At 69.7% G+C, this 56,937-nt stretch carries 51 protein-coding genes, 1 tRNA gene and 1 riboswitch (1 of these 53 cut by a window edge); of the genes, 33 read left to right on the top strand and 19 right to left on the bottom strand.

Annotation, left to right across the window (positions count from 1 at the left end; all coding sequences use genetic code 11):
* On the top strand, positions 1-201 hold the 3' portion of the coding sequence (locus tag ACZ6O0_RS33940; RefSeq protein ID WP_465769115.1) for an NAD(P)/FAD-dependent oxidoreductase. It extends 912 nt beyond the left edge of the window; 201 of the gene's 1,113 nt are visible here — the last part of the coding sequence; its start codon lies beyond the left edge, outside the window; it ends in the stop codon at positions 199-201.
* A 299-nt stretch (positions 202-500) separates the two neighbouring features.
* Here the strand turns inward: ACZ6O0_RS33940 and ACZ6O0_RS33935 are convergent, their stop codons facing one another.
* Positions 501-2,048: a PucR family transcriptional regulator gene (locus ACZ6O0_RS33935; protein WP_465769114.1), complete on the bottom strand. Its 1,548-nt coding sequence runs from the start codon at positions 2,046-2,048 to the stop codon at positions 501-503.
* 90 nt (positions 2,049-2,138) lie between these two features.
* Here ACZ6O0_RS33935 and ACZ6O0_RS33930 point away from each other — a divergent pair, with 90 nt between their 5' ends.
* The 3 genes from ACZ6O0_RS33930 (at position 2,139) to ACZ6O0_RS33920 (ending at position 5,059) form a co-directional block, all read left to right on the top strand.
* Positions 2,139-3,404 (top strand): NAD(P)/FAD-dependent oxidoreductase, encoded by a 1,266-nt coding sequence (locus ACZ6O0_RS33930; protein WP_465769113.1) that lies wholly within the window; start codon positions 2,139-2,141, stop codon positions 3,402-3,404.
* A gap of 279 nt (positions 3,405-3,683) precedes the next feature.
* A complete protein-coding gene (locus tag ACZ6O0_RS33925) occupies positions 3,684-4,085 on the top strand; it encodes a VOC family protein (RefSeq protein ID WP_465769112.1) in 402 nt (133 codons plus the stop codon).
* Positions 4,086-4,309: 224 nt separating this feature from the next.
* Complete coding sequence (locus ACZ6O0_RS33920; protein WP_465769111.1) at positions 4,310-5,059, top strand: hypothetical protein; 750 nt, start codon at positions 4,310-4,312, stop codon at positions 5,057-5,059.
* Positions 5,060-5,130: 71 nt separating this feature from the next.
* On the opposite strand, the gene trxA is transcribed toward ACZ6O0_RS33920, so the two are convergent.
* Positions 5,131-5,520 (bottom strand): thioredoxin, encoded by a 390-nt coding sequence (trxA, locus tag ACZ6O0_RS33915; protein ID WP_465769110.1) that lies wholly within the window; start codon positions 5,518-5,520, stop codon positions 5,131-5,133.
* A gap of 150 nt (positions 5,521-5,670) precedes the next feature.
* Positions 5,671-6,546 carry an aldo/keto reductase gene (locus ACZ6O0_RS33910; RefSeq protein ID WP_465769109.1) on the bottom strand — a complete coding sequence of 292 codons (876 nt, stop codon included), beginning with the start codon at positions 6,544-6,546 and terminating at the stop codon, positions 5,671-5,673.
* A 576-nt stretch (positions 6,547-7,122) separates the two neighbouring features.
* Between ACZ6O0_RS33910 and ACZ6O0_RS33905 the strand changes: the two genes are divergently transcribed.
* The 8 genes from ACZ6O0_RS33905 to ACZ6O0_RS33870 all read left to right on the top strand — a co-directional run bounded on the left by ACZ6O0_RS33905 (position 7,123) and on the right by ACZ6O0_RS33870 (position 17,669).
* Positions 7,123-8,232, top strand: a complete 1,110-nt coding sequence (locus ACZ6O0_RS33905; RefSeq protein ID WP_465769108.1) for a conjugal transfer protein — start codon at positions 7,123-7,125, stop codon at positions 8,230-8,232.
* Between the two features lie 49 nt (positions 8,233-8,281).
* Positions 8,282-8,569: a hypothetical protein gene (locus tag ACZ6O0_RS33900; protein ID WP_132157243.1), complete on the top strand. Its 288-nt coding sequence runs from the start codon at positions 8,282-8,284 to the stop codon at positions 8,567-8,569.
* A complete protein-coding gene (locus ACZ6O0_RS33895; RefSeq protein WP_465769107.1) occupies positions 8,569-9,144 on the top strand; it encodes a hypothetical protein in 576 nt (191 codons plus the stop codon). Before ACZ6O0_RS33900 ends, ACZ6O0_RS33895 begins: the two co-directional genes overlap by 1 nt.
* Positions 9,141-12,458: an ATP-binding protein gene (locus tag ACZ6O0_RS33890; RefSeq protein ID WP_465769106.1), complete on the top strand. Its 3,318-nt coding sequence runs from the start codon at positions 9,141-9,143 to the stop codon at positions 12,456-12,458. The genes ACZ6O0_RS33895 and ACZ6O0_RS33890 overlap by 4 nt, the downstream gene beginning before the upstream one ends.
* A gap of 185 nt (positions 12,459-12,643) precedes the next feature.
* The gene (locus tag ACZ6O0_RS33885; RefSeq protein WP_465769105.1) at positions 12,644-14,458 is read left to right on the top strand and encodes a hypothetical protein; all 1,815 of its coding nucleotides are present in this window, start codon (positions 12,644-12,646) and stop codon (positions 14,456-14,458) included.
* A gap of 150 nt (positions 14,459-14,608) precedes the next feature.
* Positions 14,609-15,391: a hypothetical protein gene (locus ACZ6O0_RS33880; protein ID WP_465769104.1), complete on the top strand. Its 783-nt coding sequence runs from the start codon at positions 14,609-14,611 to the stop codon at positions 15,389-15,391.
* Positions 15,392-15,406: 15 nt separating this feature from the next.
* A complete protein-coding gene (locus tag ACZ6O0_RS33875; RefSeq protein WP_465769103.1) occupies positions 15,407-16,552 on the top strand; it encodes a VldE C-terminal domain-containing protein in 1,146 nt (381 codons plus the stop codon).
* 265 nt (positions 16,553-16,817) lie between these two features.
* The gene (locus ACZ6O0_RS33870; RefSeq protein WP_465769102.1) at positions 16,818-17,669 is read left to right on the top strand and encodes a M48 family metalloprotease; all 852 of its coding nucleotides are present in this window, start codon (positions 16,818-16,820) and stop codon (positions 17,667-17,669) included.
* A 2-nt stretch (positions 17,670-17,671) separates the two neighbouring features.
* Here ACZ6O0_RS33870 and ACZ6O0_RS33865 read toward each other — a convergent pair whose 3' ends face one another.
* Positions 17,672-18,775, bottom strand: a complete 1,104-nt coding sequence (locus ACZ6O0_RS33865) for a winged helix DNA-binding domain-containing protein (RefSeq protein ID WP_465769101.1) — start codon at positions 18,773-18,775, stop codon at positions 17,672-17,674.
* Positions 18,776-18,836: 61 nt separating this feature from the next.
* Entirely contained in the window at positions 18,837-19,376 is a 540-nt protein-coding gene (locus ACZ6O0_RS33860; protein WP_465769100.1) for an RBBP9/YdeN family alpha/beta hydrolase, read from the bottom strand.
* Positions 19,377-19,462: 86 nt separating this feature from the next.
* On the opposite strand from ACZ6O0_RS33860, the gene ACZ6O0_RS33855 reads away from it, so the two are divergent.
* Positions 19,463-19,918, top strand: coding sequence for an Lrp/AsnC family transcriptional regulator (locus ACZ6O0_RS33855; protein ID WP_465769099.1), 456 nt, complete (start codon positions 19,463-19,465; stop codon positions 19,916-19,918).
* Here the strand turns inward: ACZ6O0_RS33855 and ACZ6O0_RS33850 are convergent.
* Positions 19,896-20,732 (bottom strand): SDR family oxidoreductase, encoded by an 837-nt coding sequence (locus ACZ6O0_RS33850; protein ID WP_465769098.1) that lies wholly within the window; start codon positions 20,730-20,732, stop codon positions 19,896-19,898. The genes ACZ6O0_RS33855 and ACZ6O0_RS33850 overlap by 23 nt on opposite strands.
* Positions 20,729-22,183 carry a flavin-containing monooxygenase gene (locus ACZ6O0_RS33845; RefSeq protein WP_465769097.1) on the bottom strand — a complete coding sequence of 485 codons (1,455 nt, stop codon included), beginning with the start codon at positions 22,181-22,183 and terminating at the stop codon, positions 20,729-20,731. Before ACZ6O0_RS33845 ends, ACZ6O0_RS33850 begins: the two co-directional genes overlap by 4 nt.
* A 79-nt stretch (positions 22,184-22,262) precedes the next feature.
* Between ACZ6O0_RS33845 and ACZ6O0_RS33840 the strand changes: the two genes are divergently transcribed.
* The 7 genes from ACZ6O0_RS33840 to ACZ6O0_RS33810 all read left to right on the top strand — a co-directional run bounded on the left by ACZ6O0_RS33840 (position 22,263) and on the right by ACZ6O0_RS33810 (position 28,351).
* Positions 22,263-22,850, top strand: coding sequence for a TetR/AcrR family transcriptional regulator (locus tag ACZ6O0_RS33840; protein ID WP_465769096.1), 588 nt, complete (start codon positions 22,263-22,265; stop codon positions 22,848-22,850).
* Between the two features lie 123 nt (positions 22,851-22,973).
* The gene (locus ACZ6O0_RS33835) at positions 22,974-24,440 is read left to right on the top strand and encodes a M36 family metallopeptidase (RefSeq protein WP_465769095.1); all 1,467 of its coding nucleotides are present in this window, start codon (positions 22,974-22,976) and stop codon (positions 24,438-24,440) included.
* A 40-nt stretch (positions 24,441-24,480) separates the two neighbouring features.
* Positions 24,481-25,416 (top strand): oxidoreductase, encoded by a 936-nt coding sequence (locus ACZ6O0_RS33830; protein WP_465769094.1) that lies wholly within the window; start codon positions 24,481-24,483, stop codon positions 25,414-25,416.
* A gap of 58 nt (positions 25,417-25,474) precedes the next feature.
* The gene (locus tag ACZ6O0_RS33825; protein ID WP_465769093.1) at positions 25,475-25,744 is read left to right on the top strand and encodes a hypothetical protein; all 270 of its coding nucleotides are present in this window, start codon (positions 25,475-25,477) and stop codon (positions 25,742-25,744) included.
* On the top strand, positions 25,741-27,066 hold the full coding sequence (locus tag ACZ6O0_RS33820) for a CocE/NonD family hydrolase (protein ID WP_465769092.1): 1,326 nt from the start codon (positions 25,741-25,743) through the stop codon (positions 27,064-27,066). The genes ACZ6O0_RS33825 and ACZ6O0_RS33820 overlap by 4 nt, the downstream gene beginning before the upstream one ends.
* Before the next feature lie 115 nt (positions 27,067-27,181).
* Positions 27,182-28,000 carry an aldo/keto reductase gene (locus tag ACZ6O0_RS33815; protein ID WP_465769091.1) on the top strand — a complete coding sequence of 273 codons (819 nt, stop codon included), beginning with the start codon at positions 27,182-27,184 and terminating at the stop codon, positions 27,998-28,000.
* Positions 28,001-28,005: 5 nt separating this feature from the next.
* Positions 28,006-28,070: riboswitch (guanidine-III (ykkC-III) riboswitch) on the top strand.
* Positions 28,071-28,090: 20 nt separating this feature from the next.
* Positions 28,091-28,351, top strand: a complete 261-nt coding sequence (locus ACZ6O0_RS33810; RefSeq protein WP_465769090.1) for a CBU_0592 family membrane protein — start codon at positions 28,091-28,093, stop codon at positions 28,349-28,351.
* On the opposite strand, the gene ACZ6O0_RS33805 is transcribed toward ACZ6O0_RS33810, so the two are convergent.
* Positions 28,348-29,208: a hypothetical protein gene (locus ACZ6O0_RS33805; protein WP_465769089.1), complete on the bottom strand. Its 861-nt coding sequence runs from the start codon at positions 29,206-29,208 to the stop codon at positions 28,348-28,350. The two genes, ACZ6O0_RS33810 and ACZ6O0_RS33805, sit on opposite strands and share 4 nt — an antisense overlap.
* A 208-nt stretch (positions 29,209-29,416) precedes the next feature.
* On the opposite strand from ACZ6O0_RS33805, the gene ACZ6O0_RS33800 reads away from it, so the two are divergent.
* The 6 genes from ACZ6O0_RS33800 to ACZ6O0_RS33775 all read left to right on the top strand — a co-directional run bounded on the left by ACZ6O0_RS33800 (position 29,417) and on the right by ACZ6O0_RS33775 (position 35,306).
* On the top strand, positions 29,417-30,451 hold the full coding sequence (locus tag ACZ6O0_RS33800; protein WP_465769088.1) for an AAA family ATPase: 1,035 nt from the start codon (positions 29,417-29,419) through the stop codon (positions 30,449-30,451).
* A 29-nt stretch (positions 30,452-30,480) separates the two neighbouring features.
* A complete protein-coding gene (locus tag ACZ6O0_RS33795; protein ID WP_465769087.1) occupies positions 30,481-31,443 on the top strand; it encodes a DUF58 domain-containing protein in 963 nt (320 codons plus the stop codon).
* Positions 31,443-32,396, top strand: coding sequence for a VWA domain-containing protein (locus ACZ6O0_RS33790; RefSeq protein ID WP_465769086.1), 954 nt, complete (start codon positions 31,443-31,445; stop codon positions 32,394-32,396). Before ACZ6O0_RS33795 ends, ACZ6O0_RS33790 begins: the two co-directional genes overlap by 1 nt.
* A gap of 195 nt (positions 32,397-32,591) precedes the next feature.
* A complete protein-coding gene (locus ACZ6O0_RS33785) occupies positions 32,592-33,602 on the top strand; it encodes a LacI family DNA-binding transcriptional regulator (protein ID WP_465769085.1) in 1,011 nt (336 codons plus the stop codon).
* Positions 33,603-33,840: 238 nt separating this feature from the next.
* The gene (locus tag ACZ6O0_RS33780) at positions 33,841-34,338 is read left to right on the top strand and encodes a DUF3145 domain-containing protein (RefSeq protein WP_465769084.1); all 498 of its coding nucleotides are present in this window, start codon (positions 33,841-33,843) and stop codon (positions 34,336-34,338) included.
* A gap of 254 nt (positions 34,339-34,592) precedes the next feature.
* Entirely contained in the window at positions 34,593-35,306 is a 714-nt protein-coding gene (locus ACZ6O0_RS33775) for a hypothetical protein (protein WP_465769083.1), read from the top strand.
* A 6-nt stretch (positions 35,307-35,312) separates the two neighbouring features.
* On the opposite strand, the gene ACZ6O0_RS33770 is transcribed toward ACZ6O0_RS33775, so the two are convergent.
* The 6 genes from ACZ6O0_RS33770 to ACZ6O0_RS33745 all read right to left on the bottom strand — a co-directional run bounded on the left by ACZ6O0_RS33770 (position 35,313) and on the right by ACZ6O0_RS33745 (position 41,929).
* Complete coding sequence (locus tag ACZ6O0_RS33770) at positions 35,313-36,752, bottom strand: carboxyl transferase domain-containing protein (protein WP_465769082.1); 1,440 nt, start codon at positions 36,750-36,752, stop codon at positions 35,313-35,315.
* Between the two features lie 39 nt (positions 36,753-36,791).
* Positions 36,792-38,027 (bottom strand): beta-ketoacyl-ACP synthase II, encoded by a 1,236-nt coding sequence (gene fabF / locus ACZ6O0_RS33765; RefSeq protein ID WP_465769081.1) that lies wholly within the window; start codon positions 38,025-38,027, stop codon positions 36,792-36,794.
* Between the two features lie 108 nt (positions 38,028-38,135).
* Positions 38,136-38,384 carry an acyl carrier protein gene (locus tag ACZ6O0_RS33760; RefSeq protein ID WP_130446978.1) on the bottom strand — a complete coding sequence of 83 codons (249 nt, stop codon included), beginning with the start codon at positions 38,382-38,384 and terminating at the stop codon, positions 38,136-38,138.
* 78 nt (positions 38,385-38,462) lie between these two features.
* Positions 38,463-39,458 (bottom strand): beta-ketoacyl-ACP synthase III, encoded by a 996-nt coding sequence (locus ACZ6O0_RS33755; protein ID WP_465769080.1) that lies wholly within the window; start codon positions 39,456-39,458, stop codon positions 38,463-38,465.
* On the bottom strand, positions 39,455-40,648 hold the full coding sequence (locus ACZ6O0_RS33750; RefSeq protein WP_465769079.1) for an acyltransferase domain-containing protein: 1,194 nt from the start codon (positions 40,646-40,648) through the stop codon (positions 39,455-39,457). The genes ACZ6O0_RS33755 and ACZ6O0_RS33750 overlap by 4 nt, the downstream gene beginning before the upstream one ends.
* Before the next feature lie 78 nt (positions 40,649-40,726).
* Positions 40,727-41,929 carry a PucR family transcriptional regulator gene (locus tag ACZ6O0_RS33745; RefSeq protein ID WP_465769078.1) on the bottom strand — a complete coding sequence of 401 codons (1,203 nt, stop codon included), beginning with the start codon at positions 41,927-41,929 and terminating at the stop codon, positions 40,727-40,729.
* 56 nt (positions 41,930-41,985) lie between these two features.
* Here ACZ6O0_RS33745 and ACZ6O0_RS33740 point away from each other — a divergent pair, with 56 nt between their 5' ends.
* Positions 41,986-43,029: a PHP domain-containing protein gene (locus ACZ6O0_RS33740; protein ID WP_465769077.1), complete on the top strand. Its 1,044-nt coding sequence runs from the start codon at positions 41,986-41,988 to the stop codon at positions 43,027-43,029.
* Positions 43,026-44,036: a pirin family protein gene (locus ACZ6O0_RS33735; protein ID WP_465769076.1), complete on the top strand. Its 1,011-nt coding sequence runs from the start codon at positions 43,026-43,028 to the stop codon at positions 44,034-44,036. The genes ACZ6O0_RS33740 and ACZ6O0_RS33735 overlap by 4 nt, the downstream gene beginning before the upstream one ends.
* Here the strand turns inward: ACZ6O0_RS33735 and ACZ6O0_RS33730 are convergent.
* From ACZ6O0_RS33730 to aceE, 5 genes are all read right to left on the bottom strand, one after another.
* Positions 44,002-44,535, bottom strand: coding sequence for a hypothetical protein (locus ACZ6O0_RS33730; RefSeq protein ID WP_465769075.1), 534 nt, complete (start codon positions 44,533-44,535; stop codon positions 44,002-44,004). The genes ACZ6O0_RS33735 and ACZ6O0_RS33730 overlap by 35 nt on opposite strands.
* Positions 44,536-44,609: 74 nt before the next feature.
* A complete protein-coding gene (locus tag ACZ6O0_RS33725; protein ID WP_465769074.1) occupies positions 44,610-46,226 on the bottom strand; it encodes a helix-turn-helix transcriptional regulator in 1,617 nt (538 codons plus the stop codon).
* Positions 46,227-46,260: 34 nt separating this feature from the next.
* Entirely contained in the window at positions 46,261-47,346 is a 1,086-nt protein-coding gene (locus tag ACZ6O0_RS33720; protein WP_465769073.1) for a flavin-containing monooxygenase, read from the bottom strand.
* The gene (locus ACZ6O0_RS33715) at positions 47,343-47,648 is read right to left on the bottom strand and encodes a hypothetical protein (RefSeq protein WP_465769072.1); all 306 of its coding nucleotides are present in this window, start codon (positions 47,646-47,648) and stop codon (positions 47,343-47,345) included. The genes ACZ6O0_RS33720 and ACZ6O0_RS33715 overlap by 4 nt, the downstream gene beginning before the upstream one ends.
* 141 nt (positions 47,649-47,789) lie before the next feature.
* Entirely contained in the window at positions 47,790-50,519 is a 2,730-nt protein-coding gene (gene aceE / locus ACZ6O0_RS33710) for a pyruvate dehydrogenase (acetyl-transferring), homodimeric type (protein ID WP_465769253.1), read from the bottom strand.
* 296 nt (positions 50,520-50,815) lie between these two features.
* On the opposite strand from aceE, the gene ACZ6O0_RS33705 reads away from it, so the two are divergent.
* From ACZ6O0_RS33705 to ACZ6O0_RS33685, 5 genes are all read left to right on the top strand, one after another.
* Positions 50,816-51,259: a DUF3052 domain-containing protein gene (locus tag ACZ6O0_RS33705; protein WP_465769071.1), complete on the top strand. Its 444-nt coding sequence runs from the start codon at positions 50,816-50,818 to the stop codon at positions 51,257-51,259.
* Position 51,260: 1 nt separating this feature from the next.
* Positions 51,261-51,722 carry a peroxiredoxin gene (locus ACZ6O0_RS33700; RefSeq protein WP_465769070.1) on the top strand — a complete coding sequence of 154 codons (462 nt, stop codon included), beginning with the start codon at positions 51,261-51,263 and terminating at the stop codon, positions 51,720-51,722.
* Positions 51,723-51,743: 21 nt separating this feature from the next.
* A tRNA-Val gene (locus tag ACZ6O0_RS33695) sits at positions 51,744-51,815 on the top strand.
* A 30-nt stretch (positions 51,816-51,845) separates the two neighbouring features.
* Positions 51,846-52,439: a hypothetical protein gene (locus tag ACZ6O0_RS33690; RefSeq protein WP_465769069.1), complete on the top strand. Its 594-nt coding sequence runs from the start codon at positions 51,846-51,848 to the stop codon at positions 52,437-52,439.
* Between the two features lie 424 nt (positions 52,440-52,863).
* On the top strand, positions 52,864-56,937 hold a 4,074-nt coding region (locus ACZ6O0_RS33685), incomplete at its 3' end, for an AMP-binding protein (protein ID WP_465769068.1).

Raw genomic sequence — 56,937 nt, 5'->3', positions numbered from 1 at the left:
TCGGCGGAGTTGGTCGACTGCATCCGGAGGAACCATCCGGAGGACTACGAAGCGGCCTGGCGCCGCGTCTCGTGGGAGTGCCGGCTGCTCACCGGTTCGTTGCTCTGGGCCCGCAACAGATCGTTGCTCGCTCCCCGCATCGTTCCGGCGGCGGCCCGGCTGCCCGGCGTCTACGCGACGATCGTCAACCGGTTGGCCTGAAACATGCTTGGGGCCCGGCGATCGCTCAGACAATCGCCGGGCCCACACGCAGCCCGAGCTTCCTGGTGAAAAGCTCGGACCAGCCGTTCCAGCCTCCTGGTGAAAGGCTGGACCGGTGCCCCAGCTTCCTGGTGAAAAGCTGGGACAGTCCTTGGGGGTCGTGCTCGGTGTTTCTGAGGAAGACTTAATCAGTCGGATGTTGCCCATCCGTTGCCGGAATATGAAGCCTTGTTACACAGCGCTGTGGCATAGATCTCAGCGTTCTCGGGAACTCGCGAGAAGGTTCCGAAGCGTGGGATTCAGTGCTCTGTCCGCACGGCCGCGATCTGCAGTTGCAACGCCAGACGCTCCCGCGGATCCGACAGATCGAGTTCCGCGATTTCGCCGATCCGCTTCATCCGGTGCCGCAAGGTGTTGGTGTGCAGGTGCAGCTCTCGCGCCGCTCGTTGCGGCTGGCCCGGATAGTCGAGCCACGCCTGCAACGTGTCCACGAATCCGGTGTCGTGCTCGATGTCGTGCCGCAGCAGGGTGGCGAGTGGTCCGTCCATCTTCGTGGTGTCGAGCGAGGTGACCGCTCGGTGAACAGTCAGCACATGCCACGCCTCCTCCACGCGCAACGCCGGTCCGGGTGCCGCACCCCGGCGTACCAGGTTGAGCAGCTCGACCGCCTCGGCCCGGGAACTCGGCAGATCGGCCGGACCGCGGGCCGGTCCACCTGCGGCGGCGAAGGTGCCTGGTGCGGTCTTGGCCTGCTCCACGACGAGCTTGCGCAGCCAGTTCCACGAACCTGGTCCGTCCGTGTCGGTGACCACTGCCAGCACAGTCCCGTCGAGGTCGGCCAGCTGTGGCTCGCTCCACCCGGACCTGCGACCCGTCGACTCCCACAGGTCGAGCTGCTGCGGTACGTCGTACCCGTCGGGCGAGCCGAGTGCGACGACGCGCCATGGCTGAGGTGGCAGCCGTACGTCGAGCGGATTGTCAGGGGAGAACTGCCGGAGGATCGTCCGCAGCCGGTCGATCGCACTGCGCCGCGCCACGTCCGCCTGTGCGCGCAGCCGAAGCAAGTGCAGCGCGAGCACCGATGCGGCGTTGCTGAGCTCCGCAGTGACCTCATCACTCACCGGACCATCCACGACGGCCCAGATGGATCCCAGCCACTCACCACCAGCCCGCACCGGTACGACGAGACGCGGGCGGATGCCGTTGGCCCCTTCCGGCACCAGGAACGGCTCGCTGGACCGGGCCAGCCGGCGAAAGATGCCACGGGCCCGGAAGTGTGCGATCACCTCGGCCGGCACCCGGCGGCCGACGATGGTGGAGACACGGGTCGGGTCGGTGAAGTCCTGACCGGAGGAGTACGCCAGGACGCGGGACTGGTTGTCCTCGATGGTCACCGGTGCGTCGACGATCGCAGCTGCGGCATCTGCGAGTGCGAACAGCTCCTGGTGGACTCCGGCGTCTCCAGCGGCGGGGGAGTCCGGTGCTGCGGCTCTGTCGATGACACCGCGGAGCAGCCAGACCACATGGGCCCAGGTGACGCTCGGCTGCAGTGCGACCAGGGTGAGCGGGGCCTGCTCGGCTGCGGCTACTACGGTTGGCTCGTGGGCGAGCGCCGTACGCAGGACCACTCCTGAGGCGTTGCCGGCCGCGCAGCGCTCTACCAGCTCGACAGCGTCCTCTGCGTCACGCAGACCGAGTCCCAGGACCAGATCGCCGGGCTGGCCGGTTGCGGGCTCCTGAGGGTCGGCCAGGAAGACGTCGCGGACCTCCCCGTCACCTTTGCCCGGCACCACCACCTCGAAGAGGGCTGGGCCGACGGCGACGATCAGGTCAGGCGCGGAGATCATGAGGTTATTGTGCTCTGAGCACAGTCATTTGTCCCATCAATGGTGTGATCGCACCATGACAGGCGCCGGTTGCCGACGGACCATCGATACATGGTCGCTGTTGGTTCCACTCACATCGTTCCCGATCGCGTCGCTGTCGTCGGCGCGGGCATGGTCGGACTCGCCACCGCCTGGTTCCTCCAGGAGGCCGGCGTCGAGGTCACCGTGCTCGATCGCGAAGGCGTCGCCGCGGGCGCGTCCTGGGGCAACGCCGGCTGGCTGACGCCCGGCCTGGCCACCCCGCTGCCGGAGCCGGCCGTCCTCAAGTACGGCGTCCGTGCGGTGCTGAGCCCCTCCTCACCGGTGTACGTCCCGCCGACCGCGAGCCCGCGGCTCCTCAAGTTCCTCACCCGCTTCGCTCGCAACAGCACCGCCGGACGCTGGAAGACCGCGATGGAGTCGCTGGTCCCGATCAACCGGCAGGCCCTGAACGCGTTCGACCTGCTGGCCAAGGCCGGCGTCGAGGCCGAGACGTACGAGGCCAAGTCGTTCCTGGCGGCGTACCGGACCGAGGCCGAGCGGAGCGTGCTGCTCGAGGAGATCGAGCACATCCACGCGGCCGGTCAGGGCATCGAGTTCGAGCCGATCAGCGGTGACGACGCCCGCGAGATCGAGCCGTCGCTGTCCGACGAGATCGGCGCCGCGATCCGGCTGCACGGGCAGCGCTTCATCAACCCGGGCGAGTACGTCCAGGTGCTGGCCGACTCGGTGATCGCCCGCGGCGGGCAGATCATCAGCGGTGTCGTGGTGAAGGACATCGTCGAGGAGATCCGCGGCGTCCGCCTGGTCACCGGCGACGGTGAGACCGACCCCTTCGACGCCGTGGTGATGGCGACCGGCGCGTGGCTGAACGACCTGGCGCGCGACTTCGGCGTACGGACTGTCGTGCAGGCCGGGCGTGGGTACAGCTTCAGCGTGCCGATCGCGCACGTGCCGGCCGGCCCGGTGTACTTCCCGGCGCAGCGGATCGCCTGCACGCCGCTGGGCGACCGGCTCCGGGTCGCCGGGATGATGGAGTTCCGCAAGCCCGAGGCGAAGCTCGACCCGCGCCGGATCGACGCGATCGTCGAGGCCGCCCGGCCGCTGCTGCGCGACGCCGACCTGGACGCGCGGACCTTCGAGTGGGTCGGCCCGCGGCCGTGCACGCCGGACGGCCTGCCGCTGATCGGCGCGACCGCGTCGCCGCGGGTCTTCGCCGCCGGCGGTCACGGGATGTGGGGGATCACCCTCGGCCCGATCACCGGGCAACTGCTGGCCGAGACCATCACGACCGGACGCACCCCGGAGGAGCTCCGGCCCTTCAACCCGCTGCGCTGACACCCCTTTGCGCTGACATGTCTGTCCCGCGCTGACGTCGACGGACGGACCACAGGTCCTCCACCCTGCGCTGACCACACCTCGAGCGGCATAGTCCACGGTGATCCCGACCGGGCGGCCCAACCTCACCTGCCCGCGCGTCTTCGGCTCACCCCTGCCGCCCCGGTCGGCCCCGGAGCGGGCCCTGGCTGAGATCCCCTGCCCAGGGCCCGCTCCGTTCTCGTTTTCTGTCGGTGCTCGGTGACATGGTGTCCTCCTCGACGACGAGGAGGGGTACTCATGGTGCTGCGGTGGTACACGGTGGTGGTCGATTGCCGCGACGTGCGGAAGCAGGCCGCCTGGTGGGCCGAGGCGCTCGGCTGGAAGACGATCTACGAGACCGACGACGAGTGTGTGAACATCCCCGGCTGGGTGGACGAGCAGGCCATGCGCGAGACACCGTGGGAGCGGATCGGCCCGGGCATGGTGTTCGTCCCGGTGCCGGAGGGCAAGACCGTGAAGAACCGTCTGCACTTCGACTTCGCCCCACACACCAGCCAGGACCGCGACGCGGAGATCGCCCGCCTGGAGGACCTCGGCGCCACCCGGGTCGACGTCGGCCAGCCCGCCGACGCGTCCTTCACCGTCCTCGCCGACCCCGAAGGCAACGAGTTCTGCGTCCTCAGCTCCCGCGATTCCTGACCGTCCCGCCGTTGTCGGGCTGACGAGCTGTTGCCGAGCGGGGTTCGGCGGGAGAGCATCGGCACAACTCGTACGACGTACGGAGGCAGCCGATGTCCGACGTGAACGAACGACCGCCGGCCCCGGTGCCGCAAGCCGGCCACGCCGTGCGGCCTGCGCCCCAACCCGGTCCTCCGCCCGCGCCGCGACGCCGCAGCCGACCCGGAGATGCGCCGAGTTGGACGGTGAAGGCGCGGCCGATCGTCGACATCACCGCTCGCATCCTCTGCCTGCTGCTCGGGGCCGCGCTGGTGGTTGCCGGAGTCGTCGGGCTCTTCACCGACGTCAGTGAAGGCGCTCTGATCACCGTCCTCGCCGCCGGTCTGCTGCTCCTGATCATGCCGTCGATCGTGGACCGGATCCGCAGGCTGAAACTCGGCGCGTTCGAGGTAGAGCTGCTCCGCCAGATCGCGGAGAGCGCGCGGAAGACCGCCGAGTCGCTGCGGCGGCTCGGGATGGAGCCGGAGCTCGACGCCTACGCGACCATCTACACCGAGCTGAACAGTCCGGAACTGAAGGCCGTCCGCGGACAGGTTCTCGATCGCATCGTCCAGCGGGTGTCCCAGGCCGCCGCGGTCGAGAAGTTCGACAGGGACGAAGTCAAAGACCTCTTCCTGCACGGCTCACCCGTCGTGCGGGTGGTCGCCCTCGGCCTGATGGAAGGCGACCTCTCGCTGATCGACAGCGAGGTGCTGGTCGACGCGGTCAACCGGTCGCTCACCGGCAACGAGCAGTACCACGCCCTGAGGATCGTCCGGGACGGTTGGGGGCGGCTCACGTCCGCCGAACGCAGCCAACTGCTCGCGGCGATCACGGCCAACCCGCAGATCGAGCGGGGTCCGGACCGGCGCGCGATGGCCGAAGCCATCGGCGAGATCGCCGGGACCCCGATCACCTGGCTCCGCCCGGCAACAAGAAATCCGGGGGCTCGCTGAGCCCCCGGATTTGATGAACTACCGACCGCCCCGGCTTGACTGCCTGACCGGCGACGGCCGTCGTGGGTGAATCAGTGCGTGTGCGGCTCGCTGCCGTGCTCCGCCTCGTGGGCGGCGATCTGGGCGCGGACCTCTTCCATGTCGACCGCACGGAGCTGGCCGATCAGGTCTTCCAGGTTGGCGGCCGGGAGGGCGCCGGGCTGGGAGTAGAGGACGACGCCGTCGCGCACCGCCATCAGGGTCGGGATCGACCGGATGTCGAACGCCTGCGCCAGCTCGACCTGCGCCTCGGTGTCCACCTTGCCGAACGTGATGTCCGCGTGCTCCTCGGACGACTTCTCGAACACGGGTCCGAACATCTTGCACGGGCCACACCACTCTGCCCAGAAATCAACCAGGATGAGGCCGTCTTTACCGACCACCTCGTTGAAGTTCTCCTGGGTCAGCTCGACCGTTGCCACTACGACCTCCGAAAATAGACGACTACAGCGATCTCAACACCGCACTGGTCCCGAGTGTTCCCGGACGTACGCCGGACCGGCCGCACCACGTCGTACGCGCGTTTGAAATGACCGGAATCCGGAACCGGGTCTGTGACCTGGGCCACGCTGTCAGATCGGGCTGTCCACGAAGGGTGACGCGTAGTCGTGCACCTCCCCGAGGATCGAGGCGGCGGCCTCCGGAGTGAGGTCGGCCCGCTCACGCTCGGCCACGATCATCTGCTGCAGCAGCCGGGTCTCGCCGGCCGTCGCCAGGCCGGTGATCTCCGGATGCCCGTTCAGCAGCCAGGCGGTCGCGGCGGTGATGTAGCGCTGCTCGTCGAAGGGCCGGTACCAGGTGTCGTAGGCCTTCTCCTCGCCTTCGCGCCAATTGCGCCGCGCAATCATCTTGATCGTCATCAGCGCGGCATCGGACGCCTTTACCGCTTCCACCAGGGCCGCATAATCCGCGGCGTACTGCGGGTCCGTCGAGAGCCGGTAATTGAGTGGTGTGAGCACGCTGTCGAAATCGAACCGGCGCAGGCCCTCGGTGTGCACCGACGGCGCCTTCTCGGTGTGTCCGGTGATGCCGATCGCCCGGACCATACCTTCGTCCTTGGCCCGGATCGCCGCCTCCAGCGAGCCGCCCTTGCCGGTGACGAGGTCGAGGTTCTCCAGATCGCAGACCGCGTGCATCTGGATGAGATCGAGGTGATCGGTCTGCAGCCGCTCCAGCGATCGGTTGATCTCGCTCCAGGCCTCCTCGAAGGTCCGGCGGCCGGTCTTGGTGGCGAGGAAGATGCGGTCCCGGATCTCCGGCATCCGCGGGCCGAGCCGGAGCTCGGCGTCGCCGTAGTCCGCGGCCACGTCGAAGTGGTTGATACCGGCGTCGAGGGCCTCCTGGATCGAGGCATCGGCCCGATCCTGGTCGACCCCGCCGAGCGACGCGGCGCCATAGATCAGTACCGAGCTCTCGTGGCCGAGTCTGCCCAGTCGGCGAGTTTCCATCCTGGTCCTCCAGGGGTAGCAGGGTTACCCCGACCTTATGCCCACCGACGGCGCTGGCAAGCGGTTGTCCACAGCCGAATTCGATGTCTCGCCACGCGAGAGTTTTCCACAGGCAACGCCACGGATCAGTTACACTGAGTGATCGGTTGGTGTGCTCTCATACCATGTTCTTCGCACGGGTTTTCGGTCCTGTCCTCGGCGTGTGGCATGGTGTGCGCTGCCCTGTGGACCGGAGTGGGTATAGGAGAGGAGCTATGAGGACGGTACCGAAGGTGTCACTCTTGCCCGATGAGGGTGGCACTGCCCGCGAGCCGGGTAACAGTATGGCTGCGGGGAGCGATGGAGCATCCGGATCCTGGTCTCAGGTCTCCCGGTGGACAGTTGCGTGCCGTATCCTCCCGGCTACTGTCCGCGTAACTGCTGTCTGAGGGGCGGGTAGCGATGAGTTGGTGGCGAACGATACTGAATCTGCCGCCAAAAGGTGAGCACTGGTCGGACCAACGGCGTACGAAGAAGCCTGGAAAGGGTCGCCCGCAGAGCACCGCACCGGAGTGGTGGTCCCACCCCGATGGACCGGTGTCACCCACCCCTCGCCAGGCACAGGGCGTAGCGGCGCAGTACTCGGCACCGCAGGCCCCACCGCCGGCCGGTGGCGTGATGGCACCGCCCCGTCGTCCGTCGTCGTCCCGCCAGCCGGAGGGCGAGCCGGGGCACCGGCCACCCGAACGTTTGAAACCGCGTTCTCCGCACGGTACGCAGGCGGCACCGGCTCCGGCGGCCCGCGAGGTGCTCGCGCCCGGCCAGGCGCCTTGGTCGACCGAGCCCGAGTCGTCGTTCTCCACCTGGGCCCGGCGGTTCTTCCGCGGCCTGGTGGTCGTCGTGCTGCTGCTGGCGGCGATCAGCGGTATCCGCTCCTGGATCAGCCCGAACAAGGCCCCGGAGACAGTGGTCAGCGGGCAGAGCAGTTTCCCGTCCGACGAGGCCCGCGCGGTCGCGACCCGGTACGCCGTCTCCTATCTCACCTGGGACGAGGACAACGCCGACGCGCGCCCGGCCCAGATCGGCCTCGATCTGGCCGCCGGCCTGGACACCCGGGCCGGGTGGAACGGTCGCGGCAAGCAGACCGCCGAGGTCGCGTACCCGGGTGAGGTCAAGCCCGACGCGAACGGCGTCACCGCCGTGGTCGACGTCCGGGTGCAGGTCTACACCTTCGTGAAGAAGGGCGGGGTGTGGGCCGCCGGTCCGGCCTCGTGGGAGCGGCTGTCGGTGCCGGTCGCCAAGACCGCTTCGCGGGTGGTGGCCAGCGGGCCGCCGACGTTCGTACCGGACGAGCGGGCCGCGCTGCCCGACAACATGCCGGAAGCCGGCGTGCCGGACGACGACCTGACCGCTGCAACGCAGAAGGACGCGGAGGCGTTCTTCAGTGCGTACGCCGAGTCCGACAACAAGGTGTCGGCGGTGACCGCGCCGGGCTCGACCATTCGCAGTCTCAACGGGGCGGTGAAGTTCGGCGAGTTGAAGGACTGGCAGGTCTTCACCGGCAACGACGACGAGCGGCGGGCGACCGCGGCCGTCACCTGGGACGGGGCGGGGAACACCACCCTGGACCAGACCTACACGCTCACGTTGAGGCGTACTGTCGCCACGGACGGAGCACAACGATGGCAAGTGGCTGCCGTCGGATGACATCAGCGACCAGCCGTCGGATGACCGAGGCAACAAGGGAGACACCGCAATGATGACGCACGAACTGGCCGCGAGCGTGGTTCAGCTCGCCGTGCCGATGGCCGACAGCAACGTTCCGACGGGCGCGGATTTCAAAGACTGGGTCCTGGTCATCGCGGGGAACATCTTTATCGCCATCCTCGTGCTGCGCGCCATCGGCCACTACTTCAAGCGCGAGTGGGGCGAGCTCTTCGGCCACATCGCGGCCGGAGTGCTGGTCGGTGGGCTGATCTATGCCAACAACCAGACCATCAATGTGCTCAAGGGCTTCTGGGGATTGCTGTCCGGAGGTAATTGATGCGCGTCGGCCGTACCCTGACCCACCACTTCGAGATCGAGACGCGGCAGTACGACCTGCTCGGCATCGACCTCGGAGAAGGCGCCCGGCGCCGGATGATCATCTTCGGAGCAGTCGTCATCCTGCTCTGGATCGCCATCTTGTTCCCCTTCATCGGCGTGCCGCAGAAGGGGACCGTCAGTCTGTACGTCGTGCCGCCGTTCGTGATCACCGCGTTCGGCTGGCGACCCGGCAAGTTCCACGAACGCCGCCGCCGCGTGACCGAGTGGGCGTTGTCGGTCCGCTACGCGTTGCGGGCCCACCGCCCGATCATCGGTCTCGGCGCCCGGGCCGCCGACAAGACGGAGTACTTGCCATGGCGTGAGCGCATCGCGACCCAGAAGGTGGCCAACCTGGCGAAGGCCAGAGTGACGCCGGAGTGGGAACGCGAGGTCGTGGTGGAGCTGGATCCGATGGTCCGCGCGGGCGCGGACATCACCGTGAACCAGCGTGCCCGCCTGCTCGGGGCGGACCACGTGCAGCGGGTCAGTCGCAGGAACTCGTCCGGCCGATCGGAGAGGCAGGGGCAACGATGAAGATCGCTGACAAACTCCTGAACCTGGTGGGGGTCGGCCGCGAACGCGGTCTGCCGCCGCCGCGCCTGGTCGCCATCGCCGACGGCCTGCTGGTCACCGAACGCAGTGCCGAAGCGTGGTTCCTGATCTCCGTGGCGAACACCGACCTGGCCACCGAGGCCGAGCAGGACGCCGCCCTGGACGCCGCGGTGAGCGCCGCCGCGACCATCCTCGGCGACCGGCTCAGCCACCTGAAGGTCGTCTGGGGCCGTTCCACCGGCCAGGACTACATCGACAGCGTCGGCGGCCACTACCGGCTCGGCGACCACGAGGCGTGGGCACAGACCCGCGCCGACCGGATCGACGAGATGAGGATGCCGGAGCGGTACGTCGCTCTCGGCGTTCACCTGTCCGACCGCGACCCGCGCGCCACCGCCCAGGTCCGCGGTTCGATCAGCGACGCCCTCGGGACGACGTCGTGGCGGGTCAGCGCCCGTGAGCTGGCGCACCTCGACGAACGCGTCCGCAAGCTCGGCCGGCAGCTCGGCTCCACCGTCTGGCGGGCGCACACCGCGCCGGCCGAGGTGATCTCGTGGCTGATCAGCCGTGAGATGCACCGTGGTGCCGTGGCCGCGCCCCGCCGTGGTCTGATCACCGGTGCGTCGCTGGCCCGGCTCACGTCGGGTCGCGTGGTGCCGTATACCGATCATTTGCGGATCTTCGACGCCCGCGGCCAGATCGCGGCGTACACGACCGTTCTGGCGATGACCGACTTCCCCGAGGAGCTCGAGACCCCGGGCGCGGGGGAGTGGCTTCGCACGTTGTCCGAGATCAAGGCGATCGACGACGACGGCGAGGAGATCGACGTCACCGTGGAGGCGTCCGTACGCTTCCGCGTGCTGACCAAGAAGACGGCGCGGAACCTGGTCGACGAGACCCGGAAGAGCGCCAAGGAACAACGCAGGTCCGCAGCCAAGGGCACCGCGGAGGAGACCGCCGACGAGATCGTCGAGACCGAGCGCGTCATGCGCGAGGTCAAGCGCGACATCAACCGCAGCGGTTTGACCCTTGTCGAGGACCACCCCCGTCTGCTGGTCAGCGCGGACACCCGCGAGGACCTCGAGGCGTACGTCGACGCAGTCATCGCGCACTACGCCGACCGCGGCATCACCGTGGCCGCCGGTGCGGACGAGCAGCGCGATCTCTGGCTGGAATCCCTGCCCGGCGACCAGTTGCGCGTCCCCGACCTCGGCCACGTCCGGGAGTCGACCGCGTTCTTCGGGTCCTGGTTCTGGGGCGGTGCGTCGATCGGTGACGCCACCGGTCCGGCGATCGGGTATCTGACCGGCTCCACGCCCGGTCTGGTGCGTTTCGACGCGGCTGCCGGTTCTGCACTCGGTGACGCGACGACCACCTTGTTCTTGGGGCGGTCCGGTCGAGGCAAGACGACCGCCGCGATGCTCGGTGGTCTCGACTCCGCATTCGCCGGCGCTTGGGTGCCTCTGCTCGACCTGAAGGGTGACGCGGCCGGTGTGTCCGCGGTCGCGGCGGAGTACGGCGTACCCACTGCTGTTATTGAGATCACGGCGCAGTTCTCGGGTGCTGCTGACCTGCTGCGTGTGCTGCCTGTGGACGATGCTTTGCTGCAGGCTCCTTCGCAGCTGATGCTGTTGCTGCCGCCGCATCTGCGTGGTGCGGCCGAGGCGCCGGTCATGGCCGCGACGCGTGCGGAGATCCAGTCGCCCGACCCGTCGTCGTGGGGTGTGATCCAGCGGCTGTGCGCCTCCGACTCGGAGACCACGCGTACGGTCGGCTTCGCACTGCGGGACCTGGTCGAGACGGGCCTCGGCTCGGTCGTCGCCGGCCCGCCGTCCGGCCTGTCCTCGCTGACCACCAACCCGGGTCTCTGGGTCGTCCAGATGCCGGGCCTCACCCTGCCCTCGCCCGAGTCCGCACCGGAATCCTGGTCGCCGATCGAGCGTGTCGGTATGGCCTGTCTCCGCGGCTGCCTCGCCTGGATGGTCCGTACGACGGGCCGCCGCGAGTTCCGCGGTCGCTCGAAGGTCGTCATCGTGCCCGAGGTGCACCTGCTGACGAAGACCCCCGACGGCGCGTCCTTCCTCGACTACATCGCCCGTGTCGGCCGTGCCCTCGGCGCCTCACTCGTCCTGGACACCCAGGACCCGGCGTCGATCCTCAAGCTGCCCGGTCTGGTCGAGCAGATCACCACCCTGTTCGCCTTCAGCCTGCGCTCCCGTGAACAGGTCGACTCCCTCCTCGAGCTCCTCGGCCGCCCGCAGACAGCGCCGTACCAAACCCTGGTCCGCGGCATCAACACCGCCGCCAACGGCAAGTCCATCCGCCACGGCCACTGCATCATGCGAGACCGCTGGGACGAGGTCGCCACCGTCCAGATCGACATCCCCAGCCAGCAGGTAGCAGCCCTCCTCCGCACCACCCCCGAATCCGAACACGCCAACGAACCCACCCAACCCGTCCTCGCCGCCCCCACCCCCGAGGACCCCTTCGCCGACGACGCCTTCGACGAACCCCTCACCCCCGCCGCCACCGCCACAGCCCAAGCCGAAGCCCACACCCAGCCCGCCGCCCCTGGGTCCAACGGCCACTCCCCGACCCCCGCGCCCAACGGCCAGTCCCCGGCCCCCGCGGCCTACGCCCAAGCTCCTGAGCACCAGGCACCCGCGTCGAACGGCCAGTCCTCGCCGCATGCGGTGTACGCCCAAACTCCCGAGCCCCACGCACCTGCGTCCAACGGTCAGTCCCCGGCCGCCTCGGCCAACGGCCACTCGCAGGCCCCCGCCGCCAACGGCCAGTCCCCGGCACCTGGGGCCTACGCCCAAGCTCCTGAGCCTCACGCACCCGCGTCGAACGGCCAGTCCTCGCCGCATGCGGCGTACGCCGAGCCTGAGGCCTACGCCCGGCCCTCCGAGCCCTCGGCACCCGCGCCCCAGGCCCCGGCACCCCAGCCCACCGCCGGCCCAGCCTCGACGCAGCCGTCCGCAGCGCCATCAGCCGACCTCCCGCCCACACCCCCGATGGCGCCGGCCGAGCCCCACCCAGCCTCAGCTGAACCGCCGGCGGCCCCCGTGGCCCAGCAAAACGGCCACCCAGCCACCCCGAACGGCCACGACCACCAGCACGCCCACCCCGCCCGCTACGAATCCCCCATTGGCCCCGACGAGGTCTACGACCAAGAAGCCGACGAAGCCGCCTACAACGAAGCCATGTACCCGGCCTACGGCGACGACCCCTCCGACAACGCAGACAACAACGCCGACCGCCCCACCTCCGGCAACAAGGAGCACGTCGCATGACGTGGGCCCGCCGCCTCCGCACGGCGACGACGGTCCTCTGCGTCTCCTTCATCATCACCGCCCAGGTAGCCCTGGCTGCCGACCCCAACCAGGGCCCCACCAACCCCACCGGCTTCGCAGACCTACTCCCAACCCCCGACCTAACCCACGGCGACACCCGAACCCTCTTCGAGTCGTACAGCCCGATGAACTACGGGCTGGACTTCGACACGGGGCTGTCCGACACCTTCAACATGATCTTCAACGGGTATGCCTACATGGTCATGATGTACATCCTGGCGATTACCCGGGCGGCAATCTCCGTCGGCTGGTGGCTGTTCTCCTTCACGGACGTGAAGCCGCTCACTGACGCGACCGCGGCGACGATCGGTGCCACAGGCACCCAGTTGGTCGGATGGTTGTTGCCGTCGGCACTCGCATTCGGCGCCGTGGTGGCCTATACCCAGCGGCGCGCGACGGGAAGTGCGCTCGGGCAGATCGTGTGGGTGCTGGTTGCCGGCGTCCTCAGCATCAGCTTCGCGCTGGCGCCCGCGACGTGGCTCCGTGGTGTTGACGGCGCTCGACAGCTCGGCGCAGGTGCGGTCATGACTGCGTCGTCCGATGCCTTGGGGCCGACAATTCAGAGTCCGATTCCCTGGCCGGAGCCCGGGTTCACCGGCACACCAAAAGACACCTTGTTGAGGAAGTCGGCGGACGCCAGTTGGCGAGGTTTCGCGGTCACTCCGTGGTGCATCGCGGAGTTCGGATCGATCTCGGCGTGCGAGCGTTACGGCAAGGGCATGCTCGACGTCGGGGTGAGTGCGGATGCCAGGAAGGACTACGTCAACAAGGTCATCGTTCCTGCTGAGGGAGGCGACGACGCCCCCACAGTGAAATGGGTGAAAGGGGACAACCCGTTCGGGCGGACTGCCGTCGTCATGTTGGCAGCGATTGCGGCCACGTTGTTCGGCTTCCTGAACATCGCACTCGCCTTCACCGCGCTGATGGCATTCATCGGCGCATTGCTGCTGCTCGTCGTCGGGGTCTTCTTCGCCTGTCTCTGGATCATCCCTGGCCGGCCCCGCCAGTGGGGATTGAACTGGTTCGAGGCTCTGGTAGGCCTTGTGCTGCAGTCGTTCCTGGCGATGCTGGTCTTCGGTACCGCGTTGACGCTGGTGACAGCCGTGTTTACGTTGACCGGTCCGCTGGGCTGGCTTCCGGTGACCGGGCTGGCCATCGTCGTCCTGATCGTCGGCTTCAGGCTCCGGAGGCTGCTCGACAGTCTCACGACGATGATGCGTCCTGGTGCAGGCAGCATCATGCTTGGTGGGCTTGCACGTCGCGGTGCGATGGGTGCCGTCCGAAGGATCATGGGTGCCTTGAGCAGTCGTAGCGCAGCGCCTGCCCCGGCTGAGCGCGGCAGGGATCGGGTTCGGCAGTCTGATCCGAGTCCGCAGCGTGTTTCGTCTGTGCGTGTTTACCGCCAGGCGCCTGTGGTCGGCACTCTGGCTCGAGCGTCCTCAGGGAGTTCGCCGTACGAGCTCACGACCGGTGCGGAACGGCGGCGAGCCGATTCGACGACACCAGGTGGTGGCGGAACAGGTCCGGGCGGCCAGTCGGCATCCGGCGTTGGTGGGAATCTGGCTGCGAACGCGGCCCCGTCCCGCGGCACGTCTGCGCTGAATCTCGCCAGAGCACGCGCGCAGTCCAAGACTGAGGGCCGCCGTACGATCTCCGTCACGACCGCCGGCGTAGCGGCCACCGGAGGATCTTCCGCGAGTTCACGCGGTGTGTCGGCGGAGGCTCAGAAGGCTCGGCATTCTCGGCGGCCTCTTCCGGCGCCGGCCAACGAGGTCAGGTACGAGCCGAGGATTCACACGCACTCCGCGAGTCTTCGGGAAGGGCCTCCGAAGGGGCAACGGATCCGGCGCAAGTCGCCGACCTCGCAGCAGCGGCGGTTCCGCGAGTACTCCGCTGTCACGAAGGACGGCGTGACGGTGCACGTGCCGACGCGCAGGTGATCACGGATGGCCCGAAGAGGACGATCGCCAGAAGACCGCCGGGAAGGCGGAAGCCGGCCCCGCCGGCGCGGCCCGGAGCCTGACCACGCCGACGGACAGGGGTCCGCGGGTCGCGCGCGTCCCGACACGCCTGACGGTTGGCGTGACCTGATGAGCGCGGACTACGACTACCCGGAGGAGATCGACGAGCTCCACGGGCGCGATCGGCGGCGCGCGAAGAAGAACTGGCGGCGTGACGATCACGCGCAGCGCATGGCCTGGCTGCGCAGCCAGCGGCAGGCCGAGCCGACCAGCCCGGCGGTCATCGTGGTGCTCGTCGTGATCCTGGCGATCATCATCCTCGGTCTCGGTGGTGGCCTGCCGCGGCTGCTGGGAGGCAAGAGCGACGACGGAGCACCGATCGGCGTGCTGACTCCGGGGCGCCCCGAAGTCCTTCCGACCGCGCCCTCGAACCCGCCGCCCGCTCAGCCCACCACATCCAGCTCGACCACGGCGCTCACCACCCCGCCGCCGCAGACCCAGCGCCCGTCGGCAGAGTCGACGGCCTTGGCGACCGACGTGGTCGGCGCCTGGGCGCGAGCCTTCTACACGCGCGACCCAACGACGGAGACCTACGCGACCTTGGTAGCGAAGTGCGCCAAGTACATGACGGAAGAGGTGGCGGCGAGCTTCACCTCGGCCGGTGACCCGACGTACGACGCCCTCAAGAACGACGGTGGGACGTCGACGGTCATCGCCGCACCAGTCAGTGCCCCACCGGCCAACGCCGAGGCTCCCGTCGACACCCCGGCCCGGATCACGAGGTTCGTCAAGGTCACGATCAATGTCACCGGTAAGCATGGCCAGCGCTTCGACCTACCCCTGCTCGTCACGCTGGTGAGTCAGAACGACCAATGGCTGGTCAGTGAGGTGTCTGGCGGTACGGGGCCATGACAGTAGGGGACTGCGATGTTCGACGAGCGTGATCTCGGTCGGGGACTGCTGTCGGTCGCGAGCAGAGGCGTGTTCGTCAAGGGTGCGGCCGTCCTGGCGGTCGTCGGGGTCGCGAGTCTGCTGATGCTCGCACCGTTCGGAGGTACGACGCAGCCGCAGGCCGCCTGTCTTCCCGGGGTACCGGGGCAGGCCAACAATCCGAATCCCAGCGGACCGCTGCGTGCCACCCAGATCGCCTTCGCCAAGCTCATCGACCAGGTCGCCGTGCAACGAGGTCTGCCCGGCAAGGCGACACTGATCGCGTTGATGACGGCACTGGTGGAATCGGACCTGCAGAACCTCACGTACGGCGACGCCGACTCGGTCGGCCTCTTCCAGCAACGCCCCGGCGCCGGCTGGGGATCGCGTGAGCAGATCATGGATCCGCACTACGCCGCCGAGGCGTTCTTCGGCGGCGCCCAAGCGCCCAGTCCGCCCGGCCTGGTCGATATCACCGGATGGCCGTCGATGGCTCTCGGCGACGCAGCCCAGGCCGTACAGGTCTCGGCGTTCCCCGACCGCTATGCCCTGCGCGAGCAGGAGGCGCGCCAGATCGCCTCGGCGGCCGGGATCGACCTCACCCGATCCGGCAATCCGTACGCCGGTCGCGCGGGCGCACCCCCTCCGGGCTCGGACGAAGGTGCTCAGCAGCAAGACGACAACTGTGGGCCGAGCGGCGGTCTACAGGACGGCCAGCCGGTCAACGGAGTCTGGCCCGAGCAGCAGGCGACGGTGACCGACCCCAGTGGCACAGGCGGGATGGTCACTCCGCGTACTGCGGCCTGGGTCGCCGAGGCCCGCAAGAATCTCGGCACCCTCAGCATGAGCTGCTGGGACGCACACGTCTGGAACCCCACCAGCGACCATCCCCGGGGCAAAGCCTGCGACGTCATGGTCGGTACGGACGCACGCCGCTCAGCGCCGGCCCGGGCCCGCGGCGACCAGATCGCCAACTGGGCCGTCAAGACCGCCGCACAGACCGGCGTCCACTACGTGATCTGGTACGGCAAGATCTGGTCCGCCCGCCGCGGCACCTGGATCCCCTACAACGGCGGCGGCGTCTACAACCCCACCGACGCCACCGGCGGCCACTTCGACCACGTCCACGTGTCCCTGTACTGATAATGGACGCACCCCACCCGCCCATCCCCAAGGAGCACACCCAATGACCGGCCCCGGCGACCCCAACGACCAGAACGGGTCCCAGGGGCCTCGGCCAGGCCCAACCCAACCCCCCTTCCAACCCCCGTTCCAGGGCCCCCAAGGCGCCATCCCACCACCCCCGAACTGGTCACAGCTGCCCGGCCCCGGCGACCACCAACGCGAGCAACCAGGTCACGCCCGCGCTCTGCCTGAGGCATCGGCGTGGACGGCACTGTTGTCTGCCGTGCCGTGGTTCTTCTGGAGCCTGGTTCTCGTCATCTGGATCGCCGGCGCCATCGGGTTCACCTGGGGATGGATCGTCATCGCGCTCTGGATTCTGTCTGGCGCTCTGATCTTCCTGCCCTCAACCGAGGAATTGCTGGCGAGGTATCTTTTCCGGTTCCGCAAACCCACTCTCGTCGAGCAACAGCGGTTAGGCCCCGTCTGGCAGCAGCTGCTGCGTCGCGCAGACGTTCCGGTCGGCCGATTCTCGCTCTGGATCCAAGAGTCGGACGAGGTCAACGCCACCCCGACGCCTGGCCATACGGTCGCCGTCACGAGATGGGCGCTCTACACCCTTCCTCCGCAGCACCTGGAGGCCGCCCTGGCTCACGAGTTGAGTCATCACCTGGGAGGGCGCGCATGGTTGAGCCTGATCAGCTTCTGGTACTCGATCCCGGCTCGCTGCGGCTTGATCGCAGCACGGGCGGTCGCACGATTGATGCGGCGGGTGCCGGCGCTCGGTTGCATCATCGGAGGTTTCCTCGTCCTCGCCTACGCAGGCATCGCTCTTGCGGCCTTCACCTTCGGCCGCGGCTACATCTGGCCGATCCTCTTCCTGACTCCGTTCATCGCGCCGCCGTTCCTTGCCTGGCTGAACCGCTGGCACGTCAAGGAGGCCGATCGGAAGGTGGCGATGCTGGGGTACGGCGCGACGCTCGTGCAAGTTCTGTACGGCTGGCAGATGCAGCACCAGCAAATGCTGGGTCGGGAGACCAGCCGACGCGCTCAGGTGATGTCCAGCACTCCTTCGCTGATCGACCGCGTCCACACCATCGAACAGGCCGCAGGGATTCCACCTCAGGCTTGGGGCTGACGCTAGTCCTCCACGAAGGTGATCTCCTGTGTGGCCTTCGGGGTCGTGAAGGTCAGGAGGTTTTGGGCTTCTGACTCTATGGCGGACTTGGCTGTTCGGGTGAGTTTGACGAAGGGGGCGATCTCGAGGGTTGCCTGGGTTTTGGTGGATTTGGTTTGTTTCCAGAGGGCTTTGGCTTGGCCGTTGTGGAGGATCGAGCCTTTGGTGAGGACCTCTTGGAGGGTCAGGCGTTGGCGGGTGGGGGTGTCGATCCAGCGGGTGCGGTCGGCGTGGGAGAGGAGGAGGTTGTCGTACTCGGGGAGGAAGCGGACGGGGACCTCGGTGTCTTCGGCGGGGAGCTCGAGGTCGGGGAGGTCGTAGAGGGGGCGGCCGGTCTCGAGGTCGGTGTAGGGGCGGAGGTCGAGGCGGTCGAAGACTTCGCCCAGGCGGGTGAGGCCGGACCAGTTCTGGGCGTCGGCGACCGAGGCGGGGCCGTAGGCGGCGAGGTAGCGCAGGACGAGGGTGTCGACCGAGGGGTTGGGGTCGACGGGGGAGTCGAGCCAGAGGTCGGCGGTGGACATGGCCGGGTTGCCGCCCTTGCCCCAGATGCCGCGCGGCGGGGTCTGGATGGTGGGGAGCAGGCAGCGTACGGCGTGCGCGAGCGCCGCGGCCTCGCGGTCGGGCCAGAGTGGCGCGAGGTGTTCGCGGAGTTGTACGGCGGTCGCCGGGCCCTCGGTCATCCGGTCGATGCCGGCCTGGAGTACGGCGTCGATGTCGAGTCCTTCGAGCCGGTGGCGCCCGTACGTCATGTTCTGGAACACCTCGCGCTCGAGCCGCGGCTGGATCAGCGGGCGGAAGGCGAGGAAGTCGCGGCTCGACATCAGGTGGATCGTTGCCCGCATCATCGAACCGCGGACCACCTCGCGCTCCTCGAGCAGCTTGACGAGCTCGGCGGGCTGGAATCCGTTCAGCCGCGTCCACAACCCGACGTACGGCGCGAGCGGCGACTGGGCCTGCATGCCGACGAGGTGCTCGATCGCCTCGAACGCGGTCGCGTCGTGACGCTCGATCAGCCATTGGCGGTGCAGCGTGGCGCGGTTCAGGGCCTGCAGACTCAACTTCGTCATGGCTGATCCTCTCCTGGGGTGCGGTCCAACGCTAGGAGAGGAAGCGGTCAGATCTGGTCCTCTACCGAGCGAGGTCGGCCACGAAGCTTGTGAAGAGGTCCTGACCGGCGGGCCAGAGGCCGAGGTCGCTGTCGGAGTTCAGGTGGCCGTGGCGGCCGGCATTGATCAGGGGTACCTCCCAGCCGGTAGCCAGGCGCCCGGCGGCCTCGAGCGTGCAGTACGGGTCGTCCTCACTCACGACCAGTACGGCGGGAACGCCCAGGGGAGCGGGCTCGAAGGGCAGGAAGGTGGAGAGCAGCGCGGTCGGGAACGTCGGCCCGAGTGGGTCCGGTGGCGCCACCAGGAAGACGCCGCGCACCGCCGGTGAGGGCAGCCAGTGCGCGGCGGCGAGGCACCCGAGGCTGTGCGCGATCAGGACGACATCACCCTCTGGGGGAGCATCCACAGCGCGGTCGATCGCCGCGGTCCAGTCGTCGCGGTCGGGATGCGTCCAGGACCTCGGGGCAATGCGGGTGGCGCTGGGCAGCCAGTCCGACTCCCAGGCGGACTGCCAGTGGTTCTGGTCGGAGCCATCGAGGCCCGGGACGATGATGAAGCGCATGAGACAGCTCCCAGTGGGTGATGAGTGCTGCCATCATGGGGCCGATCATCGGGACGGTACCGCGCGAGCTGATGGATTGAAGGCAGATGAGCGAACCGAACACGAATCCATTGGACTCGATCGACCGCGAGATCCTAGCGATCCTGCAGGCCGACGGCCGATTGAGCGGCGCCGAGATCGGGCGGAAGGTGAATCTGTCCCAGCCGGCCGTGTCGGCGCGCATCCAGCGGCTCGAGCGGTCCGGGGTCATCACCGGGTACCGGGCCGTGGTCGATCCGGCGCGGGTCGGCCTCAACATCCACGCGGTGGTGCGGGTCCGGACGACGCACGCGCGGATCCCAACCGCGCTTGAACTGTTCGCCGATCTCCCCGAGGTGACCGCGACGTACCGGCTGACGGGCGAGGACTGCTTCCTGCTCGACGTCCACACATCCGACGCAGGCCGGTTGGAGCAGGTGGTGGATGCGATCGGGCGGCTCGGGGTGGTCAGTACGTCGCTCGTACTGCGGGACTACCCGGCTAAGCCTCTCGCGACTGGGTGAAGGTGGCGACGCGGTCGGCGTAGGCGCCACGGGCGGTGGCGTCGGCGGTGAGGCCGCGGTCGTCCCCGGCCAGGCGGCGTCCGAGGGTCATGAGTGACGACGGAGTCAGGCCGTCGAGCACCTTCCACGCGGCCAGCCAGCGCGGTACGGCGATCTCCGGTTGGCGGGTGTGGCAGGTGCGGAGGATGGCGGCGGCCACGTCGGTCGGCTCGACGGTGGGGAGGAGGCCGCCCAGGCGGACGCCGGAGGAGAGTGAGGTGCGGACAGCGCTCGGGAGTACGGCGCTGACCGTGACGCCGGTGCCGTGGAGTTCCCGGCGTACGGCGGCTGTGAGCCCGACGGCGGCGTACTTCGACGCGTTGTAGACCGCCATCCCGGGGAACGGGATCTTGCCGGCCATCGAGGCGAGGTTGACGACGTGCCCGTTGCCCTGGGCAATCATGTGGGGGAGGGCCAGGCGCAGTCCGTGGATCAATCCCCAGACGTTGACGTCGAGGGTGGTGCGGCTGAGTTCGTCGGGTTCGTCGAGGAAACGGCCGAGGGGCATGACGCCGGCGTTGTTCACCAGGATGTCCAGGCGGCCGGTGTCGGCGATCACCTTGTCGACGATCCGAGCGAACGACTCGCGGGAGGTGACGTCGAGCGGCCAAGGCCCCGAGATGCTGCTGTCCTGGGGTGGGGATTCCAACGTGTCGAGGTCGCCTGTGTAGACAGTTGCGCCCGCGGTGGCGAAGGCCTGGGCGGTGGCCAGTCCGATGCCACGGGCTCCACCGGTGATCAGGACAACGCACTGAGAGAGATCCAGAGACTTCATCGCGCCACCTTCAGCGGTGAGGAGATCGTGTAATCCGAGTCATCGAAGCGACCGACGCGAGCTCGGAGGCGACGCGTGGACCACGGCCAGCTGAAACTGTTCCGCCCGTTCACATCGTGGTAGTAACTCGCGCACCCACCGGTCTCATAAACCGTTCCCCGCAAGGCCGTCTGGACCGACGCAACGAACGACGCCTGCACGTCCGGACGTACGTCGAGACTCGACCACCCGCGCGACAGCAGCGCCGACACCGCGCCCAGCACATGATCCAACTGGGCCTCGAGGATCATGAACGCGGACGTGTGACCGGTGCCGAGGTTGGGCCCGAGCAGGTTGAAGAAGTTCGGGAACCCGGCCACCGCCGTACCCAGGTAGGCCTGCGGACTGCCCTGCCAATGATCGGCCAGACTGCGCCCGGCCTCGTCGAAAACGCGCGTCGCCACCGGAAGGTCGAGGATCCTGAACCCGGTGCCGAGGACAACGACATCGGCCTCGACCCGCGTCCCGTCCGCACCGACCACGGTCCGCCCGTCGAGGCCGGCCACCGCCGTGGGATGGACCGAAACGTTGTCCTGGGCAAGCGCCGGATAGTACGTGTTGGACATCAGCAATCGCTTACAACCCAGCGTGTACGACGGCGTCAGGGCTTCCCGCAACGACGCCGACGGCACCGTACGCCGAAGATGCAGCAGCCCGATCTGCTGGACCAACCGCATGATCCACGGATGCCGGAAGCCGAGTCCCAGCGCTTCCATCCCCACGTACTCGAGCCGCCGGAGCAGCCGCTGGGCCGACGGGAGCCGACGGAAGAGCCATCGCTCGGCAGCCGAGACGTAGTGGTCCGGTTTCGGGAGCACCCACTGCGCAGTCCGTTGGAAGAGATGCAACGACTCCACCGCGGGCTGGATCGCCGGCACGAACTGCACCGCCGATGCGCCCGTACCGATCACGGCCACACGCTTGCCGGTCAGGTCCACCGCATGATCCCAGCGCGACGAATGAAAGACCGGCCCGTCGAAGCTCCCGGAAATCGCCGGGATGAGCGGCTCGTGCCACGGGCCCGTCGCCGTGATCAGCACTCGTGCTTCGATCGGGCCGTCGGTGGTCTCAAGAGACCAGAGCTGCCGCACCGGATCCCAGTCCGCCCGCAGCATCTCGACACCACAGCGCAGGTGCGGCAGGACACCATGCCGCCGAGCAGTGTCCGCAAGATAGGTCTGGATCTCCGCCTGGCCGGCAAAGGCCCGGGACCACAACGGATTCGGCGCGAACGAGTACGAGTACAGCGCCGACGGTACGTCGCACGCGCAGCCGGGATACGTGTTGTCCCGCCAGGTACCGCCGAGCGAAGCGCCCTTCTCGAGGACGGCGAAATCGGTGACTCCCGCCTCCAGCAGGCGGATCGCCGCCCCGATCCCCGACGCCCCGGCGCCGACCACCACCACATCCATACGCACCTCCACGCGGTCAGAAACCGACGGTATCCGAATACTACAAGGATGCCAATACCCGAAGCATTAGAGTCGGACCATGCCGAGGATGACGCGCGCCGAGAGCCAGGCCCGGACCCGCGAGACGCTGGTGGCGACCGCGACCGAGCTGTTCCTGCGCGACGGGTACGCCGCCACGAGCCTGGAGAAGGTCGCCGACGAGGCCGGCTACTCCAAGGGCGCGGTCTACTCGAACTTTCGGAACAAGGACGAGCTCTGCCTGTCCGTGGTCGACGCGATCCGCGCCGACCAGGCGCACCGGATGGCGGCCGCCCTGGAAGGCGCCACCACCCTCGAGGCGATGCTGCAGGCGTTCCAGCGCTGGGCGGACGAGACCATCGGCGACGTCGCGTGGACCGTGTTCGAGGTCGAGTTCGCCACACGTGCCCGCCAGGACGACGGCGTACGGCGGGAGCTCGCCGAGCGGAACGCGCAGGTCCGGGACGCCGTCACGACCCTCCTCGAGCAGCACGCGAAGGCGTTCGGCATCACGCTCCCGATGCCGGCCGCCGACTGCGCGACGGCCCTGCTGAGCCTGGGCGTGGGCCTCGGAGTTCAGCGCGCGATCGACCCGGAGGTCGGTGTCGCGGTCCTTCCGAGCGTCATCCGGCTGCTCGCGGGCGGTTGACAGGTTTTCCCTTGCCGCCCCGGAATGACGGGCACTTCTGCTTCCCAGCGACGGCCCAACCGAACTAGGGTCTCGACGGATCGTAGTGGTTGCGTTACGCAACACGGACGTGGGAGGGAACGTATGACGAAACGCCGCAAGGCGGTCGTGGCCGTCACCGCCGGACTGGCCACCATCTCGCTCGGGTTGTCCTTCACCAGCGCCGCGGGGGCCGCGCCGGAGGCAGCAGCAGCCAATCCGGGTGGACTCAAGCTGATCAAGACCAAGACATCGCTGCTCGGCAAGCACTACTGGTACCAGCAGACCTTCAAGGGTCTGCCGGTGATCAACGGGTACTACGCCAAGCACGTGACCAAGGACGGCGGAGTACAGATCGCCGACGGGCGGGACGCCGTACCGGCCAGCCTGGATGTCAGCGCGAAGGTTCCGGCCGCGTCGGCCACCCAGAGCGCGAACGCGGCCGTCACCGCGCGAGCGAACCGGGCCCGGGTCGCCGAGCCGAACAAGAGCATCACGCCCGCGCCGGCCGCGACGAGTGGTGCCGCCCAGCTCGCCGTGATCGGCGGACCGGACGCCCGCCTGGTGTGGACCGTGACCAGCAGGTCGACCGAAGGTGTGAGCCGGTCGCTGGTCGACGCGAAGTCGGGCAGTGTGGTCGAGTCGAAGGTGATCAGCGACAACATCGACGGCAAGGGCTCCGTGTTCGACCCGAACCCGGTGGTCAGCGAGCAGAACGAGCAGCTGACCGACCAGAACGACCAGAACCAGGACGCCCTGTTCCTCGCGCAGAAGAACGTGATCCTGCGCAACCTGGACGGCTCCGGCAGGCTCAACGGCACCTACGTGAACATCAAGGAGGCCAAGGGCGGGCTGGCGGACAGCAAGACCAACACGTTCGTGTACCAGCGCCACAACGACAAGTTCGAGCAGGTGATGGCGTACTACCACGTCAACCAGACGCAGGAGTACATTCACCAGCTCGGCTTCACCGAGGCGAACAACGAGTCCCAGGACTTCTCCATCAACACGTTCGTCGGTGACAACTCGTTCTACGACCCGTCGACGGACCTGATCACGATGGGCGAGGGCGGCGTCGACGACGCCGAGGACGCCGAGGTGATCTGGCACGAGTACGGTCACGCGATCCAGGACGACATCGTGCCGGGCTTCGGCGAGACGCTCGAAGCGGGCTCGATCGGTGAGGGCTTCGGCGACTACTGGGCCGTGACGATGTCGGTGCCGGTCAGCAAGGGCTTCGAGCTGCCGTGCGTGATGGACTGGGACGCGACGTCGTACACGTCCACCGAGCCGCACTGCCTGCGTCGTACCGACACCGGCAAGACCACCGACGACATCGTCGGCGAGGTGCACGACGACGGTGAGATCTGGTCGAACGCGCTGTGGGACATCCACCAGGCGCTCGGCCGGACCAAGGCCAACAAGGTGATCCTCGAGGCGACGTTCTTCTACGACCCGGACACCTCCTTCGCCGCCGCGGCGCAGGACACCGTCCAGGCCGCCCGGCTCCTCTACGGCAAGCCGGCTGCGAACCAGGTCCTGAAGGCCTTCCAGGACCGCAAGATTCTCTAGCCGCGACACCAGGTTGTGCGCCCACGACTACTGTGGGCGCATGACCTGGAGTACGGCGGACATTCCCGACCTGACCGGACGACGGGCGCTCGTCACGGGCGCCACCAGCGGACTCGGCTACGAGACCGCGCTGGAGTTGCTCAGACACGGCGCCGACGTACTGATCGCCGCGCGCAATCCATCGAAGGCCGAGCAGGTATCCCAGGAGCTCGCCCAGGCTTCCGGCCGGGAGCCGGTCGTCGTCGAGCTGGATCTGGCCGACCTGACGAGTGTCGAGAAGGCCGCCGACGAGGTCTCCAAGAGCTACGACAAGCTCGATCTGCTGGTCAACAACGCCGGCGTGATGGCGACGCCGTACCGGCAGACCGCGGACGGGTTCGAGCTGCAGATCGGCACCAATCACCTCGGCCACTTCGCGCTCACCGGGCGACTGCTCAAATTGTTGCTGAAGGCACCGGATCCGCGGGTGGTCACGGTCAGTTCCGCCATGCACAAGACGGTGAACGGGATCAGTCAGGAGGACCTTCGGCGCCCGGCGAGCGGCTACCGCAAGTGGGATGCGTACGGGAAGTCCAAGCTCGCCAACCTCCTCTTCATGTTCGAGCTCGACCGCCGCGCGCGGGCGGCCGGTGTCAACCTGCTGAGCGCGGGCGCCCACCCTGGCTATGCGTCCACCCACCTGCAGGCCGTCGGCCCCGAGCTGGCCGGCCAGCAGTTCATGGCGCGGCTGATGGGCATCGGCAACCGGTTGTTCGCGCAGTCCGCGGCCGCCGGCGCCTGGCCGAGCCTCTACGCCGCGACCAAGCCCGATCTGGCGCCCGGCTCGTACGTCGGGCCAAGCTTCTTCGAGTACCGCGGCGCACCGAAGCTCGTGCATCCCACCCGGACGGCGCAGGATCCGGAGCTGGCCAAGCGCCTGTGGGAGTGGTCGGCCGAGGCGACCGGCATCGATCCGACACTCACTGTGCCGAGGTAGTGACACAGCGGTAGCTTTGTGGTTACCCTCCGGTAATTCCCAAGCCGGAGGTCATGCCGTGCGCAGACTCGCAGCCGCCCTCGCTGTCACTCTCACCCTGGTCACGGTCGGCTCCCGTGCGGAAGCCGACCAGGCCGCGCCCGGCTTCAGTACGTCGTACGAGCGCATCCCCGGCGCCGACGGGATCACGCTCGGCGCCGTGGTCCTGACGCCGACCGGTCAGGGCGACGGACCGTTCCCGCTCGTCGTGATGCCGTCGAGCTGGGGCGTGCCGAACGTCGAGTACGTCGGTCAGGGCACGAAGCTGGCGACCGCCGGGTTCAGGTGATCTCGTACTCGAGCCGCGGCTTCTGGGACTCCGGCGGCGGTATCGACATCGCCGGCCCGCCGACCGTGGCCGACGTCGGCAAGGTGATCGACTGGGCCGCCGAGCACACCCCGGCCGACACGAGCCGGGTCGCCGCGGTCGGGATCTCGTACGGCGCCGGTACGTCGCTGCTCGCGAGCGCGCGAGATCCAAGGATCAAGGCGGTCGGCGCGATGAGCGGGTGGGCCGATCTGATCGGGTCGCTCGATCCCAACCGGACCGTCGCTCTGCAGTCCGTCGCCGGGCTGCTTGCCCTAGGCAACATTACCGGCCGGCCCGGGCCGGAGATGGCGTCGCTGCAGACCAAGTTCGTCACGGGTGACTTCGACGGTGCGATCGCCGAAGCCGAGCAACTGTCACCGCAACGGTCGGCCGCGACGGTGGTCGACCAGATCAACGCGAGGAAGCCGGCCGTCTTCCTCGCGAACGCCTTCGAGGACTCGATCTTCCCGCCTTCGCAGTACACGGACTTCTTCACTGCGCTCACCGGTCCGAAGCGGCTGCTGCTCGCGCACGGCGACCACGCCACGCCGGAGGTGACCGGTGCGATCGGCCTGCCCAACGAGACCTGGGACGAGCTCGTCGCCTGGCTGCGGCACTACCTGACCGGCGTGGACAACGGCGCCGACACGGAGGCGCCGGTCCAGCTCAAGTCGCAGCGTGGCGTCTGGCGCGGTTACTCCAACTGGGCCGCGGTCGGCCGGCCGCGTACGTCGTACTTGACCAGGCCGGCCGGGTTGACGCGGACCGGCAGCCTCCAAGCGCAGTCGTCGACCGGCTGGACGAGCGGGATCGCTGCCGGCGTACCGACCATCGCGGACAGTGGGGTGGCGCTGGTTTCCGGTGCGCTGCAAGGGCTGCTGTCGATTCCGACCGGGGTCGTCACGCCGTTGGTGGACCGGTCGTTCGCCGGCGTATGGTCCGGCCCGGTCTACACCAGTGGCGCCGTCGTCAACGGGACGCCGAAGCTCCATGTCACCGTGAAGCCGTCGGGTCCGAACACCTCGCTGTTCGTCTACCTGTACGACGTCGACGCACTCGGAGTCGGCTCGTTGATCTCGCACAAACCGCTCACGCTTCGAGGCGCGACGCCCGGCAAGGCGCTCCCGATCGACCTCAGACTCGAGGCAACCAGCTGGGAGGTCCCCGCCGGCCACCACCTGGTCCTCGCGATCGACACCGTAGATCCGCGCTACCTCGGCCGCAGCGTCATCGGCACCTCGGTGACCTTCAGCTCACCAACCGCCGACCCATCCTGGCTCAGCATCCCGGTGGCGGCGTAGCCCGTCGACCAGGTGCATGTGGACGACTCCGGTCCGTAGTCGGTTTCGGGATGCGAATTCGTCGCAAACCCCCGATCCTGGTAACTACTGCCGACCAGCGGAGGTGACAGTGACAATGGCTGCTCCGAGTCACGCCCTCGCACCTCACGCGGTGAGCAGGTTCCGGCCACCCCGCTTCGGTCTCGGCGGCTCGCATCTCGGCGAGTCACCGGGCCCGGACGGCGACGCGGCCGCGGTCGCCACCGTGGATGCGGCGTACCAGGCCGGCATCCGGTTCTTCGACACCTCGCCGGCGTACGGCGACTCCGAACGACGACTGGGGATCGCGTTGCAGCGGCGGCCCCGGGGGGAGTTCCTGGTGTCCACGAAGGTGGTCGGCGACGACGCGCGTACGTCGGTGCGAGCGAGCAGCGAGCGGCTCGGGCTTGCTGTGGATCTGGTGCTCGCCGAGGACGAAGCGACGTACCCGGCACTCGACGAGATGCGGCGCGACGGTGTGATCAAGGCGATCGGGGCCGCGGCGGGGGACTGGCGGCAGCTCGATCGGCTGGTGCGCGACGTGGAGCTGGACTGCGTGCTGCTCGCCGGGCAGTACTCGTTGCTCGACCGGTCCGCGGCGCCGCTGCTGGATCGTTGCCTCGCGCGTGGAGTGTCGGTGATCGTGTCCGGCGTGCTGACGCCGCAGGTGCTGCAGACGGAGAAGTCCAGCGACCCGACAACGATCCAGGCGCGCCGGATCTCCGCCGTGTGCGAGCGGTACGGCGTCTCCCTGCCACAGGCCGCGTTGGCCTTTCCCAGCAGGCATTCCGCGGTCACCTCGGTGCTGATCGCCGCATCGAGTCCGGCCGAGATCCGGGCCGACGCGGCACTGGTCCGGCAACCGGTGCCGGACCGGTTGTGGCGGGATGACGACTTGGTGCGTTTGCTATCGTGAAAGCAGGATCTCGCGCTCTGCGGATCCCTGGACGAGTGGCGTCGTACCCGGTCCGACAAGACGACGCCCGGCCCCCGGAGGGGCACTCCGATGCATGCACTCGATGTTCTCGAGATCGCCGGCGCCGTCACGATCCTGATCGCCTTCGCGGCGACCCAGGCCGGTCGGCTTCGTCAGCGCACGCTGACCTATCAGCTGCTGAACCTCATCGGGTCCGGCGTTCTCGCGGCGATCGCCGCGGCCGGGTCGTCGTGGGGATTCCTGCTGCTCGAAGGCAGCTGGGCGATCATCAGCCTGATCGGCCTACTCAGCCTCACTCGCGGGTCTGATCCTGCGACCGACGCACGCTAGAACTTGTCGCCCGGGTCCCCGGGCGTGCCGCCGGAGCTGGGGATGCCGGTCGGGATCCCGGTGCTCGGGATCGTGGTCGGCGTCAGGCTCGGCGACGGGCCGGTCGTCGGCGTCCCGCCGGTGCCCGGCGGCGGGGTCGTCGGGGTGACCGTCACCGTCACGGTGCCGGTCGGGGTCGGGATCACCGGCTCCGGCTCCAGCGGCTCGGCATGCCGGAACAGCAGCCAGGCGAGGAACACCGCCAGCGCCATGATCAGCGCCATCGTCAGCAGCGCCAGGACCAGCGCCCACCGCGACGCCGGGCGCAGCGCGTTCGGCCACGGCAGCGGCCAGATCCGGAACAGGCCGGGCCTGCGCCGGCCCTCCCAGTAGTGCCGGAAGTCGGGACCGCGTAACCGGCCGACGTGCGGGACCCGGTCCATCAGGACCGCGGACAGCACCTCTTCACCGCGCCGCTCGGCCATCAGCCGCTCGTCGGACCAGGCGCTCGACCCGTCGTCCTCCCGGATCGGCCCGAGCGCCGCCCACAACGCCAGGTCGTCGTCGTCCGCGTCGTTGTGCGCCAGTACGGCGTCGTCCGGCAGCTCGTCGACGGCGTTCACGAACCGCTCCCGGGCGGCCGCGTCGTCCGCGGACCCCTCGGTCATCATCGCGACCACCGCGTCGCGGCCGGTCTCGTCACTGGCCGTGTACAGGTACCCGGCCGCGTTCGCCCCGAGCCGCCCGCGCAGCCAGAACTCGCCGACCCGCGGCGGATCCTCCGGCTGCAGCGGGAGCGGCTCCGGAATCACTCGCGCAGGCGCGCCGTCCGGCCCCTCGGCCGGGCGCACCTCGGTGTGTGATTCCGTCGCGGTCATCACCCCCAATCCCACCACATGCCTGGTAGCACTGTCGCCACACACCTGCCTCGGCCGCGTCCGGGGTGTGCGGATTTGCCCGGGTGGGGAGGATGGGGACGGGTCTGGTGGGCCGTGCGCCCGGGGGACCCGGGGATCTGATGGAATGACCGGTGTTGCGTGAAGTGGGGAATGACAAGGTCCGAACGCGGACCCCGGAAGGACAGGCATGACCGAAACCACTGCGCCGGCTGGATCGGTGGCCCAGCAGTCCCGTCTGATCGGCGAGGCCATCAGCGAGGTCAAGCGGGTGATCGTCGGCCAGGAGCACATGGTCGAGACCTTGATGGTCTCGCTGCTGGCCAAGGGTCATTGCCTGCTCGAAGGTGTTCCCGGCGTCGCGAAGACGCTGGCGGTGCGGACCTTCGCCTCGGTGGTCGGCGGCACGTTCGCCCGGATCCAGTTCACCCCTGACCTGGTCCCGTCCGACATCGTCGGCACCCGGATCTACCGGCAGACCCGGGAGACGTTCGACATCGAGCTCGGCCCGACGTTCGTGAACTTCGTCCTGGCCGACGAGGTGAACCGGGCCCCGGCCAAGGTGCAGTCGGCGATGCTCGAGCTGATGGCCGAGCGGCAGGTGTCGATCGGCGGCCAGACCTTCCCGATGCCGAAGCCGTTCATCGTGATCGCCACCCAGAACCCGATCGAGTCCGAGGGCGTCTACCCGCTGCCGGAGGCGCAGCGGGACCGGTTCCTGGTGAAGATCGACGTACCGCACCCGCGCGGGCACGAGGAGTTCGAGATCCTCCGCCGGATGAGCGTCGACCCGCCGGAGCCGCGGCAGGTGCTCAAGCCGGAGACGATCCTCGAGCTGCAGCGGTCCGCCGAGCAGGTCTTCGTCCACAACCTGGTCGCGGAGTACGCCGTCCGCCTGGTGATGGCCACCCGGACGCCGTCCGACTTCCACCTGCCCGACCTCGAGCCGATCATCGAGCTCGGCGTCAGCCCGCGGGCCACCCTCGGCCTGATCGCGGCCGGCCGGGCGCTCGCGCTGATCCACGGCCGGGACTACCTGCTGCCGAGCGACGTCCAGACGGTCGCGCTCGACGTGATGGGCCACCGGCTCGGCCTGACCTTCGACGCCGTCGCGGACAACATCGACCCGCGCGCCGTGATCGAGCGCATCCTGGCCACCGTCCCGCCGCCGCAGCCGGTGTGGCGCGACGGCGCCGACGGCACCGGCCGCCCGGAGTTCGTGTAGTGGCAAATCGCCCTGACCCACGAGCTGCGATGACGATCTCGCAGCTCGCACCCGAGCGCGCGCTGCGGCGGCTCGAGCTGACCGTCGTGCGGCGGCTCGAGGGGTATCTGCACGGGGAGCACCTGGGCCTGCTGCCCGGTCCGGGCACCGAGCTGGCCGAGGCCCGCGAGTACCAGGTCGGCGACGACGTACGGCGGATGGACTGGGCGGTCACCGCGCGGACCACGGTGCCGCACGTCCGGGACCTGATCGCGGACCGTGAGCTCGAGACCTGGGCGCTGGTCGACCTGTCCGGCTCGATGGACTTCGGTACGTCGCAGTTGGAGAAGCGGGAGCTGGCCGTGGCGGCCGTCGCCACCGTCGGGTTCCTGACGCACCGCCTGGGCGACCGGTTCGGTGGGTTGATGCTGCGTGACTCGGCGCTGCGCCGCTGGCCGGCCCGGTCCGGACGGCTCGCACTCTACGGTCTCCTCCGGGCGCTGCTGGCCGAGCAGTTCAGCGGTGAGGAGGAGGCGCGCCGCAGCGACCTGGCCGCCGCGCTGGAGTCGATGGCCCGGACGCAGCGCAAGCGCGGACTCCGGGTGATCGTGTCCGACTTCCTCACCCCCGAGGACGGCGAGGTGGACAGCCGGCTGGAGCCGTCCTGGGAGCGGGCGATGCGCAAGCTCACCGCTCAGCACCAGGTCCTCGCGGTGGAGGTCGTCGACCCGCGCGAGCTGGAGCTGCCCAACATCGGCGTCGTCACGATCGGTGACCCCGAGACCGGCCAGGTCAGGGAGATCGACACCCGGCGGCGCAAGATCCGGGAGGCGTTCGGGGTGGCCGCGCTCGCGCAGCGGGAACGAACCCGGGCCGCCCTGCGTAGGGTAGGTGCGGGGCACCTCGTGTTGCGGACCGACCGTGACTGGGTCGCCGACACGGTGCGGTTCGTCCTCGCCTACCGGCGGGTGGCGCCCCGCCTGCACCAACCGCCGAAGGGAGTGGCTCGCTGATGGAGTTCCTGTCTCCGGCCAGGTTGTGGTTCCTGCTCCTCATCCCGGTCGTCGTCGCGGCGTACATCTACCTGCAGCACCGCCGGGCGCAGTACGCGCTCCGCTTCACCAACATCGCGCTGCTCGACCGGGTCGCGCCGCGCCGGCCGCAGTGGCGGCGGCACCTGGCCGTCACGCTGGCGCTGCTGGCCGCACTGACCTGCATCGTGGCGTTCGCGCAGCCGAAGGACGAGGTCAAGGTGCCGCGCGAACGGGCCACCATCGTGGTCGCGATCGACGTGTCGCTGTCGATGATGGCCACCGACATCGAGCCGAACCGGCTGGAAGCGGCGAAGGAATCGGCCAAGGAGTTCATCAACCAGCTGCCGGCCAAGTTCAACGTCGCCCTGGTCAACTTCGCCGGTACGGCGTCCATCATCGTGCCGCCGACCACCGACCGGGCCACCGTGCTGCGCTCGGTCGACGGGCTCGAGCTGGCCGAGTCGACCGCGACCGGTGAGGGCATCTTCACCTCGCTGCAGGCCCTCACCCAGGTTCCGCCGGACCCCGCGCACCCGAACGACCCGGCACCGGCCCGGATCGTGCTGCTGTCCGACGGCAAGCGGACCGTCGGCCGGACCGCGCAGGAGGGCGCCCAGGCGGCGAAGGCGAAGAACACGCCGATCTACACGATCTGCTTCGGCACCGACTCCGGCTTCATCGAGATGGACGGCATCCGCCAGCGGGTCCCACCGGACCGCGCCGAGCTGCGCAGCATCGCCGAGACCACCGGCGGCGAGGCGTACACGGCGGAGTCCGCGGGCGAGCTGAAGGACGTGTACAAGGACATCGGCTCCTCGGTCGGCTACGACAAGGTCGACAAGGAAGTCACCTCACGGTTCGCCGGCATCGCGATGCTCTTCACGCTGGCCGCGGCCGGCGCCTGCATCGCGCTCGCAACCCGCTTCCCGTAGGCCGCTCCCGCTTCCCGGAGAACTCGTTGCCGCCGGCAAGCAGACGCCAGCCGGCTACGCCGTCGCCGTGGTCACGGACCCCGCCCGCCTGGAAACGACACCTGACCGTGCGTGTCGGTTACTGGGGACGTCCCGACGTCTCCATCCGACCGGGAGGGCTACCCTCTACGCACCGCAGACGTTAAGGACGACCAGGTGACCGACCTCTCCAAACGGCAGGTGACGCTCGACGAAGTCGCCGAGCGGGCCGGCGTGTCCCGGTCGGCGGCGTCCCGGGTGATCAACAACGCCCCGCACGTCAGCAAGGCCAAGCGGGAGGCCGTCCAGCGGGCCGTCGCCGACCTCGGATACGTGCCGAACGCAACGGCTCGCGCGTTGGCGACCCAGCAGGTGGGCGCCGTCGTACTCGCGATCTCCAGCGACAACCCGCGGGTGTTCGCGGACCCGTTCTTCGCCGAGGTCGTGGTCGGCGTCAGCTCGGTGCTCGAGGACACCGAGCTGGAGCTGATGCTGATGCTGGCGACCTCGACCCGCGGGCAGACCCGGCTCGAGCAGTTGCTCCGGACCCGCCAGGCCGACGGGGTCATGCTGATGTCGATGCACGGTGACGATCCGCTGGCCCAGCTGGCGGAGAAGGCCGACGTACCGGTCGTGTTCGGGGGATGCCCGGTCGACTTCGAGCCGCGGTACTACGTCGACGCGGACAACCGTGGTGGGGCGCGGCTGGCGACCGAGCACCTGGTCGCGGCCGGCCGGACCCGGATCGCCGCGATCACCGGCCGGATGGACGAGGGCGCCGGCACTGCCCGCTACAAGGGCTTCCAGGAGGCGCTCGCGGTCGCCGGCCTGGACGCGAGCCGTGTCGTCCACGGCGACTTCTCCGAAGACGGTGGAGGTTGTGCGATGAGGGCGCTTCTGGCCGAGCACCCGGATCTCGACGCCGTCTTCGTCGCCTCGGACCAGATGGCGATCGGTGCCCTCCAGGTCTTGGCCGAGGCGGGCAAGTCGGTTCCCGGTGATGTCGCCATCGTCGGCTTCAACGACATCTCCACCGCCCGGCACACCAATCCGCCGCTGACCACGATCAGCCAGCCGATCCAGTCGCTCGGCCGCGAGATGGCCCGGATGCTCCTCGCGCTCCTCGCCGGCGAGACCCCGACCCCGCTGATCCTGCCGACCCGCCTGGTCCAGCGCTCCTCCGTCTGATCCAGAGCTGCTGCGTTTGATCCGGCCCGCTCCGTCTGATCCGCGCTGATCCGGATCGCGACACGACGGTGATGTAGTTGACACGGCGAGGTTGCTGGTGTTGGTGGGGGCGGTGGTGCAAGATGTACGCAGTGTTCCGTGGGGTGTGGTTGTGCCCGGTGGGATGCTGGTACTGCCGGGATCGACGCGGTTGTTCGAGAACGCTGGGGAAGGCGCCCCTCGAGCACAGGAGGTCCCGGTGGCGACGACTCGTGGCGTTCTCTACGTCCACACGGTGCCGTCAGCGTTGTGCCCGCATGTCGAGTGGGCCGCGGGCGGCATCCTTGGCGTGCCCGTGAAACTGGACTGGACGCCGCAGCCCGCGGCCCAGGGCCAGTACCGGGCCGAGCTGTCGTGGCAGGCCGAGGCCGGCACGGCGGCCAAGCTGGCGTCGGCCCTGCGCGGCTGGCAGAAGCTCCGGTTCGAGGTGACCGAGGAGCCGAGCAACGGCGTCGAAGGCGAGCGGTACTCCTTCACTCCCGAGCTGGGGATCTTCCACGCGACCACCGGCATCCACGGCGACATCATGGTGCCGGAGGAGCGGCTGAAGGCGGCGATGCTGAAGGCCGCCAGCGGCGAGGCCGACCTGACCGAGGAGGTCGAACGCTTGCTGGGCCGGCCGTGGGACGACGAGCTGGAGCCGTTCCGGTACGCCGGTGACGGCGCGCCGGTGCGCTGGCTCCATCAAGTCGTCTGAACGGTTCCTGAGAACTTCAGAAGAAAGCCGTGAAGGGCAGGACATCCCCGAACTTTTCGATGAGACTGAGCATCAGACATCTCACCTGGGTGGGAGGGGCCGTGGCCGCTGGGCCACCGGGTGTCGGGACACCCCCGGTTGTCGCAAACAGCGGCCGCACCACGTGAAGGGCGCGGACCTCAGGGTCCGCGCCCTTCGTGCGTCGTGACCAAAACGCCGCTGACGTGGACGGATACCCGACCTATGGTGGGTCGATGGAGTGGATCCTCGTGGTCTTGGCGGGTGGCGGGGCGTTGGTCGGGGCCGGGCGGCAGGTGCTGGTCCGGCGGACCGCGCGGAAGGTCGACTCGGCGGAGCTGGCTCAGATCGAGCGGCTGGCCGGGGAAGACGTGACCGAGTTCGGGGAGGAGCTGACCCGGCTGGGGGAGCGGGTGCGGGCCGACGAGTTGGACGCGGACGGGCGGCTCGACTATCAGCGCGCGCTCGCGGCGTACGAGGCGGCGCAGCAGGCTGTGGACAAACTCCGGTCGGCGGACGACGTCAGTACGATCACCGACACGCTCGCCACCGGGCGGTACGCGATCCTCTGCGTGCTCGCGCGGAGTGCCGGTCAGCCGGTGCCGGAACGCCGGGTGCCGTGCTTCTTCAACCCGCAGCACGGACCCTCGACGGCGGACGTGGTCTGGAACCAGCCGAAGCACGGGACCCGCAAGATCGCGGTCTGCGCACAGGACGCGGCGCGGCTGCGGGACGGCGAGGAGCCCGAGGTCCGGATGGTTGTCATCGGCAACCGCCGGGTGCCGTACTGGGAAGCCGGCAAGGCGGTTCAGCCCTACAGCTCGGGCTACTTCGCGCAGGGCGGCGGAGCCCAGTACGTCACCGAGGCCACCATCCGCGGCCCCGTGTTCCGGATGGGTGACACCGGTGCCGCCGGTGGGATCAGCGACCTCGGCGGCCCGGGCCTCTAGCCTTCGTTACAGCGGGATGTTGCCGTGGTAGCCGCGGATCTGGCCGGTTGACTCGGCTTTGGCGAGCGCGGTGGCCAGGGCCGAGCGGGTGCGGGTCGGATCGACGACCTCGTCGACGACGCCGATCTCTCGCGCGCGCTCGATGCCGCCGGCGATCTTCTCGTGCTCGGCGGCGAGCTCCGCCTCGACCTGCGGACGCAGCTCGGGATGGACCTCCGCGAGCTTGCGGCGGTGCAGGACCCGGACGGCGGCGACCGCGCCCATCACCGCGACCTCGGCCCGCGGCCACGCGAATACCCGGGTCGCACCCAGCGACCGCGCGTTCATCGCGATGTACGCACCGCCGTACGTCTTCCGCGTCACCAACGTCACCCGCGGTACCACGGCTTCCGCGAACGCGTGCAGCAGCTTCGCACCCCGCCGTACGACGCCGTCCCACTCCTGACCGACACCCGGCAGATACCCCGGTACGTCGACCAGCACGACCAGCGGAACCCCGAACGCATCGCACATCCGGACGAACCGGGACGCCTTCTCCGCCGACAACGCGTCCAGGCAACCACCGAGCCGGAGCGGGTTGTTGGCGATCACGCCGACCGTCCGCCCGCCCAGCCGGCCAAGGGTGGTGACGATGTTCGGCGCCCACCGCTGGTGCAGTTCGACGGAGGAGTCCTCGTCGAGCACCCCTCCGACCAGCGGATGGACGTCGTACGCACGCTTGGCCGACTCCGGCAGGAACCCGGACAGGTCGGTGTCGGCCACGTCGGTCGACACCGTGCCCTGGTTCGCGAGCAGGTCCGCGAGCCGGCGCGCCTGCGCGATCGCGGCGGCCTCGGAGTCCGTGGTGATATGGACGACGCCGGAGCGCCGGCCGTGCGGCTCGGGACCGCCGAGCCGGAGCATGTCGACGTCCTCACCGGTGACCGAGCGGACCACGTCCGGACCGGTCACGAAGATCCGGCCCTCCGGCCCGAGGATGACGATGTCGGTCAGCGCCGGACCGTACGCAGCGCCGCCCGCGGCCGGGCCGAGGACGACAGAGATCTGCGGGATCTTGCCCGACGCCTGCGTCATCGCGTAGAAGATCTTGCCGACCGCGTGCAGGCTGAGCACGCCCTCGGCCAGCCGCGCTCCACCGGAGTGCCAGAGGCCGATGATCGGCACCTGCTCCTCGCGCGCGACCTGGTACGCCGTCACGACGACGTCGCATCCCTCGTCGCCCATCGCGCCACCCATCACGGTGGCGTCGGAGCAGAACGCGACGACCTTCGCCCCCGCGACGGTCCCGCGCGCCGCGACCATCCCGGACAGGTTGTCCGGGGTGATCAGCTCCAGGCTGCCCGGGTCGAGCAGGTTCGTCAGCCGGGTGACCGGGTTCCGCGGGTCCTGCTCGCGGGGCAGCTTGGCGGGTTTCTGCGGTGCGGGTGCTGCGGGGGCCGTGGTCATGGCGTCCTCCGGGGGGAGACGGAAACTGCGGGGGTGCTGCTAAACCGTCTTGAAGGCGATGGCGGCGTTGTGGCCACCGAAGCCGAACGAGTTGTTCAGCGCCGCGAGATCCCCGTCGGCCAGCTTGCGCTGCTCCGTCGCGACGTCCAGCTCGATCTGGTCGTCGAGCTTGTCCACGTTGATGGTGGGCGGTACCACCCGGTGGTGCAGGGCGAGCACGGTCGCGATCGACTCGACCGCGCCGGCCGCGCCGAGCAGGTGACCGATCATCGACTTCGGCGCGGTCGCGATCGCGTGGTCGGCGTCCTTGCCGAGCGCCAGCCGGATCGCCAGCGACTCCGCGATGTCGCCCTGCGGGGTCGAGGTGGCGTGCGCGTTGATGTGGAAGATGTCGGCCGGGGTCAGGTCGCCCTCGGCCAGTGCCCGCACCATCGCCCGGCGCGCGCCGGAGCCGGTCGGGTCGGGCTGCGCGATGTCGTGGCCGTCGGCGGAGATGCCGGCGCCGGCCAGCTCGGCGTAGATCTTCGCGCCACGCGCCCTCGCGTGCTCGTACGACTCCAGCACCAGGACTCCGGCGCCCTCACCAAGCAGGAAGCCGTCCCGGTCCACGTCCCACGGGCGCGAGGCCCGCTCCGGCTCGTCGTTGCGCTTGCTCAGCGCCATCATCTGCCCGAACGCCGCCAGCGGCAGCGCCATGATCACGCCCTCGGTGCCGCCGGCCAGTACGACGTCCGCGCGGCCGAGCCGGATCTGGTCCAGGCCGAGCGAGATCGCCTCGTTGCCGGAGGCACAGGCGGACACGGGGGCGTGCACACCGGCCTTCGCGCCGAACTCCAGGCTCACGTACGCCGCAGCCGAGTTCGGCATCAGCATCGGGATCGCCAGCGGCGACACCCGGCGGGGGTTGGTCTTCAGCGCGTCGTAGTTCGACAGGGTGGTGCCCAGGCCGCCGATGCCGGAAGCGACCGCGATGCCGAGCCGCTCCTTGTCCAGGCCGGAGTCCTCCAGGCCGGCGTCGGCCCACGCCTCGCGGGCGGCGACCACGGCCAGCTGCGCGTTCCGGTCCAGGCGGCGGGCCTTCACCCGCTCGAGCACCTCGGTCGGCTCGACCGCGGCCGGAGCGGCGATCTGGACCGCGAGGTTCTGCACCCACTCGTCGGTGAGCCGCCGGGCACCGGAGCGACCGGCCAGCAGACCTTCCCAGGTGCTGGACACGTCACCCCCGAGCGGGGTCGTGGCTCCGAGCCCGGTGATCACGACTCGGGTCTTCGACATCTTTACCTCATCCTTTGCGAGAGATCGGGGACTGGGAGCGAGGGGTGAGTGCGGTGGTGCTCATCGAGAGACCCGATGAGCACCCGGCCAGCACGGGTACGGCGGGTGTCAGCCGTTCTGGGCGCGCTCGATGAACGCGACCGCGTCGCCGACGGTCTTCAGGTTCTTGACCTCGTCGTCGGGGATCTTCACGTCGAACTTCTCCTCGGCGGCCACCACGACCTCCACCATGGAGAGCGAGTCGACGTCGAGGTCGTCGGTGAAGGACTTGTCCAGCTGGACGTCCTCGACCGGGATGCCGGCGATCTCGTTCACGATCTCGGCGAGGTTGGAACGGATCTCTTCGGTGCTGGCCATCTCTTGGTTTCCCTTTCGGATCTTCTCTGGCTGACTACAGCCGGGCCGGCCACCTGAGCCGCCCCGGACAACTATGGGCTACGGGAGCCGGATCACCTGAGCGGCGTACACCAGGCCGGCACCGAAGCCGATGATGAGCGCGACGTCGCCGCTCTTGGCCTCGCCGGCCTCGCGCATCGCGGTGATCGCGAGCGGGATCGACGCCGCCGAGGTGTTGCCCTGGCGCTCGATGTCGCGGGCTACCTTGACGTGCTCGGGCAGCTTGAGCGCGCGCCGCATCGCGTCGGTGATCCGCATGTTCGCCTGGTGCGGCACGAACAGGTCGAGGTCCTCGGCCTTCACGCCGGCCACGTCGAGCGCCTGCTGCGCGGTCTTGGCCATCTCGAACGACGCCCAGCGGAACACCGGGTTGCCGTCCATCGTGAGGTGCGGCCACTGGTAGCTGCCGAACACCTCCTGCCACGACTCCTTCTGGCTGATGACCTTGTGCTGGGTGCCGTCGGAGCCCCACACCACCGGGCCGATGCCCGGCTCGTCGGTCGGCCCGACCACTGCGGCGCCCGCGCCGTCGGCGAAGATGAACGCCGTACCGCGGTCGGTGCGGTCGGTGATGTCGCTGAGTCGCTCGACCCCGATCGCCAGTACGTACTTCGCGCTGCCGCCGCGGACCATGTCGTTGGCCATCGCGATGCCGTAGCAGAAGCCGGCGCAGGCCGCGGAGATGTCGAACGCGGCCGCGGTCGGGGCTCCGACCTCGACGGCGACGCGGGTCGCGATCGCCGGGGTCTGGTAGAGGTGCGTGACGGTGGCGACGATGACGCAGCCGATCTGGGCCGGGTCGAGGCCGGACTCCTTCAGCGCGTCCTTGGCCGCGTTCACCGACATCATCAGCACGGTCTCGTCGTCGCTGGCCCAGCGGCGTTCCTTGATCCCGGACCGGGTCTGGATCCACTCGTCACTGGAGTCGATCTGCTCCAGGATCTCCGAGTTCGGTACGACCCGGCGCGGCCGGTACGACCCGATGCCGAGTACACCGGCGTACGGCGTACCGGTCGAAGCGGTGATGGCGGTCATGCGTTGCCTCCATTGGGGTGCAGGCGGACCAGCGGCTGACCGGGGGCGACCCGGTCGCCTTCCTCGACGAGCCACTCGACGACGATGCCGCCGTGCGGGGCCTTCACGTCGAGTTCGTCGCGCAGGCTCTTCACCTTCGCGACCACCTCGCCGGCCTCGACCGTGTCACCGGATTCGCGGAGCACCTGCTCGGTGCGGGTGAAGGTGCCCTTCATCGGCGCGACCAGCAGCCGCCAGGTCGGCGAGGCGTCGATCTCGGACGGGCTGCCGTGCTTGTCGACGAACGCGCGGGCGTCGTCGAGCTGGTCCGGCGTCTTCAGCGCGAACGTCTCGACGCCCTTCAGCGCGCGGCGCGCGATGCCGGTCAGCGTGCCCGCCGGCGGCAGCTCGAGGATGCCGGTCACCTGCAGATCGGCCATCGTCTCCATGCAGAGGTCCCAGCGGACGGGCGCGTTCACCTGGGTGACGAGCCGCTGCAGCACGTCCCGGCCGTCGTGCACGACCTGGCCGTCCCGGTTCGAGATCAGGCGGGTCCGCGGGTCGTGGGTGCTGATCGCGGTCGCGTACTTCGCCAGCGTCTGGACCGCGGGCTCCATGTGCTTGGTGTGGAACGCGCCGGCGACCGACAGCGGGATCAGCCGGGTCTTGGCCGGCGGGTCGGCGGCCAGCGCGGCCAGCTCCTCGACCGTGCCGGCGGCGACGATCTGGCCGGGGCCGTTGTCGTTCGCCGGGGTCAGGCCGTGCTCGGCCAGCTTGGCCAGAACCTCGTCCCGGTCGCCGCCCAGGACGGCGGTCATCGACGTGGCGGTCTGCGCGGCGGCCGACGCCATCGCCTTGCCGCGCTCGCGGACCAGCACCATCGCCTGCTCGGCGCTGAGCACGCCGGTGCCGGCGGCCGCCGCGATCTCACCGACGCTGTGCCCGGCGACGGCGCCGACCTTGGCGAAGGCATCGGACGGGTGCGGGATCACCGCCAGCGCCGCCAGCATGCCGGACGCGACCAGCAGCGGCTGCGCGATCGCGGTGTCCCGGATCGTGTCCGCGTCGGCCTGGGTGCCGTAGTGGGCGAGGTCGAGACCGGCCACCGCGGAGAGCCAGTTCAGCCGGCTCTCGAAGACGGGATCGGCCAGCCACGGCTCGAGGAATCCTGGGGTCTGGGCGCCCTGACCGGGCGCGACGATGACGAGCACGTGTCCACTCTCCCTCTTCCCGGCCGCTCGTGAGCCGGGAAGCAGCACGAATTCTCCGGGGCCGATCTTGTAGGGATCCTACAAAACGGCGCTTCCCGGCTCGGGATTGAGGAGGCGGCCCAACGTCAGTGCGACACGAAGTGTGAAAGCGTCGCGGGGATTCAGCGGGTTGTAGCCCGTGATATCGCCCACACGCTTCAGCCGGTACCGGACGGTGTTGGCGTGGATGAACATCGCCCGGGCGGTCGCCTCGATCGAGCCGCCGGAGTCCAGGTAGGCCGAAACAGTGTCGAGGAGTACACCATCGCCTACGGTCAGTGGGCCGTAGACGTCGTTGGCCAGTTGGCGACGGGCGTGGCCGTCTCCGGAGAGTGACCGTTCGGGCAGGAGCTCGTCGGCCTCGACCGGTCGCGGCGCACCCGGCCAGGCGGGGGCCGCGCGGAGGCCGGCGACGGCCGCGCGGGCCGAGGTCACGGCCGCCATCAGATCTTTCACGACCGGCCCGACGACGATCGGCCCGGGTCCAAACCAAGGGGCGAGTTTTTGTACGATCTCCACAGGTTTGCTCGTACCACCGAGTACCACCACCATCCGGTCGCCCTGCATCGCGCACAGAGCGTCAGCACCGGCCTCCCGGGCCGCGTGCCGGAGCGCGTCGGCCACGTGGGAGTTCTCGTCGGTGGTCTGCGCGCGTCCGACCACCACGCTGACCTCGGCGGATCCCGACGTACCGGCGGCTCCGGACCAGCCCAGGGCGGAGGCGCGGGAGCGGACCGACTCGTCCGCCTCGCCGCGGATCACCGAGTCCACCAGGAGTGCTTCGAGCCGGGCGTCCCACGCGCCGCGCATCTCCGCGGCCTGCGCGTAGACCGTCGCGGCGGCGAACGCGACCTCGCGGGCGTAGCGCTGGATCGCGTCCCGGACCACCGGTACGTCGTCGGCCGGGAGCAGGTCGCCGATGGTGTCCTCGATCGTCTCGATCGTGGTCCGGACCAGGTCGACGGTCTGGTGCAGCGAGATCACCCGGGTGAACTCGCGCGGCGCCGAGCCGAAGATCCGGGTCGGCATCGACGAGTGCGCGCCGGGATCGCGGAACCACTCGACGAAGGCCGAGATCCCGGATTGCGCGACCAGGCCGATCCAGGACCGGTCCTGCGCGGACAGCTTGCCGAACCACGGCAGGTTCGCGTCCATCGCCGCCATCGCGGCAGTGGCGAGCGCCCCGGTCGCGTTCTGCAACCGCTCGGCCCGGGCCAGATGCGCCTTGCCACTCTTCGCCACGCCCAGACCATAACGCCCATGTCCGGCTGTCCGTCCCGCGCGCCATGATGGGACGCATGAGTGACAAGGCGGGTGTGGCGGAGGCGGTCGCGGCGTTGCGCGCGATCGGGTACTACCTGGAGCGCGACCAGCAGCCGACCCACCGCGTGAAGGCCTATCGGCGCGCGGCCGACACCATCGCGGCCCTGCCGGCCGCCGAGGTCCGGGCACGGCGCCGGGCCGGCACGCTGACCGAGCTCCCGGGGATCGGGCCGAAGACCGAGTCCGTCATCCTCGAGGCGATGGACGGCGCCACCCCGTCGTACCTGGTGAAGCTGGAGGAGGCCGCCGGCGCCCTGACCACGGCCGGTACGGCGATGCGCGCGGCGCTGAAGGCCGACCTGCATCTGCACTCCGAGTGGTCCGACGGCGGCAGCCCGATCGAGGAGATGGCGCGGACGGCGCACCGCCTCGGGCACAAGTACCTGGCGTTGACCGACCACTCGGCGCGGCTCACGGTCGCGAACGGGCTGTCCCGCGAGCGCCGGCTGCAGCAGCTCGAGGTCGTTGCCGAGCTCAACAAGAAGCTCGGCGCCGAGCTGGACGGCTTCACGATCCTGAACGGGATCGAGGTGGACATCCTGGAGGACGGCACGCTGGACTGCGACAGCGAGATCCTGGCCCGGCTCGACCTGGTCGTCGCCAGCGTGCACTCCAAGCTGCGGATGGCCGCCGAGCCGATGACCGAGCGGATGGTCCGCGCGATCGCGAACCCGCACGTCGACATCCTCGGCCACTGCACCGGCCGCCTCATCACCGGCGGCCGCGGCACCCGGCCGGAGTCCGACTTCGACGCCGACGTCGTCTTCGAGGCGTGCCGCCAGTTCGGCACCGCGGTCGAGATCAACTCCCGTCCCGAACGCCTCGACCCGCCCAAACGGCTCCTGTCGCTGGCGGTCGAGACCGGATGCATCTTCTCCATCGACACCGACGCGCACGCGCCCGGCCAGCTCGACTGGCAGGTCTACGGGTGCGAGCGCGCCGAGGACTGCGGCGTCACGCCCGACCGCGTCATCAACACCTGGGACCAGAAGCAACTGCTGGAATGGACGGCGTCATGAGCGATCTTGAGAAGGACCCGGCGGAGGTCGTGTGCGACGGTTCGGAGGGTGAAGGGCCGACGCTCGAGTTGCTGGAACCGCGCGAGGTCGTGCTCGGGCGGACGACGACGGTGCGCCGGCTGCTGCCGAACAAGAACCGCCGGATGGTCGGGGCCTGGTGCTTCGTCGACCACTACGGACCGGAGGACCTCACCAGCCGGGTCGACTCGTACGACGTACCGGGGGAGCGGGGGATGCAGGTCCCGCCGCACCCGCACACGAGTCTGCAGACGGTGAGCTGGTTGTTCGAGGGCGAGATCGAGCATCGCGACAGCGTGGGATCGCACGCGTTCGTGCGGCCGGACGAGCTCAACATCATGACGGCCGGCAACGGCATCGCGCACTCGGAGGTCTCGACCCCGACCGCGCCGCCGGTCCTGCACGGTGCCCAGCTGTGGGTCGCCCTGCCGGACTCCGTGCGTACGACGGTCCCACCGGCGTTCAACGCGTACGCCGACCTGCCGTCGGTCGCGTTCGACGGTGCGCGCGGGACGGTGATGATCGGCACGGTCGCCGGTGTCACCTCACCCGCGCCGGCGTACACCGAGCTCGTCGGCGCCGACATCACCATCGAGCCCGGGCGCACGCTGTCGTTGCCACTGACAGCGTCGAACGAGTACGCCGTCCTGGTCGTCGACGGCTCGCTCTCCGTCGGGGAGCTGACGCCCGGCTTCGGCGAGATGGCCTATCTCGGCGGCGGGCGCCAGTCCGTCGATTTGGTTGCTTCCAGCAACGGTGTGCGCTTCCTCCTGCTCGGCGGCGAACCGTTCGAGGAGCACCTGGTGATGTGGTGGAACTTCATCGGCCGCTCGCACGAGGAGATCGTGGCCGCCCGCGACGCCTGGCAGTCCGCCATCGCCGCGAACGGCAACGACCGCTTCGCCATGGTCTCCGGCTACGACGGTGACGCGTTGCCCGCTCCACCCCTGCCCGCTATCGCACTGAAACCACGTCCGCGGGCGCGGTGACACGGCGGCGGTGGTAGGCCAGTGTCAGGATGAGGAGGGCCGGGCCCCAGAAGTTGAGCGGGGTGTAGCAGGCGAGCATCAGTGCTTTCCAGGCCGTGCTGGAGAACGGGATGAAGTGGTCGGTGTAGGCGTCGCGGAAGGCATAGGTCCAGAGGGCGATCAGCGCCAGCGCGCCGAGGGTCGCGGGGACGACGGCGGCGTACGGCGCGACCCGGCGGCCGCCGATGAACGGGATCCAGCGTGGGGCGACCTCGCCCCACGGGCGGACCAGGCCGAGCGCGGTCAGGGCGACCAGCTCGGAGAAGATCGTCAGGCCCACGACGTACGCCTTGGCGCCGACGCCGCCGAGCTGGGCGGGCGCGCCGTTGTCGTCGAGGAGACCCATCGACGACCCGAAGACCAGGCCGAGTCGCCACAAGCCGGACGGCAGGGTGAGCAACGGGATGATGTGAGCCAGGCGGTAGGCCCAGCGCGGGACGGGACGCTCAGTCGTGTTCACCGTCCGAGCATCCGGCGGGCCACCCGGTCCGCACCTCACTCGCGAGAGTGAACGGGATCCCTCCGGCGAGCGTTTCAGAGCAGGTCGTGATCGCGGGCGTACGCCGCCGCCGCGGTCCGGGACGGTACGTCGAGCTTGGTGAAGATGTTCGTGAGATGCCGCGCGACCGTCTTGTCACTCAGCACGAGCCGCTCCGCGATATCCGCGTTGCTGCGGCCGTCCGCGACCAGGCGCAGCACTTCCAACTCACGCGCGGTGAGACCGCCCGCGGTGCCGACATGCAGCAACTTCTCGACCTCCTGCCGGGCCGGGACAGCGCCGAGGTCGGCGAAGCTCTTGCCCGCGGCAGAGAGTTCGGCCACCGCCGAGTCCTCGTCCTCGAGCAGCCGGAACGACCGCCCGACCAGCACCTTCGTCCGCGCGACCTCGTACGGCGCCTGCAGTTCACTCCACAGCCGCAGCGCGATCCGGGCCTGCGGCAACGCCCGATCGGGGTCACCACGTTCCAGCGCCACCAGCGCCGAGCAGTACGCCGCCGACGCCCGCAACCCGGCACACCCGAAGCCGGCCGCGATACTCGCCAGTTCGTCCGCGACCGGCTCGGCCTCGTCGACAGCCCCGTCGGCCAGCAGGACCTCGGCCGCTCCCGCGAGCAGGCGTGACCGCTGCACCGGTCCGTTCGTTTCCGCGAGCAACCGCCGTACCGCTCCGACCGCTGGCGTCGTCCGACCGCGCGCGAGCAGCAACAGCGCCCGTCCCGGCTGAGGCTCGTGCCCGAATCCGGCCGCCTCGTCGTAGGCTTTCTCGGCCGCCGCGACCTCACCGCGGATCCGTAGTACGTCGCCACGTTCGCTCAAGGCCAGCCCGGCCGCGGCCTGCGCACCTGACGACGCGTACCGCCGGCACGCGTCGTCGTACTCCTGCAGAGCCTCGCCGTACGCACCGTGCAGCCGCAGGATCTGACCCCGATGTACGGCGCACTGCCCGGTGAACGGCACCAGGTCCGGCTGGGTGTCGCACCACCTGGTCAGCGCCGCCGTCCAGGCCGCGGCCCGGTCGTAGTCCTGGACCTCCTGGCAGCCCTCGATCATCGCGCAGTACACGTTGCCCGCGAAGATCGGCGACAGCTCACCCGCCGCGACGCCGACCATCGCTTCGTCGAGCAGTGCCAGTCCCTCCGGCACCTGACCGGCGTACATCAGCATCCGGCCCTGACAGACCAGGCCCTGGGCGAGCAGATCGGGTTCGCCGAACCGCCGGGCCACCTCGGTGATCTCGGCGCCGACGTGGCTGGCCCCGGCGAAGTCGCCCTGGTCGAGGCGGCGGTAGAAGTCGTGGACGAGCAGGTATCCACGCTCGACCACGTCGCCCTGATCGGCGAGCAACCGCTCCGCCCGCGCGGCCCAGCCGCGGCCGATGGCGACCTCGCCGCGGATGTTGAGCACCAGCGCCAGCCAGAACGCGACCTTGACCGCGCCCAGGACGTTGCCGTCGTCAACTTCCTGCCGGTACGCGCGTTGCAGCGCGCGGATACACGCGTCGTTGTCACCGACCAGGTACGCCGCGGTGGCGAGCGTGAGCAGGTCAGCGGTGCCGAGCTCGGCGGCGGACGACAGCCGGTCGTACGCCGTCGCCCAGTCCCGCCGGTCGAAGGCCGCCCGGGCGCGCTCCAGATCCTCGACGATGCCCATCAGCCATCCCCTTCTGTGAGCATGCGCCCCGGAGTCAGGCGGCGGCAAGACTCCGGTCCGCACGGGATCGGGCCGCGATGCGTTTGGCGACGTACGCGGCGTCCCGGCCGACACCGGGCAGCGTCATCGAGCTGAAGGCGTACTGGAAGCACAGGCCGCAGAAGAACAGGCCCGGTGCGTCGGCGGCGACACCGCGCAACTCCCGCGGCCAGCCGTCCGCGCCGGTCACCGGTCCGTCGATCCAGTCGAACACCTGCCGGAAGCCGGTGCACCAGACCACGTTGGACACCTCCACGGTCCGGCCGTCGCCCAGCACCGGCAGGCCGTCCTGGACGCCGGTGACCCGGTCGTGGACCCGCTCGACCCCTCGCGCGAGCAGGTCCCCGCGCTTCACCCGGATCATCGGGCCGCCACGGAAGCGGAGGTCCTCCATCACCGAGTTCGCGACCGGCAGTCGCCGGGTGATCACGTGCCGCCCGACGAACAGGAAGACCGGCCAGAACAGCGACTGCCCCGGCTTGCCGGGCCGGACCGGGAGCTGGCCGGGGTCGCGCCCGCACAGGATGGTGTCGTGTGTCTGCGCGACCTCGTAGGCGATGTCCGTGCCCGAGTGGGAGCCGCCGACGACCAGGACGGGTCCCGGCTTCAGCTGGCCGGGCCGGCGGTACTCGCTGGAGTGCAGTTGCCGGATCGCCGGGTCGAGGTCGACGGCGAAATCCGGCAGACTCGGGGTCCGGCCGAAGGTGCCGGTCGCCACGACGACGTTGTCGGCCGCGAGTCGCTCGTTGCCGATCTGCGCGACCCAGTGGCCGTTGACCCGTTCCAGCCGGTCGACCGGTGTGCTCGACCGGATCGGCAGGTTGAAGTGAGCGGCGTACGACTCGAGGTAGTCGGCGACCTCGTCCTTGCCCGGGTAGTTCCACCGGTGGCCGGGGAACGGCAGCCCGGGCAGGCCGTCGTACTTGGCCGGGGTGTAGAGCTTGAGCGTGTCCCACTGGGCCCGCCACTGGTCCCCGATGCGGGCGTTGCCGTCCAGGATCGTGAACGGCTGACCGAGCCGTTGCAGGTGGTATCCGGTCGCGAGTCCTGCTTGGCCGGCGCCGATGATGATGGTGTTCATGCGAGCCTCCGCTCGTCAGCTACGACGCCGCGCGCCGCGGTGTGGAACCGCAACCACCACAGCAGCATCAGCGCGGACGTCAGGACGTAGAAGCCGTGCAGGATCCAGATCGGTCCTGGCGGCAGGTGCACCACGTAGATGCAGTGGACGGCGTTGCCGACGTTGGCCAGGACGAGGTTCGCCGGGCTGTACGACGCGAGGTCGCGGGTCCGGATCGCCTTGACCACCATCGGCAGGGCGCTCGACGCGAACAGGACGGTGGACACCATCCCCGCGAGCAGAGCAACACTTGCGCCAGTCATGCCTCGACGGTAGGAACCCGGGCACCCCCACCGCGTCGGACGGAATGCGCAACTCGCCCGCGGACGTACGTACGAGGTTTGTCGTAGCAAGCGACAGGCCCCCGGACCGGCTGGTCCAGGGGCCTGTGCGGGCGGGCGGCGTCAGGCGCCGGCGCCCTCCTGCTTCACGCCGGCGACCGCGGTCGGGTCGTCGATGCGGTACTTGCGGGCGGCCTCGGCGGCGACCTCCGGCTTGACGTCACCGCGCTTGGCCAGGATCTCCAGCGTCGCGACGACGATCGACTCGGCGTCCACCTGGAAGTGGCGCCGGGCCGCGGCCCGGGTGTCGGCCAGGCCCCAGCCGTCGGTCCCGAGCGAGGTGTAGTCGTTCGGCACCCAGCGGGAGATCTGGTCCTGCACCGCGCGCATGAAGTCGCTGACCGCGACCACCGGGCCCTTGGTGTCCTTCAGCTGCTCGGTGACGAACGGCACCTGCTCCGGCTCGTCCGGGTGCAGCAGGTTGTGCTGCTCGGCCGCGATCGCGTCCCGGCGCAGCTCGTTCCACGAGGTCACCGACCAGATGTCGGCGGCCACCGAGTACTCCTCGGCGAGGATCTCCTGGGCCTTGCGCACCCACGGCAGCGCGACACCGGACCCGAGCAGCTGCACCCGCGGTACGTCGTCGCCCTCGGCGGTCTCGTACTCGTTGAAGCGGTACATGCCCTTGAGCAGGCCCGCGACGTCGAGGTTCTCCGGCTCGGCCGGCTGCGGGACGGGCTCGTTGTAGACGGTGAGGTAGTAGAAGACGTCCTCACCGAACGGCTTGTCCTTGTCCAGGCCGTACCCGTACATCCGGCGCAGGCCGTCCTTCACGATGTACGCGACCTCGTAGGCGAAGCCCGGGTCGTAGTGCACGGCCGCCGGGTTGGTCGAGGCGAGCAGCGGCGAGTGGCCGTCGGCGTGCTGCAGTCCCTCACCGGTCAGCGTCGTACGCCCGGCGGTCGCGCCGACCAGGAAGCCTCGGCCGAGCTGGTCGCCGAGCGCCCAGAGCGAGTCACCGGTCCGCTGGAACCCGAACATCGAGTAGAAGATGTAGAACGGGATCATCGGCTCGCCGTGGGTGGCGTACGCCGTACCCGCCGCGATCATCGAGCCCATCGCGCCGGCCTCGCTGATGCCCTCGTGCAGCAGTTGACCCTGCTCGGACTCCTTCCACGACAGCAGCAGCGCGCGGTCGACGGCCTCGTAGGTCTGCCCGTGCGGGTTGTAGATCTTGGCCGTCGGGAACATCGAGTCCATGCCGAACGTGCGGTACTCGTCGGGGGCGATCGGGACGATCCGGGCGCCGATCTCCGGGTCCTTCATCAGGTCCCGGAACAGCCGGACCAGCGCCATCGTGGTCGCGACCGGCCCGTTGCTGCCCTTGCTGAGCGGCTTGTAGACGTCGTCACCAGGAAGCTTGAGCGAGGTCTTCGGGCTGACCCGGCGCTCCGGCAGCGAACCGCCGAGCTGCTTGCGCCGATCCATCATGTACTGGTACTCCGGCGAGTCGGTGCCGGGGTGGAAGTACGGCGGGTTGTACGCGTCCTCCAGCGCGGAGTCCTCGATCGGCAGGTAGAGCCGGTCGCGGAACGCCTTCAGGTCGTCCGAGGTCAGCTTCTTCATCTGGTGGGTCGCGTTGCGGCCCTCCAGCGCCTCGATCGTCCAGCCCTTGATGGTCTGGGCCAGGATCACCGTCGGCTGCCCGACGTGCTCGGTCGCGCTCTTGAACGCGGCGTACACCTTGCGGTAGTCGTGACCGCCGCGCGGCAGCTTGCGCAGGTCCTCGTCGGACAGCTTGCTGACCATCTGCTGCAGCCGCTGGTCGCCGCCGAAGAAGTTGTTCCGGATGTACTCACCGGACTCGACCGAGTAGGTCTGGAACTGGCCGTCCGGCGTGGTGTTCATCTTGTTCACCAGCGCGCCGTCGTGGTCCTGGGCGAGCAGGCTGTCCCACTCCCGGCCCCAGATCACCTTGATCACGTTCCACCCGGCACCGCGGAAGAACGCCTCCAGCTCCTGGATCACCTTGCCGTTGCCACGGACCGGGCCGTCCAGCTGCTGCAGGTTGCAGTTGATCACGAAGGTGAGGTTGTCCAGCTCCTCGCGCGCGGCCAGGCCGATCGCGCCGAGCGACTCCGGCTCACCCATCTCGCCGTCACCGAGGAAGGCCCAGACGTGCTGCTGGCTGGTGTCCTTGATCCCGCGGTGGTGCAGGTACCGGTTGAAGCGGGCCTGGTAGATCGAGTTGAGCGCGGCCAGACCCATCGAGACAGTCGGGAACTCCCAGAAGTCCGGCATCAACCGCGGGTGCGGGTACGACGAGAGGCCGTTGTGCGGACCGCGGGACACCTCCTGGCGGAAGCCGTCCAGCTGGTCGGCCGACAGCCGGCCCTCGAGGAACGCCCGCGCGTACATGCCGGGGGAGGCGTGACCCTGGATGAAGATCTGGTCGCCGCCGCCGGGGTGGTCCTTGCCGCGGAAGAAGTGGTTGAAACCGACCTCGTACAGGCTGGCCGCGGACTGGTAGGTGGCGATGTGGCCGCCGACCTCGAGGCCCTTGCGGTTGGCCTTGCTCACCATCACCGCCGCGTTCCACCGGATGAAGGCCCGGATCCGGCGCTCGATGTGCTCGTCGCCGGGGAACCACGGCTCCCGCTCGGGCGGGATCGAGTTGATGTAGTCGGTGCTCCGCAGCGCGGGCACCCCGACCTGTCGCTCCCGGGCCCGCTCGATCAGCTTGAGCATCAGGTAGCGCGCTCGCGCCTTGCCCCGTTCGTCCAGGACCGCGTCGAGCGATTCGACCCACTCCCGTGTCTCGTCGGGGTCGATGTCGGGGAGCTGGGTGGGCATCCCCTCGGTGATGATGGCTGGTGGTTCGTGTCCGGAAGCCACGGTGTCCTGCCGTTCTCTCTGGTTGTCTTCACCGCAATCCTGTCACCTGTTCGGAATGCGTTCTACTTCGCCTTCCACAGGCGCCCGAATCCGGTCGTCCACGCGTGATCTGAGCGGACACGGACAGTACCCACCCCGCGGATACCGGACACGTCACGGATCCCTGGTGCATACTTGCGCGACGCGGTACGTCACGATGGACTATCGCTACTGAAACCTACCCCCGGGCAAGCGGGGACCACGGAGGAGGACACGTGAGCGCGACCGCGGACCACGCGGACGGCAAGAGCGGGGTGCCGAACATGGCGTCCCGGCTCGGCCTGGAGGCCGGCTGGGTCGTTCAGGAGATCGGGTACGACGACGACTGCAGCGACGAGCTCCGCGATGCGATCCGGGAAATCACCGGGGAAGCCTTCGTCGACGACGAGACCGACGAGGTCGTCGACGTCGTACTGCTCTGGTTCCGCGAGGACGACGGAGACCTGGTCGACGCCTTCTTCGACATCCTCACCGACCTGAAGGCCGGCGGTGTCGTGTGGCTGCTGACCCCCAAGGTCGGCCGCGACGGCTACGTGGAGACCAGTGACATCGCCGAGGCCGCTCCGGTCGCCGGCCTGGCCACGACCAGCACGCTGAGCGTCACCGACGACTGGTCGGCCACCAAACTGGTGGTGCCGAAGTCGGGCCGCCGAGGCTGAGGTGGCCGCTGCCGTCGGCAGCCGGGCACCCGACTTCACCGCCCGCAACCAGTACGGCGAACAGGTCCGGCTGAGCGACTTCAGCGGCCGGCGGGACGTCGTACTGGTGTTCTACCCGTATGCCTTCAGTCAGGTCTGCACGAGTGAGCTGGCCGCGCTGCGGGACCGGCCGGACTTGCTCGAGGCGGCCGAGTTCCTGGCGATCTCGTGCGATCCGATGTTCACGCTGCGCGCATATGCCGACGCCCAGAACCTCGGGTTCAGCCTGCTCACCGACTTCTGGCCGCACGGGTCGATCGCGTCGGCGTACGGCGTCTTCGACTCCGAGCGGGGTTGCGCCGTCCGCGGCACCTTCGTGGTGGACCGGGCCGGCCTGATCCGCTGGTCCGTCGTCAACGCGATCCCCGAGGCGCGCAACCCCGACGACTACGCGGAGGCACTGGCAAGCCTGAACCTCGGGTAGACTCCTGCGGTCGTTTGATCCGGGCGGATAGCTCAGCGGTAGAGCGCTTCCCTTACAAGGAAGATGTCGGGGGTTCGATCCCCTCTTCGCCCACAACAGGTCGCCGTCGGACAATTCGGTGCTATGACCAAGGCTGCTGGTGCGCCGCCCTCCTGGACTGTGACGCTGCTGTGCGGCGCGGCCGGGATCGGTAAGACGTCGGTCGCGGTGCGGCTGGCCTCGCGCTACGGGGTCCCACTCGGCGAGGCCGACGACATCCACACGGCGCTGAAAGCTCTCACGACGCCCGAACAGCAGCCGTTGCTGCACTACTGGGACACCCATCCGGAGACCGGCAGCTGGTCGCCCGCGAAGACGGCCGACCTGCACCTTGCGGCCGCTGAGTCTGTGCAGGTCGCGTATCGGGCTGTTGTCGCTGACCATGTCGACAGCCGGACGGCTGTCGTCCTCGAGAGTGATGTGCTGCTGCCCAGCTTGGCCCTCGGTTTCGGCGGGGGTGTTCGCGCGTTCGTCCTGGAGGAGTCCGACGAGGACCAGATCGTCGCGAACTTTCTGGCCCGCGAGCCCGAGCACGGAGAGCAGCGGCATCGGGCTCGGGTCAGCGTCGAGGTCAACAAGCGGCTGGTCGAACAGGCGCGTGCAGCCGGACTCCCCGTCGTACCGGCGCGGCCCTGGGGTGACGGTTTGGATCGGATCGACGCCGCACTGCGCGGTTGACGGCGGCAGTGGGTTTCCGGTGAGCGGACGGTCTGCCGATCGGGCGTATCCGCAGGCCATGAGCGTCGTTGTCCACAGTGGTGGCGGTCAGCCGAATTCTTAACTGTCGGCTGGTGAGAACGGACTCCTCCAGGGCGGGTCGCGGCTGGTAGGGTTCACGGCTGTCGGTCGGCGCGATGACGCACCGGGTGCGCCCGGACACGGCATCGTCCGGCAGGCGGAAAACGGGGCTTGTCGTCGGTGAGAGCGAGACGGGTGTGCCCTGACCCGGCTCCGTCCAGTTGGGGAGGCGCGTGTCCGTGGGTCGCCACCTGGCTGGCGCCACCGTTGTTCCGGTGACGTGCCCGCGTGACGCCGTACCCCTCCTCCCGGTGACGTGTGCGCGTGACGCCGTACCCCTCCCCCCGGTGGTGGCATCGGCGTGGTGAGAAGCAGTGTGGACCGGCCGGCGATCAGCACCGGGCCGGCCCTGATGATTCCCGCCGGGTACCCGCGCGACCTCCCGAGCGCGCTGCTGCGGGCCGCCCGTGACTTCGGCGGCGCCGGCGTGGTCGAGATCGGCCCGGACGGCCGCGAGACCAAGCTCGACTTCCCGACCCTGCTCGAGCTGGCCGCCCGGATCCTGGCCGGCCTGCGGGCGAACGGCGTCCGCGCGGGAGACCCCGCGGTCGTGCACTGCACCGAACCGGTCGGGTTCTTCGCCGCGTTCTGGGCCTGCACCCTCGGCGGGATCCGGCCGCTGCTCGTCGCCCCGAGCCCCGACGGCGACCGGTCCGAGGCCGGCCGCGAGCGGCTCCGCAAGATCACCGACCTGCTCGGCTGGACCGTCCTGATCGGCCGCCCGTCCGACCTGCCGAACGACCTCGGCCTGCCCGTCCTCGACCCGGACGCGATGGCCGGCCACGAGCCGACCTCGGACTTCCACCGGCCGGCCGCCGACGACATCGCCGTACTGATGATGTCGTCCGGCAGCACCGGTACGCCGAAGATCGTGCAGCTCACGCATCGCGGGCTGGTCGAGTTCGCCGCGGGGACGCCGGCGATGCTGCCGGTGCGGCCCGGTCAGACCACGCTCAACTGGCTGCCGCTGGACCAGAGCGGCGCCTTCCTGCTGTACCACCTGCTGCCCGTGTTCACCGGTTGCACGAACATCCACGTGAACACCGACTGGGTGCTGGCGAACCCGCTGCGCTGGCTCGACCTGATGGACCAGCACCGGGTCAACCACTCCTGGTCGCCGAACTTCGGCTACCGGCTCGCGACGCAGGCGATCGCGGGGGAGCCGGACCGGCACTGGGACCTGTCCGCGCTTCGCAGTCTGGTCAGCGGTGGCGAGCAGATCACCGTGCCGGTCATGTCGGAGTTCCTGCGGGTGACGAACCGGTTCGGCGTCGTACCCGAGACGTTCGTCGCGGCGTGGGGGATGACCGAGACGGTCACCGGGATCACGTTCGCCCGGCCCGGCCTGACACCGAACGTGCACCGCGTCCGGATCCCCCCGACCGGAGTGGTCGAGTGGGTCGACCAGCGGCCTTCGTCGGGGAAGGTCGCGGTCGCGCGGCCGGGGAAGGCGCGCGCCGAGGCGCCGGGCGTGCTGAGCCTGGTGTCGGTGGGCGCGCCGGCGCCGGGGACGACGGTACGGATCGTCGCCCCGAACGGCGCCGTCCTGCCCGAGGGCCGGATCGGGCAGTTGCAGGTCGCGTCGGCCCGGGTCACGCCGGGCTACCTGGGCAACCTGGAGGCGGACCGGGCCGCGTTCCCGATCGGCAACTGGCCGGCCCGCAAGTGGCTCGCGACCGGCGACCAGGGCTTCATCACCGGCGGGCAGGTGGTCATCACCGGCCGGGACAGCGAACGCATCATCATGTCCGGCAAGCTGTACTACGCCCACGACATCGAGACCGTCGCCGCGACGGTCGTCGGCGCCGAACACGGCCTGATCGCGGCCTGCGGCGTCGCCGACGCGGAGACCGGCACCGACCGCCTGGTCGTCTTCTACGCGCTCACGCCGGAGTCGATCCCCGGCATGGACCAGGGCATCCGCAGCCTGATCCAGGGCCGCCTCGGCCTGGCCGCCGAGGTCGTCGGCGTCCCGCGCCGCGACTTCCCCACCACCCCCGGCGGCAAGATCCTCCGCCCCCTCCTCAAACAACGCTGGATCGACGGCACCCTGGAGCCCGCCCACGGCCCCCACATAGAACCCGCCGGCGCCACCTCCGACTCCGGCCCCACCGGCGAAGGCCCCTCCACCGCCCGTTCGGCCGACGAGGACCCCTCCGAACGCACCACCGAACTCCCCGTCGTCCGCCTAGCCTGGAAACGCACCCTCCAGCAATCCATCCCCACCCCACCCCAACGCCCCACCCTCGGCGCCCGCCCCAGCTCCGCCGACACCGCCGGCCCTGCCTCGGCCGACCCTGAGGCCGCACCCGCCTCCGCCGAGCCTGAGACCGCACCGGCCTCCGCCGAGCCTGAAGCCGCACCGGCCTCCGCCGATCCTGAAGCCGCGCCCGCCCCGGTGGAGCACCCGGCGTCCTCGCCCACCGGCTCTGCGCGCGTCGCGGACACCCCGTCCCAGCCCGCGTCCACCGACCCTGAGGCCGCGCCCGCCCCGGTGGAGCACCCGGCATCTGCGCCCACCTCAGCCGAGCCCGAGGCCGCCGAACTCGCCGACCCCGCAGGCCACCAGGCTCCCGAGCCCTCAACAGCAGACGCCCACGAGAAGCCCGAGCCCGCAGCTGAGCACACCGAGCCAGCCCCCACCGAGCAGACAGCTGAGCTCCCTGAGCCCGACCCGTCGCCGGAGCCGGACACCCAGATCCTCACCCGGATCGAAGCAGACCCCGAGCCCGTCCAAGCCGAGCCCACCCCGGACGCAGACCCCGCAGCCGAGCAGCAGCCCGCACCCCACGAGGCCAAGGCACCCGAGAACACCCAGCCCGCAGCCGAACAAGCCGCCGAGCCAACCGCCGAGCCTGAGCCAAGGGCGGAACCAGTGGCCGCCGAGGCCCCACGGACCGACCAGGCCGCCGAGCTGCCCGCGGAGCTCGAACCGGCCGCGGAGCCCGAGCGGGCCGCGGAGCCCGAGCGGGCCGCGGAGCCTGAGGAGGCCGAGCTGCCGGCGCCCGAGCCGCAGCGTGCCGCCGAACTCGAGCCGCAGTCCGCGCCTGACGAGGACCCGGCCACTCAGGCTGAGCCAGCCGACCAGGCCACCCAGCCTGACCCGGCCATCCACGACGGCGACTCCGAGCCAGCTCATGCAGCCGCCGACCCGACCGAGCCGGACCTGCAGCCGACCGCACAACTCGAGTCCGAGGCGGTACAGGAGGACGAGCCGACGGCGCACGACGAGGTGCACCCGGAGTCGCCTGCACCGACCGACGCGGCCGCTGAGGCGGACTCGGCTGCACAGGTTGGACCGGAGCCGGACGCCTTCGCACCGTCCGAGGCCGCAGCAATCGCCGAGCCCGCACCAGAGGTAGCCCCGGACGCCGACGCGACGCCGACCGCACACGACGAGGCGCAGGCGGAGCTGGCTCATGCGACCGACCCGACCGTGGCTGAGGCCGCGGCAGACGTCGAGTCCGAGCCTGAGCCCCCGTCAGACGCCGAGCCCGAGCCCGCGGCAGGCGCCGAGCCCGAGCCCGCGGCAGGCGCCGAGCCCGAGCCCGCGGCAGACGCCGAGGCCGAGCCTGCTGCGGACCCCGACTCGCCTGCGTCAACCGAGGCGGCGGCAGAGGTGGAGTCGGCTGCCCCGACCGCGGCTGAGGTCGCGGCAGACGTCGAGCCCGAGTCGGAGGTACAGGCGCAAGCCGAGGCAACGCCGTCTGCGGAGGACGAGGCACACCCCGACTCGCCTGCGTCAACCGAGGCGGCGGTCGAGGTAGAGCCGGCTGCGCAGGACGTGGCTGAACTTGCGGAAGGCGGCGAGTCCGCGCCGGAGGTGGCTGCGGACGCCCAGGCGACGTCGGGCGCGGCGGACGAGGCGCACGCGCAGTCGGCTGACCAGACCGGGGCTGAGGTCGAGGCCACGCAGGACGCAGCTGCGGACGCCGGGTCGTCTGCGCCAACCGAGGCGGCGGCAGAGGTGGAGTCGGCTGGTCAGGCCGAGGCCCGCTCGGAGTCGGCTACGCCTGCCGTGGCGGTGACCGAGGGAGAAGCGGACGCCAAGGCCGCGCCGAAGGTGTCTGCGGAGGCGACGCCGGACGCAGATGACGCGGCGCAAACCGGAGCGCCTGCGCAAGACGAGGTGGCCGAGGTGGACCCGGCTGCACGGGTCGAGGCAGACTCGGAGTCGGCTGACCCGGCGGTGGCTGAGGTTGTCGCGGAGGCCAAGCCGAAGCCGGAGGTGGCTGCGGACGGCGAGCCGGCCCCGGCTGCGGAGGACGAGACGGGCCTGGCCGCGGAGGACGAGACGGGCCTGGCCGCGGAGGACGAGACGGGCCTGGCCGCGGAGGACGAGACGGGCCTGGCCGCGGAGGACGAGACGGGCCTGGCT

The organism is Kribbella sp. NPDC048837, assembly GCF_055586945.1.
Note: the sequence above shows the minus strand (reverse complement) of the source record. Positions and strands in the feature narration are given on the sequence as shown.

What these genes read in the sequence shown, in the direction of transcription:
- ACZ6O0_RS33935 (WP_465769114.1), bottom strand. Translation starts at nt 2,048, where the DNA reads ATGATCTCCGCGCCTGACCTGATCGTCGCCGTCGGCCCAGCCCTCTTC.
- ACZ6O0_RS33930 (WP_465769113.1), top strand. Translation starts at nt 2,139, where the DNA reads ATGGTCGCTGTTGGTTCCACTCACATCGTTCCCGATCGCGTCGCTGTC.
- ACZ6O0_RS33925 (WP_465769112.1), top strand. Translation starts at nt 3,684, where the DNA reads ATGGTGCTGCGGTGGTACACGGTGGTGGTCGATTGCCGCGACGTGCGG.
- ACZ6O0_RS33910 (WP_465769109.1), bottom strand. Translation starts at nt 6,546, where the DNA reads ATGGAAACTCGCCGACTGGGCAGACTCGGCCACGAGAGCTCGGTACTG.
- ACZ6O0_RS33900 (WP_132157243.1), top strand. Translation starts at nt 8,282, where the DNA reads ATGATGACGCACGAACTGGCCGCGAGCGTGGTTCAGCTCGCCGTGCCG.
- ACZ6O0_RS33895 (WP_465769107.1), top strand. Translation starts at nt 8,569, where the DNA reads ATGCGCGTCGGCCGTACCCTGACCCACCACTTCGAGATCGAGACGCGG.
- ACZ6O0_RS33890 (WP_465769106.1), top strand. Translation starts at nt 9,141, where the DNA reads ATGAAGATCGCTGACAAACTCCTGAACCTGGTGGGGGTCGGCCGCGAA.
- ACZ6O0_RS33885 (WP_465769105.1), top strand. Translation starts at nt 12,644, where the DNA reads ATGAACTACGGGCTGGACTTCGACACGGGGCTGTCCGACACCTTCAAC.
- ACZ6O0_RS33880 (WP_465769104.1), top strand. Translation starts at nt 14,609, where the DNA reads ATGAGCGCGGACTACGACTACCCGGAGGAGATCGACGAGCTCCACGGG.
- ACZ6O0_RS33875 (WP_465769103.1), top strand. Translation starts at nt 15,407, where the DNA reads ATGTTCGACGAGCGTGATCTCGGTCGGGGACTGCTGTCGGTCGCGAGC.
- ACZ6O0_RS33865 (WP_465769101.1), bottom strand. Translation starts at nt 18,775, where the DNA reads ATGACGAAGTTGAGTCTGCAGGCCCTGAACCGCGCCACGCTGCACCGC.
- ACZ6O0_RS33860 (WP_465769100.1), bottom strand. Translation starts at nt 19,376, where the DNA reads ATGCGCTTCATCATCGTCCCGGGCCTCGATGGCTCCGACCAGAACCAC.
- ACZ6O0_RS33855 (WP_465769099.1), top strand. Translation starts at nt 19,463, where the DNA reads ATGAGCGAACCGAACACGAATCCATTGGACTCGATCGACCGCGAGATC.
- ACZ6O0_RS33850 (WP_465769098.1), bottom strand. Translation starts at nt 20,732, where the DNA reads ATGAAGTCTCTGGATCTCTCTCAGTGCGTTGTCCTGATCACCGGTGGA.
- ACZ6O0_RS33845 (WP_465769097.1), bottom strand. Translation starts at nt 22,183, where the DNA reads ATGGATGTGGTGGTGGTCGGCGCCGGGGCGTCGGGGATCGGGGCGGCG.
- ACZ6O0_RS33840 (WP_465769096.1), top strand. Translation starts at nt 22,263, where the DNA reads ATGCCGAGGATGACGCGCGCCGAGAGCCAGGCCCGGACCCGCGAGACG.
- ACZ6O0_RS33835 (WP_465769095.1), top strand. Translation starts at nt 22,974, where the DNA reads ATGACGAAACGCCGCAAGGCGGTCGTGGCCGTCACCGCCGGACTGGCC.
- ACZ6O0_RS33830 (WP_465769094.1), top strand. Translation starts at nt 24,481, where the DNA reads ATGACCTGGAGTACGGCGGACATTCCCGACCTGACCGGACGACGGGCG.
- ACZ6O0_RS33815 (WP_465769091.1), top strand. Translation starts at nt 27,182, where the DNA reads ATGGCTGCTCCGAGTCACGCCCTCGCACCTCACGCGGTGAGCAGGTTC.
- ACZ6O0_RS33810 (WP_465769090.1), top strand. Translation starts at nt 28,091, where the DNA reads ATGCATGCACTCGATGTTCTCGAGATCGCCGGCGCCGTCACGATCCTG.
- ACZ6O0_RS33805 (WP_465769089.1), bottom strand. Translation starts at nt 29,208, where the DNA reads ATGACCGCGACGGAATCACACACCGAGGTGCGCCCGGCCGAGGGGCCG.
- ACZ6O0_RS33800 (WP_465769088.1), top strand. Translation starts at nt 29,417, where the DNA reads ATGACCGAAACCACTGCGCCGGCTGGATCGGTGGCCCAGCAGTCCCGT.
- ACZ6O0_RS33795 (WP_465769087.1), top strand. Translation starts at nt 30,481, where the DNA reads ATGACGATCTCGCAGCTCGCACCCGAGCGCGCGCTGCGGCGGCTCGAG.
- ACZ6O0_RS33790 (WP_465769086.1), top strand. Translation starts at nt 31,443, where the DNA reads ATGGAGTTCCTGTCTCCGGCCAGGTTGTGGTTCCTGCTCCTCATCCCG.
- ACZ6O0_RS33775 (WP_465769083.1), top strand. Translation starts at nt 34,593, where the DNA reads ATGGAGTGGATCCTCGTGGTCTTGGCGGGTGGCGGGGCGTTGGTCGGG.
- ACZ6O0_RS33770 (WP_465769082.1), bottom strand. Translation starts at nt 36,752, where the DNA reads ATGACCACGGCCCCCGCAGCACCCGCACCGCAGAAACCCGCCAAGCTG.
- fabF (WP_465769081.1), bottom strand. Translation starts at nt 38,027, where the DNA reads ATGTCGAAGACCCGAGTCGTGATCACCGGGCTCGGAGCCACGACCCCG.
- ACZ6O0_RS33760 (WP_130446978.1), bottom strand. Translation starts at nt 38,384, where the DNA reads ATGGCCAGCACCGAAGAGATCCGTTCCAACCTCGCCGAGATCGTGAAC.
- ACZ6O0_RS33755 (WP_465769080.1), bottom strand. Translation starts at nt 39,458, where the DNA reads ATGACCGCCATCACCGCTTCGACCGGTACGCCGTACGCCGGTGTACTC.
- ACZ6O0_RS33740 (WP_465769077.1), top strand. Translation starts at nt 41,986, where the DNA reads ATGAGTGACAAGGCGGGTGTGGCGGAGGCGGTCGCGGCGTTGCGCGCG.
- ACZ6O0_RS33735 (WP_465769076.1), top strand. Translation starts at nt 43,026, where the DNA reads ATGAGCGATCTTGAGAAGGACCCGGCGGAGGTCGTGTGCGACGGTTCG.
- ACZ6O0_RS33725 (WP_465769074.1), bottom strand. Translation starts at nt 46,226, where the DNA reads ATGGGCATCGTCGAGGATCTGGAGCGCGCCCGGGCGGCCTTCGACCGG.
- ACZ6O0_RS33720 (WP_465769073.1), bottom strand. Translation starts at nt 47,346, where the DNA reads ATGAACACCATCATCATCGGCGCCGGCCAAGCAGGACTCGCGACCGGA.
- ACZ6O0_RS33715 (WP_465769072.1), bottom strand. Translation starts at nt 47,648, where the DNA reads ATGACTGGCGCAAGTGTTGCTCTGCTCGCGGGGATGGTGTCCACCGTC.
- aceE (WP_465769253.1), bottom strand. Translation starts at nt 50,519, where the DNA reads ATGCCCACCCAGCTCCCCGACATCGACCCCGACGAGACACGGGAGTGG.
- ACZ6O0_RS33690 (WP_465769069.1), top strand. Translation starts at nt 51,846, where the DNA reads ATGACCAAGGCTGCTGGTGCGCCGCCCTCCTGGACTGTGACGCTGCTG.